The sequence below is a fragment of the Sphingomonas sp. genome (assembly GCF_041661885.1).
Classification (GTDB): Bacteria; Pseudomonadota; Alphaproteobacteria; order Sphingomonadales; family Sphingomonadaceae; genus Sphingomonas.
In genome coordinates this window covers 1-55,037 of record NZ_JBAZTL010000004.1, presented here as the reverse complement: position 1 = coordinate 55,037, position 55,037 = coordinate 1, and the positions used below count along the sequence as shown (strand labels likewise).

The window sequence follows — 55,037 nt, the reverse complement described above, 5'->3', positions numbered from 1 at the left end:
CCTCCCCGTTCCGGGGAGGATTTCGATCGTTCGAAGATCGCGTATGGCCTTTCACCCTTTCATCCTCTAGCGAATCGAACATTGAGACTTGCCGAGACCGCTTCTAATGACCGCTGCCGAACTGCTCGCGAGTGACTTCGCTACCCTCCCCGACCTGATCCGCGCGCATGCCGCCGAGCAAGGTGAAAAGGTCGCCCTGGCCGAGGCGGACGGCGAGCTGGATTATGCCAGCCTCGATGCGCTGGTCGACCGTATCGCCGCCGCGCTTCAGCGCGATGGCGTGCGGCAGGGTGACGCGGTCGCGATCGTCGCCGCCGCGAGTATCGACTATGTCGCGATCTTTCTCGGCGCGCTGCGCGCCGGCTGCGTGGCGACCCCGCTCGCCCCCTCGGGCACGCCCGACAGCATCGTCGCGATGATCGCCGATTGCGCGGCCCCCATCACCTTCGTCGATGCCGAGGCGGCAAGCGCGCTGACCGGGCACCATATTCCCGGCAAGCTCGTCCATCTGAAATCGCTGGGATCGTGGCTCGCCCCCGTTGGTGCGCGGCCGACACCGGTCACGATTACCCCTGAGGACGGCTTCAACATCATCTATTCCTCGGGCACCACCGGCGTCCCCAAAGGGATCGTGCAGAGCCACGCGATGCGCTGGGCACATATCAACCGCAATGAAGCCGCCGGATTCGCCGACGCGGTAACGATGATCGCGACGCCGCTATATTCCAACACCACTTTGGTCAGCGTGCTGCCGACGCTCGGCTGGGGCGGCGCGGTGGTGCTGATGAAGAAGTTCGACGCGCGCGGCTATCTGACGCTCGCCGAACGCCACCGCGCGACGCACACCATGTTGGTGCCGGTGCAATATCAGCGGATCATGGCGCTGCCCGATTTCGATCGCTTCGACCTGTCGAGCTTCCGCTTCAAAACCTGCACCTCCGCCCCGTTCCCGGCGGCGCTGAAGGCCGATGTCGTCGCGCGCTGGCCGGGGCTGCTGGTCGAATATTACGGCATGACCGAGGGCGGCGGCACCTGCCTGCTGATCGCCAACGCCTTTCCCGACAAGCTCCACACCGTCGGTCGCCCGATCGAAGGGCATGACATCCGCCTGATCGACGATGACGGTCGCGAGGTGCCGCAGGGCGAAATGGGCGAGGTCGTTGGCCGCAGCCCAGCGATGATGACCGCCTATCACGGTCGCAAGGACGCCACCGCCGCCGCCGAATGGTTCGATGCCGATGCCAACCGCTTCATCCGCCACGGCGATGTCGGGCGCTTCGATGCCGACGGCTTCCTAACCCTGCTCGACCGCAAGAAGGACCTGATTATCTCGGGCGGCTTCAACATCTATCCAACCGATCTTGAGGCGGTGCTTGCCCACCACCCTGCCGTCGCCGATTGCAGCGTCATCGGCGTGCCGAGCGAGAAATGGGGGGAAAGCCCGGTCGGCTTTTACGTGCCGCACACCGGGGTCGACGCCAACATCGCCGAGATCCTCGACTGGACCAATGCGCAACTCGGCAAGACCCAGCGTCTGGCGGCACTCCACGCGATTGCCGAACTCCCGCGCAGCGCGATCGGCAAGGTGCTCAAACGCGACTTGCGCGATCGCTTGGCGGAGAATGCGCTGTGACCCCGATCCACCAGATCCTCTCCACCGCGCAGCCGGTCGAAGGTGGCTTCCGCACCGAAATTCCCGCCGACTGGCTGCAAGGGCGCACCGCTTATGGTGGCCTGTCGAGCGCGCTGGCGCTGCACGCCGCGCAAGGTATCGAGCCCGATTTGCCACCGCTGCGATCGGCGCAAGTCTCCTTCATCGGGCCGCTTGCGGGCGCGGTCACGGTCACCGCGACCAAATTGCGCCGCGGGCGCACCGCCGCCTTCATCCAGGCCGATATCGTGTCCGAAGCGGGGCTCGGCTATCGCGCGATCTTCGTGTTCATGGCCGAGCAGCCCTCCCGCATCGCGCTCAGCGGCGGGTTGCAGAGCGCGGTCACTCCCCCTGCCCAGGATGCCAGGCTCTACACCGGCCCCGACGGCTTCTTTACCGGCAATTTCAACTTCTTCGACCTGAAGGAACAGGCACCGGGCGAGGCCGAATGGCTGCGCTGGGCGCGGCTGCGCGATGCCTCCGACATCGACCCGATGGTCGAGGTGATGGCGCTGGCCGACGCGCTGCCGCCCGCCGCGTTCAAATTGCTCGACAAGCAACCCGCGCCCCTCAGCTCGCTGACCTGGATCGTCAACCTGCTCACCCCCACCCCGGCAACGCGCGACGGCTGGTGGTTGCTGGCCGCCGAATCTCGCCATGCCGTCAACGGTGGATCGAGCCAGACGATGATGCTGTGGAACGCCGATGGCGTGCCGATCGCACAGGGTATGCAAAGCGTCGCGATCTTCGGCTGAGCGCGGCACGACAGGCGTCCGCCGCTTGCGACAGTTTGCGACAGTTTGCCGCGCTTTCCGGCATAGTGGCGCGACAGCTTGCCCGGCATAACCCTCCTCATCAACCGGCCCGTCGGGCAGCATCAGGAGTTTCGTTATGATGTTTTCGCGCATCCTCACTGCAGCAACCGTTGCTGCTCTCGCGACCGCCGCTGCGGTTGCGCAGGAAGGAGGAGGCCTTGCGCGCGCCGACACCAATGGCGACGGCATGATTTCCAAGGCCGAAGCGACCGCACGAGCGAGCGCGCGTTTCGACGCAATGGACAAGAATAGAGACGGTTTTCTCACCGCCGACGAGCGCACTGGCTCTGGCGCACGTCTGCTCGATCGCGCTGATGCCAATGGCGACGCCAAGATTTCCCGCGCCGAGTATCTGGCGCTGGCCGACAAAAGCTTTGCCCGCATTGATGCCAATGGCGACGGCCAGCTTTCGAAGAGCGAGCGGGAGACCTGGACGCAGCGCGCGCGCAAATTTGCCGGTCGGCACCGCGCGGACCCCGCCGATGCGATCGCCCCCGCACCAACTTCTTCCCCCAATCCGGGCCACTAACCTCCGGCCCGGTCGCCGGGCGAGTTCACCCCCCGCTCGCCCGGCCCCTTCTTCCAAGAGTAGCGCGCCATGCTAAACACCGATGTTATGGGGGATACACCGCATCTGCTGCTGGTTGACGACGAACGCTCGATTCGCGAGCCGCTCGCCCAGTTCCTGACGCGACAAGGCTTTCGCGTTACCCAGGCCGCCGACGCCGAAGGCGCGCGCGCGCGGATGACGGCCTATGCGATCGACCTTGTCATTCTCGATATCATGATGCCGGGCGAGGATGGCTTGTCGCTCACGCGCCATATTCGCGAAACGGGCGAGATTCCCGTCATCCTCCTCACCGCGCGCACCGAGGAAACCGACCGCATCGTCGGCCTCGAAATGGGTGCCGATGATTATGTGGTGAAGCCGTTTTCGCCACGCGAACTGGCGGCGCGCGTCAAGGTCATCCTCCGTCGCGCCGCCGCCGGCGGGGTGCGCCAACATGCCCCCGAAAGCGGATCGTTCGCCTTTGCCGGGTGGGTGCTGAAATCGGGCGAGCGCACCCTGGTCGATCGCGACGGCGTATCGGTGCCGCTGTCGACCGGCGAGTATAACTTGCTCCACGCGCTCGTCACCCGTCCGCGCCAGGTGCTGACCCGCGATCAATTGCTCGACCTGACACAAGGGCGCGAAGCCGCCGCCTTCGACCGCGCGATCGACAATCAGGTCAGCCGCCTGCGTCGCAAGATCGAGGCCGATCCGAAAACGCCGGACCTCATCAAGACCGTGTGGGGCGGCGGCTATACGCTGGCGGCCGAGGTGACACGGCTGTGACGGCTTCGCGTCCGTGAGGTTCCTGCCGCGCAACTTGTCCGGGCAGATGGCGCTGCTGATCGCGGTGGCGCTGTTCGTCGCGCAAGCGATCAATTTCGGGCTGCTGCTGCAGGAACGCCGCCAGGCGCGGCTCGATCAGGCAACGGGCCCCGCCGTCACGCGCATCGTCGATGCCGACGAACGGATTGCCGCGGGTAAGAAGATCGGCGCTGGCGGCACGTGGAGCCGCACGCGCTTGCTGCCCGCCTCCCCGATTCCGCCGGGCAAGGAGCGATTGACCGAAATCGAGCAAGCCTTGCGCGCGGCGTTGATCGATGCCGGGGTCAAAGTGCAGCGCATTGAAACGCAGGTCATCCCGATTTCACCCAACGATCCGCGTCTGCGCTATGTCAGCCAGGCCCGAATCGAGCGACTGTTGCGTGCCGGGGCCGAACTGGTCATCGCGGTGGAGCGGCCCGATGGGGAATGGCTGGTCATCAACCTTGCCTGGTCACGCAACAATTCGATCATCCTGTGGCGCCTGTTCGCGCAGACCGCGATTCTTTACGGCGTCGTGCTGGTGCCATTGCTCTGGGCCGGGCGGCGCATTTCGCGCCCGCTGCGCCGCCTGGCCACCGCCGCGCGCGATTTCCATCCTGGCACCGCGACCGAACCGATCGTCGAGAGCGGCCCGCAGGACGTGCGCGACGTGATCGTGGCGTTCAACGCGCTCAGGCTGCGCGTAACGGCGATGCTGGATGAAAAGGACCGGATGCTCGGCGCAATCGGCCATGATCTGCGCACTCCGCTGGCGGCGCTGCGCGTCCGCATCGAATCGGTTGAGGATGACACCGACCGCGCGAAGATGGCCGACACCATCGCCGAAATGAACCGCACGCTCGACGACATCCTGTCGCTCGCCCGGCTTGGTCGCCCGAGCGAACCGCCGACCGAGGTCGATCTCGCGGCGCTGGTCGATGCCGTCGTTGAGGATTTCCGCGATCTCGACCATCCCATTAGCTTCGAAGAGGCCGGTCGCCTGCAAATACGGCTCCGCCCATCGCTGATGCGCCGTGCACTGCGCAACCTGATCGAAAATGCCCTGAAATATGGCGGAGCAGCCGAGGTCACCCTGACCGCGACCGCGCAAGCCGCCACGATCGCGATATGCGATCGCGGACCGGGCATCCCCGCCGACCGGTTGGGCGACGTGTTCGAGGCGTTCACCCGGCTGGAAACCTCGCGCAACAAGGAGACGGGTGGCATCGGCCTTGGCTTGGCACTCGCCCGCGCGATCGTCCGCGAGGCAGGCGGCGACATCGCCCTCGAAAACCGCGACGGCGGCGGACTGATCGCGCGGATCACGCTGGTGCGGTGAGCGGTCAGGCCACCGCCATAATTTCAACCGCCTCGTCCTTCCCCGCAAAATCCACGCATTCGCCCACCTCCGCGCCGATCAGCGCGCGCGCCAGCGGGGCCTGGAAACCGATGCGGCCTTCCGCCGGATTGGCCTCGTCACCACCGACGATTTCGACCGTGCGTTCGGCCCCGGCAAGGCGGTAGGTAACGCGACTTCCGATGCCGACAACGCCCGCGCGCGGCGCCGTTACCACTTCTGCGGTGGTCTGGCGGGTATGCCAATAGCGCAGTTCGCGCAGGACGGCGTCGCGGTTCACCGCCGCTGCGCTCGCCGCCGCAGCTTCCAGTTCGATCACCTTTGCCCCGATCAGCGCGAGGCCACGCGGCGTGACGAGGTTGGGCCCCGGCGCGATCGGCCGTTCGAACTTGGGTTCCAGATGTTCTTCATCGCTTTCGCGACGGAAGGCGACGCTCATGCGGCTCTCCAGACGGTTTGTTACAGAACGCCGTGGCCGACACTTGGGTGCAACGCAACAATCTGCTAGGGCCCGCCGATGCTGAATATCAATGGTATCACGGTGCGCCTCGGTGGGCGCGCGATCCTCGACGGTGCGAGCGCCGCACTGCCGCCCAAGAGCCGCGTCGGCCTGATCGGGCGCAACGGTGCGGGCAAGTCCACGCTGATGAAGGTGATGATCGGCCAGCTCGAACCCGATCTCGGCGAGATCGAGATGCCGCGCGGCACCCGCATCGGCTATATCGCGCAGGAAGCGCCGAGCGGCACCACCACCCCGATCGAAGCCGTGCTCGCCGCCGATACCGAGCGCGCAGCGTTGCTGACCGAGGCCGAAACCTGCCAGGACCCCGATCGCCTCGGTGCCGTCTATGACCGGCTGACCGCGATCGACGCCTATACCGCCCCCGCGCGCGCCGCGCGCATCCTCGTCGGCCTCGGCTTTGACGAGGAAATGCAGGGTCGCCCGCTCGACAGCTATTCGGGCGGCTGGAAGATGCGCGTCGCGCTCGCCTCCTTGCTGTTTTCCGAGCCCGATTTGCTGCTGCTCGACGAGCCCTCGAACCATCTCGATCTCGAAGCGACCTTGTGGCTCGAAAATTTCCTGAAAAGCTATCCGGCGATGATGGTCGTCATCAGCCATGAACGCGATCTGCTCAACAATGTCGTCGACACCATCCTTCATCTCGAAGGCGGCAAGGTCCATCTCTACACCGGCGGCTATGACAGCTTCGAGCGGCAACGCGCCGAGCGGGTTGCCCAGCTCGCCGCCGCCAAGGCCGCGCAGGATTCGCAGCGTGCCAAATTGAGCGAATATATCGCCAAGAACAGCGCGCGCGCCTCGACCGCGAAACAGGCGCAAAGCCGCCAGAAAATGCTGGCGAAGATGCAGCCGATCGCATCGATGGTCGAAGACCCGACGCTGTCGTTCGAATTCCCTTCGCCGGAAGAACTGCGCCCGCCGCTGATAACGCTCGATATGGCGGCGGTGGGCTATGCCGACAAGCCGATCCTGCAGCGGCTCAATCTGCGGATCGATCCCGATGATCGCGTCGCGCTCTTGGGCCGCAACGGCAACGGCAAGACCACGCTCGCGCGCCTGCTCGCGGCGCAATTGCCCGCGATGGACGGCGCGATGAACGCCAGCGGCAAGATGCGCGTCGGCTATTTCACGCAATATCAGGTCGAGGAACTCGACGGCGACGACACCCCGCTCGAACATATGACGCGCATGATGTCGGGCAAGACGCCGGGCGCGGTGCGCGCGCAACTCGGCCGCTTCGGGTTTTCGGGCGTCAAGGCAACCCAGAAGGTCGGCAAACTCTCGGGTGGCGAACGCGCCCGCCTCGCGCTCGCGCTCATCACGCGCGACGCGCCGCATATGCTGATCCTCGACGAGCCGACCAACCATCTGGACGTCGATGCGCGCGAGGCGCTGGTGCAAGCGCTCAATGCCTATGACGGCGCGGTCATCCTGGTCAGCCATGATCGCCACATGGTAGAACTCACCGCCGACCGGCTCGTGCTGGTCGATGGCGGCACCGCGAAGGAATATGCCGGCAGCATGGAGGATTATATCGCCTTTGTGCTGGCAGGCGATGGCGGCGGCGAAGGCGCCAAGGCCAAGGCCGCGAAGAAGGACGACAAGCCGCAACTGAGCGCGGCAGCGGTCGCCCTGCAAAAGCGCGCGCATGAGGCCGAAGCTCTGGTCGCGAAATTGACCAAGCAGCGCGACGCGATCGACCGCGCGATGCTTGATCCCAGCACCGCCGAGGCGTGGCTTGCCCGGCTCACGCCCGCAGACCTGGTAAAGCAGCACGCGCAGATCTCGAAGAAGCTCGAAGCGGCTGAGGCCGTGTGGTTCGAGATCAGCGAGACGCTGGAGTTGACGCCAGCGTAACAGATGGTGCGGGTGGTCGGGGTCGAACCGACACTCCTTGCGGAACGGGATTTTGAGTCCCGCGCGTCTACCAATTTCACCACACCCGCAGCGTGGACGGTGCTGTTAGCCGCGACCGCGCCGGACATCAACCCCGGATGCGCATAACCCATGCCATTACCAGCAGCCCCGCGCCGACGGCGATGAGGGCCAACACCAGTGTCGGCGCGAATCCGCGACGCGGCAGAACTTCCGCATTAGGGGCCTCCTCCAGCGTCGGCACTTGCAATATCTGATATTGCGCGTGGACCGCCTCCGCGACACATCGTGGATCGAGGCCCCATCGCCTCGCGCGTATGGCGTAACGCGGTCCCCGGCAAAAGATTCTGCGGTATCTCTACCGCCATACCATCAAACGCGGCAAAGATATCCTCGTGCGCGTCGATAGCCCCCAACATTCGCTTTCTCCTCCATCGAGCGAGAAGCGTTACGGCGTAGCTTAGGCCATTCTACTCGATTGTTACCCGAATTGATAAACTTCGCGTGCTGCACTTGGTCAAATCGGGTAAGAGCACTTGCGCATTGCGGGGGGGCAATCGAATCGGTGCGGGATTTTGGGCCAGAACGGACGGCACGGCCAGGCAGCCGGATGATCGGCCGCCTCATCAGCGAGATGCAATTGGGGTGCGGGCGCGATGTGGTGTGCGTGCTGGAAGAGCATCTCCAGCGGCGAATCGCGTTCGACCGCGCGATTTTCCTGTTGATGATCCTGCGCGAGAGTTGCGGCTTGCGCGCCTTCTCCAATGGACTTGCATCGACCGCGCAGGCCCATGTCGATGGCATCAGCATCAACGCCGTCGCGATGTCGCTCGCCCGCCCGTTCGAGACGGTACGTCGCCACGTTCACGCACTGATCCGCGACGAGATTTGCCAACGCGCCCGCCACGGGGTGATCGTTCGCAACGAAACGCTGGCGTTGCCCGCTTTTGCCGCGTTGCTGCGGTCGTTGCACGACCGGATGGTCAGCGTGATCGAGGATCTTGCGCGCGCCGACATCCCGCTGCCGCCGTGTCACGGCGACCGTTTTTATGATCCCAATGCGACGATCGCCGCAGCGATCGACCTCGTGCTCGCCCCCTTCGATTATATCCGCGATGGTTATGCCAACTGGCTGGAAATGGTGGTGGTGAACGCCGTGGCGACGGCGACCGCGCGCAAGATCACGCTCGACCCGGTGCTGAGCCGTCGTTACGGCGACGCCACCACAACGCCGCCCGAAAATGTGCGAGAGCCGGTCGCAATCGCCGCACTCGCACGGGCATTGCGGATGAGTTATTCAACCGTTCGGCGCGAAGTGGAGACCGCAATCGCATCGGGCAAGCTGATGCGCGCCGGGCAGGGCGTTCTGGTAACCAGCGCGCATTTGTCCTCCGACATCATGATCGTTGGCGGCGAACGTGCTGCGGCCCATGTCGCGCAGGTACTGCGCCGACTCGGGCCCGGCGGCTTCCGCTTCGATGATCCGACACACTGCTATCTTGACGGGAAACCGCCGCTGCTCGCCTTCGAATAAGGCCGCTCAGTTGCGCGGGGCCTGGCGACGGTAGCTCAGCGCCTCCGCCACGTGCAGTCGCCCGACCGTCTCCACGCCCGCCAGATCGGCGATGGTCCGCGCGACGCGCAGGATACGGGTATAGCCGCGCGCCGACAGCCGCATCGCCTCCGACGCTTGCGCCAGCAATGTGCGCCCTGCTGCATCCGGAGTGGCGACGGTATCAAGCAATGCGCCATCCGCCTCGGCATTGGTGCGCACGGGGTGATCGGCATAGCGCACCGTCTGTATCGCCCGCGCCGCCGCAACCCGCGCCGCAACTTCGGCTGATCCCTCGCCAGGTGGCGGCAGGACGAGATCGGCGGCGCTGACCGCTTGCACCTCGACATGCAGGTCGATGCGGTCGAGCAGCGGCCCCGACACCTTCGCCTGATAGTCCGCCGCGCAACGCGGCGCGCGCGAACAGGCAAGCGCCGCATCCCCGAGATGCCCGCAGCGACACGGGTTCATCGCCGCGATCAATTGCACGCGCGCCGGAAAGGTAACATGGGCATTGGCACGCGCGACGCTGACCGTTCCGGTTTCGAGCGGCTGGCGCAGCGAATCGAGCACCGCGCGCTGAAACTCCGGCAGTTCATCGAGGAACAGCACCCCCAGATGCGCGAGGCTGACCTCGCCCGGCTTGACCTTCAATCCACCGCCGACCAGCGCCGCCATCGACGCAGAATGGTGCGGCGCGCGATAGGGCCGCGCGCGGGTCAACCGGCCACCGGTCAGCGTGCCGGCGACGCTTGCCACCATCGATACTTCCAGCGCCTCCGGCATTATGTAGCATTTGCACCAACCGCAGTGCAGACGTAATCGCCAGCGATGGCTAAGGTAGCCATATGACGGACTACATGGTAACGGGCCTTGTCGCGAAGCGGGCCGAAATTGCGGGCGAGCTGGAACGGACGCAAGAGCGGCTGCGCGTGTTGGCTGAGAACCTAGCGAGCATAGACGCAACCCTGCGCATCGTCGCTCCCGAGGTGGCCGTAGAGGCGATACGATCAAAGGTGTTCCGCCCGCCTGCGGATTGGTCGAAGCGCGGTGAAATGACGCGGGTTGTTCTGTCGATCCTGCGCACCGCACGCGCGCCCATGACGACGCGCGAGATAGCGGAGCGCATGGTGGTCGAGCGCGGGCTACAGGCCACCACAGCCACCCTCAACAGCATGACACGCCGGGTTGCCTGTGCCCTACGGACGCAGCGGGACAAGGGTGTTGCGCGCTCTACCGAGGGCGAGGCAGGTTTTTGGCAGCTATGGGAGATATGCCGCTAGGCCGATCGCTAGCGCCAGCAGCATAAGGCCTCCGATTGCGGCTGCTTCGATCTGGAATGCGGTGGGGAGGAGAGGCTTTTTCACTGGAGTTAAATATGGTCCGAGAAGTGAGTGGAGTGTGGTTCCGGTAACGTTATCGGGCTTATCGACCTTGCTAAGGCCACATTCTACCCTCTATATTGGAATCTCCCCAACCTGTGGGGAAATTTCAGCGCCATGCTTCGTTCATCAACCAAGTGTAAAAGCTGAAATCAGAGACCAAGGAGGGTCTAATGAACGCATATAGCCCCGTAAAAAGCGGCAGAAAAGCCAGTGCTGGCATGCGCCTTCGCTCGCCAGCGTTCCGGCAAGGCTTGGCGGATGGCTTTGGTGCCACTGCCGGTTTTTTTACGCCATCGTCCTATAGCCGTACGCTCTCTATCGATGCGACGGTTGACGCCGCATGGAAAGCCGTTAGCTCTGCGTTAAATAACGCAAGTAAAACGGAAGCGAAGATAATTGGGAAAACCTCCGACAAAAAGCTCATTGCCGACTGATACAGGCGAACCCGCTACTCGCGACGGATTCGCGCAAGAGATAGCGCGAAGAATCAGCGGGGTCGTATCGCGCGACCAAAGAGCACAGGTCGTTGCTCAGGTAATGAGCGTGGTTACGTCGGAAAGGTTTTCTGGACCCATCGCGCATCCGAAACATCTTCGCGAATATGAAGAAATATGCCCAGGCTCCGCCGACCGAATAATAAAAATGGCAGAGGGGCAATTGATTCACAATCAAGAGCTTCAGAATATCGCTATTGGCGGCGATATTGCAGACATGAAAGAAGCGAGAAGATACGGGTTTATTGCTTTGCTCGCACTTATTATTGGCGCGATAATTTGTGCTTATCTAGGGCTTCAAATTCTTGCGGGGGCATTCTTGGGGACAGGGGCACTTGGAACCGTTGGGGTCCTTGTGCGGGGTAGGGGTGAAAAAGATAAAGACTAAGCACGTCGCTGCCAGTACCCCGCCCACTTGCGCGAAACCGGTGACACCATAGCGGCGCGCGTCACCATCGCAGCCTGCCCGCCATTGGCAACGCGGCGGTTATCCTCGCGCCAAGCCATTTCACCCGCATAGGCGTACAGGTAAGGCCCTGCGATATGGTGATGCGTGCCGACTTCGGCGCGACGGAGCCGCGAGAAAAACGACTCAGCTTGGTTGGTGCAAGCGCCGTTGAGCGAATACGCCTCGCTATGGTTGATGCGGAACGTCTCATAGCGGGCGTGCAGCACATCCCAATGCGAGGCTTCGTCGGCGTGGATCGTGGCGGTTGCATCAACGTGCTTGGCGACCAGTGCAACGCCCTCGGATTCCTTCGCGCCGACGAACGTTAGGGTTTCGCCCTGGCGCTCGCGCATCACGATAACCGACTGGCGCTTACCCGACTGCGCGAGACGGGTGCGGCGGTCGGCGCGCTCAGCCTTCACGTTGGCGGGCTTCACGTAGCCACCGAAGTAAGCGCCATCGACCTCAACAACGCCGTCCAGAATCCGGCCCTGCGCTTCAAGGGCCATCGCCTCGCGCAGCTTGTGCGAGAGAACGAACGCCGTCTTGTACTGCACGTCCAGATCGCGGCTGACTTGCAACGCCGATACGCCCTTTGCGCCGTTCACGAAAATGACGATCGCGGCCAACAGATCGGTGAAAGACAGCTTGCGGCTGGCAAAGATGGTGCCCGACGTAACCGAGAACTGGTGATGGCAACCAACGCACTTGAAGCGCTTGCGGGTCGTGATCGAATACGTCTCGGCACAGCAGCAACGCGGGCACGTCGCTTCGCCATCCGGCCAGCGCATCGCGCGGAACGCTTCGTAAGCAGCATCCTCGCCCATCTTGAAAACCTGCTTGAGGCTCAAAGTGCGGGCGGCTGCGGAAAGGAGGAAATGCTGTGCCATGTAATCGTATCCAGTGCTTATGCATCGGATATAGTGGCATGGATGCACTCTATGCAAGTGCAAACGTATCGCATATAAGGGCATATGCGACGAATGGAGTGCTATTGTGGCTGATACGGAATGGGAAGCGAAAGTTAAGGGGCTGCTGAAAGCCGAATTGAAGCGCCGGGGCGTGACCTATGCACAGCTTGTGGAAAAGCTGGCCGCAATCGGTGTGGTGGACTCAGAGCCGAATATCAGGAACAAGCTGGCGCGGGGAAAATTTACAGCGGTGTTTCTCGTACAATGCTTAGAAGCTATCGGGGCATCATCATTGCGGTTGTCGGATGGTTAGTCGCGGCACCGACGTTATGGCTGCTAATCGCCGATCTGGTTTCTGTAAGTCATTCATATGAACGCCGCGCAACCGACGCCTCCGAGTATTATGCACGGCAGGCCGAACGCGAAATAAGCCAAGCCTGCCCCCGGCTTGCGCTGAAACTCCAGAAAGATTGCGTAAGCAAGGCTGAAGCCTCCGCACGCGAAAATCAGCGTAGCGAGCAAGACCTTGCAGCCCAGAAAGTTACGGCTTGGTGGACGCAGATCATGGGTGGAGCAGCCCTGATAGGGATGGCACTGAGCGCGATCGGTGTAGCTTTGGTCTGGACGACCTTTCGGGAACAGCGGCGGGCTACCAATCTTGCTCACGATGAAGCCGAGCGCGCCAAAGCCGACTCTGTCGAAAGCGGCAAATTGGCTGCGGACGCTCTCGCTGCCGCTCGAAGTAATGCCGACGCCGCAGCTAGCGGGGCGATAAACGCCGCACGTTCTGCTCGCAACGCTTCCGAAGCTAACGCTTTGGCCAGAGAGGCGATGCAGAAACAGCTTCGTCCATACGTCTATGCAGAAGCCGTGGTAGGCGATTTTTCTACCCTGTACAGTTGGATGGCTGACGAAGTTGGCGACTATATGGATTTCATGGTCACCATAAAAAATTATGGGCAAAGCCCCGCTAAAACTGTGAGATTGCTGGCTCACGCGGTTCCTGGCTTGTATTGGAGCGATAGACCCAAAGCTGATCTTGAAACCATTGTTGCCGTACACTTCGCCGATATGCCCACTGCAACCGAACGCAAAATGGATTGCAGGGCGTTGGGTCTGCGCGCGGTCCACTCTGATATAATCGACGGCACGGCTAGCATATTTATTGAGGGTCAAATTCAGTACAGCGATGCGTTTGGAAACCAGTATTTTACCAACTTCCAACGAACCCTTACAGGTAAAAACTTGACCGAACAGATTCCCGCCATAACTCCCCATTGGAATACCGCCACCTAGCGCCAACAGCGCCGATAAAAAAAGAGACACGCTAAACGGCATCATACGTCACCGCGCGTGATTGCAGACGCATCGCCCTTGGTGCGTTTACTACATAATGCCGAGCGCCTCGCTCGCATCAAGCGGTGGGAGAATGCCCGGGAGACACGATGCCATCAGCGACTTGCCCGCGCCGGGCGGCCCGACCATCAGCAAATTATGGCCGCCCGCCGCCGCGATCTCGAGCGCGCGCTTGGCGGTTTCCTGCCCCTTGACCTGGCGCAAATCCGGTCCGCCGCCGCCATTGTCGGCATCGCCCGGCAAGGGCTCGCTCAACAGTCCGTGCCCCTTGAAATGGTTGATGAGCGACAGGATATCGGGAGCCGCAAGCACCCCCTGCCCGGCCCACGCCGCCTCGGAACCCTGCGCCGCCGGGCAGATGAGCCCCATCCCCCGCTCCGACGCGTGCAGCGCCGCCAGCAACACACCCGGCGACGGCGCAATCCGCGCATCGAGCCCAAGCTCGCCCACCACGACATAATCGCTCAGCGTCTCGGCATCGACCACCCCCATCGCCGCCAACAACGCGAGCGCGATCGGCAAATCGAAATGCGATCCTTCCTTGGGCAGGTCAGCAGGCGACAGATTTACGACGATTCGCTTGGGGGGCAGCGCCAGGCCCATCGCTGCGATTGCGCCGCGCACCCGCTCGCGGCTTTCCGCCACCGCCTTGTCGCCCAGCCCGACCACGTTGAAGGCGGGCAGACCGGGGATCAACTGCACCTGCACCTCGACCGCGCGCGCCTCGAGCCCGAGATACGCCACCGTCGATACGCTCGCTGCCATCTGTGTTCCCCCGGATGCGGGTGAAGCATACCGCCTTTTCCGGCGGAGGGAACCGGCGCCGGGCGGCGTCTTGCGCAAACAAGACACCCGCCCCACATGCGATGACGATGATGACGTCGCGCAATCCTCTGATCCGTACCGGCCTGTTTTCCGGCGGCATCGTTCTGGTGATTCTCTCGCCCGTCGTCGGCGCGATTCCGGGGCCCGGCGGGGTTTTCGTGTTTGCAGCAGGGCTGGCGCTGGTGCTGCAAAACTCACACCGCGCCAAAAAGCATTTCGCCACCGCCAAGCGTCGCTGGCCAAAACTCGGCCATTATGCCGACATGGGATTGCGCCGCCAAAGCGCGGCAAGACGCCGGGCGCGCGACAAGGCTGCGCGCGGTGCCGAGCGCACGACGACGCAGGACGCGCGTTGACTTTCCGGCACGTCATCGGTAAGCGCGCACCTTCAAGGCCGTCCTCGTGGCGGCCATTTTCTATTTCGACGTGCCCCTGTGCAGAATTTTAGGGAATGAACGATGAAGCGGACCTTTCAGCCGAGCAATCTGGTGCGCGCACGCCGCCACGGGTTCCGCTCGCGCATGGCGACCCCGGGCGGTCGCAACGTGATTCGCGCGCGTCGCAATCGCGGTCGCAAGAAGCTCTCGGCGTAAGCGTACCCGTCGGGCCTCCCGACCTACGCACGCTCACGCGCCGCGCGGATTTCCTCGCGGCGAATGCGGGCAAGCGCGCACCCATGCCGGGATTCGTCCTGCAAGTGCGGGCTCGCGGTGATGGCGATCCCGCCATGCGGGTCGGCTACACCGTTACCAAGAAAATCGGCAACGCCGTGGTCCGCAATCGCATGAAACGGCGGTTGCGCGCTCTTGCGCGCGAGCTGTTGCCCGAAAAGGGCGTGCCCGGTGCCGACCATGTGCTGATCGGCCGCAACGGCGGAATCGAGCGCGATTTCGCCGCATTGCGCGCCGAACTCACCAAAGCATTGGCGAAGGCGGCGCGGTGAGCGACCACACCACTCCGTTCGTGCTGAGCCTGTCGAAGCACACCTCGCAACACGCATCGGCGCTCGTGCGGCTGGGGCCCTTCGACAGGCTCAGGGCGAACGGTCATACAGACGCTTCGTCGTGCTGACTCGCCTCCTCATCCTGCTGGTACGCGGCTGGCAAATCGGCCCTTCGGCGGTGCTGCCGCCATCGTGTCGCTACGACCCCACTTGTTCCACCTATGCAATCACCGCGCTTCGCCGCTATGGCGCAGTGAAAGGCGGGTGGTTGGCAGCCAAGCGAATCGCGCGGTGCCATCCCTGGGGCGGGTACGGACCCGATCCAGTGCCCTGATCGAACGGAAGACACCCGCGTGAAAGAAGATACCCGGAATTTCATCCTGTTCGCGGTGCTGGCCGCGATCATCCTGCTCGGCGGCAATTACCTGTCGGCGCGCTATTTCCCGCACGCCGCCAATCGGCCGGCGACCAAGATGGTCGATGGCAAGAGCCAGGTCGTCGCGCCACCCAGCGGTGGCCCCGCCGCAACCGACGCGACGCGCGTGCGCGATCTCGAAATCGTTCGCCGCGAAACCCCGCGCGTGGCGATCCAGACCGCCGATCTGCAAGGCTCGATCAACCTGAAGGGCGCGCGGATCGATGATTTGACGCTGACCAAATACAAGCAAACGATCGACAAAAATTCCCCGCCAATCCGCCTGCTGTCGCCCCGCGGCACCAGGGATGCGTATTTCGCAGGCTTCGGCTGGAATGGCGACGGCGTCACCGTTCCCAATGGCGATACGCTGTTCACCGCCAGTGGCACCACGCTGACCCCCGCCACTCCGGTCACGCTGTATTGGGACAACCAGCAGGGCCAACGCTTCGCGCTGACCTTCGCGGTCGATGCCAAATATATGTTCACGGTGCGCCAAACGGTAACCAACGCTGGCCCCGCCCCCATTTCGCTGCGCCCCTATGCGCTCGTCTCGCGGGCGGGCATCGGCACCGAGGCCGATACCTGGACCAACCATATCGGCCCGATCGGCGTGTTCGACAAAGGTGCCACCTATGACATCACCTTCGACAATCTGAAGGGCAAGGAAGCGACCTTCCTCGGCAAAATCTGGGGCAATTCGGCCAAAGCGGGCGAAAATTTCTTCAATTCGACCGGCGGCTGGCTCGGCTTCGGCGACAAATATTTCCTCGCCGCCGTCATCCCCGATCGCGGTGCCCCGGTGCGCGCGGGTTTCCATGCCGCCACCGGTGACGTGTTCCAGGGCGATTTCACGCTCGCCCCGCGCGTCGTCGCACCGGGCAAGGCGTTGGTCTCGACCGCCAAGTTCTTTGCAGGCGCCAAGGAAACCAACACGCTCGATCGCTATGAGGACCGTCTCGGCGTCCAGCATTTTGGCAAGGCGATCGACTGGGGCTGGTTCGAAATCGTCGAAAAGCCGATCTTCAAATATCTCGACTGGTTGTTCCGCATGATCGGCAACTTCGGTGTCGCGATCATCCTGCTCACCGTCACCATCCGCACGCTGATCTTCCCGGTCGCGCAGCGTCAGTTCGCCTCGATGGCGGCGATGAAGGCGATCCAGCCGAAGATGAAGGCGATTCAGGAGAAGTATAAGGACGACAAGACGCGCCAGCAGCAGGAAGTGATGGCGCTGTACAAGGCCGAGAAGGTCAATCCGCTCGCGGGCTGCCTGCCGACGCTGATCCAGATCCCGATCATGTATTCGCTGTACAAGGTGCTGCTGCTGACGATCGAAATGCGGCATCAGCCGTTCGTCGGCTGGATCCACGATCTGTCGGCCCCCGATCCGGCGACGATCCTCAACCTGTTCGGCTATCTGCCCTACCATCTGCCGTCCTTCCTCGCGATTGGCGTGGTGCCGGTGCTGCTGGGCGTGTCGATGTACTTCCAGTTCAAGCTGAACCCCGCGCCGATGGACGAAGCGCAAAAACAGGTCTTCGCGATCATGCCGTGGATGCTGATGTTCGTGATGGCCCCGTTCGCGGTCGGCCTGCAGGTCTATTGGATCACCTCCAACCTCTGGACCGTCGCGCAGCAGCGGCTGCTCTATGCGCGCCATCCTGCGCTGAAAGAGCCGGCGGTGAAGAAGTGAACGCCGTTACCAATCCTCCCCAGCATGGGGAGGGGGACCATGAGCATTCAGCGAATGGTGGAGGGGGCGCGCCACAAGCGCTCCGTCCGTTGCACGCCCCCTCCACCACGCCGCTGCGCGTCGCGGTCCCCCTCCCCGTGCCGGGGAGGATCTGATGCCTTTTGAACCCGAAGACGTGGAAGCCGCGCGCAAGCTCTTCGCCGGGCCGATCGCTTTCCTGAAATCGGCCCCGACGCTCGAATATCTGCCGGAGCCGACGGTCAATGAGGTGGCGTTTGCCGGGCGCTCCAACGTCGGCAAGTCGTCGTTGCTCAATGCGCTGACCGGGCGCAACTCGCTGGCGCGCACCTCCAACACGCCGGGGCGCACCCAGGAATTGAACTTCTTCGACGTTGGCAATCCGCTCGCGTTCCGCCTGGTCGATATGCCCGGTTACGGCTTCGCCAAGGCCCCCAAGGATTTGGTCAAGAAGTGGCGCTTCATGGTCAATGATTTCCTGCGCGGGCGCGACGTGCTCAAGCGTGCGCTGGTGCTGATCGACGCGCGCCACGGCATCAAGGATGTCGACCGTGACATCCTGGAGATGCTCGACAAGGCGGCGGTCAGCTACCGCATGGTCATCACCAAGGCCGACAAGATCAAGGCGAGCGAGCTGGTCGAGGTCACCCAGGCCACCGCCGACGAAGCGCGCAAGCGCCCGGCGGCGCACCCCGAGATTCTGGTGACGTCGAGCGAAACCGGCCTCGGCATCCCCGAACTGCGCGCGGCGGTGATCGAGGCGGTCACCAGCTAAGCGGGGTTTCGGCGCACGTTGGCGATCACCCACATCTGCGCTACAGTGATGCCATGACTCGTCCGATCCGCCCCGCTCTGCTGCTCCTTTCCGCCGTCGCGGTCAGCGCCGCATGTTTGCCGGCGGCAGGCTTCGCCCAGCAGGCCACGACGACACCGACCACCCCGGTCCCCGCAACGACGCAGCCTAGCTCAGGCGACACGATCCGCCTGTCCGACCGGGAACGCGACGCGATCCTGAACAGCAACACCGTGGAAAGCGCCGCCGCCGCGCGCGGCGAGCGCCCCGGCAGCGGCGGCCCCGGCATTCACGGCGAGATCGGCGCGATGATCGGCTCGAACGGCACGCGCGGCGTCTATGGCACCGCCGCGATCCCGCTCGGCGACAATGCCGGTGCCGTCATTTCCTTCGAGAACAGCCAATATAACTGGCCCCGCCGCTCGCGCTGACCGGCCCACAGGGGCAAATATGCCTTTAACTACACAAGCGGATGAGCTTGAAGGGCGGGGACAGGCCGGTGCTCAGATTGTTGAAATAACTGACCCTATGATTGAGGCGGGTGTGGCGGCTTGGCACGACTGGGATCAGTCGGATGATTGCTGACCTGAGAATCTCGTAAAAACTGTATTTCGTGCGATGACCTTAGGTCGGCATGGTCGTCAGGATCGAGCGCTGTTGTCAATTCGAATAACGCCCGAGACATTCGTAGTGCCAAGTCCCGCAGAGTCGTCGCGGTAAATTTTTCCGGTCCAAATTTGCCGGTGGCAATCAGCCAAAATTCGCCGCCTCCTATTTGTAATTCGATCGTCCCATGTGCGACGTTGCCCCTACTCCTGTGGAGCCCCCTAGAGCTTTCCGCCGCTTCCTTAATGAGACTGGAAGCTATCGGCGCATCCCCTGCCAGAATGTCGGCTTCCGCGATCACACGGGTTATCAAGAACCGAAATTTGGAGAGTTTTCGCCAGTCGAGCGTCGTCTTATTTATGTTGCAAAGCTTTTCGAGAGTGGCCTTTATCCCGTTTTCCAACAGGGCACAGTGCAGCACTACCCTCCCGACATAGAGGGCCACATCAGCAGGAATCGGCATCGCAGCAAGGCTTCCGTACTCGATTGCTTCGTCTGGTCCTGGCCAAGCGGTGAAGCTGAAATCTACTGTCCCGTCCTCGTTTACGGTAACCTTATCGGGCTTGGGCGGCTTTCCTATCGTCAGGGTCTCAGTTACCTTTGCAGTCGGCGAAGACGCTCGCCAAACACTCGAAACATCGCCGCTTCCCCCTTGGAAAGTGAAGGAAGTGGTTATTTTGGTGGGATATTCCTTAACCATGTTAATTCCAGATAAAGACGCCGAAACCTACACCGAAGCGGAGACGATAGCTCGACGCGAGGCCGCTCTGCGCTACGCGCTTACAACCCCGCCCAAGCCGCATGAAGCTATGCGGAAAGGACGGGGTGAGTCTTGCAAAAAGGCTTAGCGTCGCTTGCGTGGCGACCCGATCTGGCGGGGCGGCACGTAGTTAGGCAGCGAGTTTGTCAGTCCGCCGGTATGTCAGGCGGCGGCCCTCGGCACCCTTGAGCATTGCCGATGCGCGCTCGCCATCGGTCATCTTGCGCGTGTTGTACCGAAGGTCGAACTCGGCGCAGTAGCGAGCGAGATGCGCCTCGCTCATATGGTGATACGTGCCGATCACGCCGCGCTTAAAGATCGAGAAGAAGTGTTCCGCCGTGTTGGAGTGCTTGAAGCCGCCCGTTGCGACGTACTCTTTGGCGCTGTGATTGACGACCGAGTGACCGTTAAACTCACGGCCTACGCGAGTGTAGACGTGGCTTTCATCGGTCATCAAATGCGAGGCGCGGTCAACGTTCATGACGATAAGCGGGCGGAGGGTCGCGGCGTTGACGTTGGCGACATGGAACGAACGCGCCATGCCGTCGCGGGTGACGAGTGCGACAACCGCTTTCTTTGGGGCTGGCGCGCGGGTCGCGCGGTTCTTTGCCTTGCCGCCGACGTAGGTTTCGTCAGCCTCGACAATGGCGTCAGGACCGCCAAGCGGGCCGGTTGGAGCCGCACCCGCCATAGCTTCGCGCGCACGGTGGCAGAGGAACCAAGCCGTCTTGTAGGTGACGCCCAGCATGCGCTCCATTTGCTTAGCCGACATGCCCTTCTTAGACGCCGCCATAAGATGAAACGCCAGCAGCCACTTGTTCAGCGGAACGTGTGAGCGCTCCATGACGGTGCCGGTACGCACGGTGAATTTTTCACGGCAATCGCCGCAAACCCCAAGGCAGGTTGGTGCACAACAGAGCTGTCCTACACGCCGACTTTCTGAGACCGTTGGCCAACGCTCTTTCTCAAGTCCATATCGTCCGCGCCGCTCACCTCGTCGCCCGACAACCACCGTTCGTCGCGCGCCGCAGAAGACGCTGCCTTACTTTTGTTACCTTCCGAGTCGCGCGCACCGGATCACCGCTCGATATAGGTCGCCGCATATTCCACCGGAAAATTCACCGATCGCGCGATGAAGCAATGCGCGTGGATGCGGCCATGGATCGCATCCGCCGCCGCCAGATCGCTCCCCTGGACCAGCTCGATCCGCGGCCGCAGCACCGCCTTCACGAACCGCCCCGTCCCATCGGGCGCGCTGTCGCCGAGCCCAAGCGGATCGTCGGTATAGCCCGTCACCACCACCCCGGCGACGCTCGCCAGATGCAGATACCACAGCATATGGCAGCCCGAGAGTGTCGCCAGCAGCAGGTCCTCGGGGTTGGGCAGGCCCGGATCACCCCCCAGCAGCGGATCGTTCGAACACTCGATCACCGGCTTGCCCGGCGTCACGATCTGCCACGTCCGGTCATAACCGCGATACTGCCGCGTCCCCTCGCCGCGATTGCCGGTCCAGGCGATCCGCGCGGTGTACTGGTGCTCGGCCATGTTACCCTTCGATGATGTGCGGCACGAAGCGCGCGGTGTTGCCGGTGATCGGCCCGTCCTCGCGAATCCCCATCCCCGCCGACGCGCCATCGACGATCCACGCGCCGAGCACCGGGCGCTGTTCGCCGCTTCCGGGCAGATCGTACAGCACCTGATAGACGAAGCCTTCCTCGCCATAATCACCGCCGGTCTCGGCCAGCGTCGCGCCGCCCTTCACCAAAGTGACATTCGCCCCTTCGCGCGCCAGCAACGGCTTGCGCACATAATCCCCCGCCAGCGGCACGCGCCGCGTCTCCAGCAGATTGGGGTGGCCGGGATACAGTTCCCACAACACCGCGAGGATCGCCTTGTTGCTCCACAGCATCTTCCAGATCGGCTCGATCCACAGCGTGCTACTCAGGCTTTCGACCAGATCGCGCCCGAACGGTTCATTGACCAGCCATTCCCACGGATAAAGATGGAAGATCGCATCGATCGGTGCGTTGTCGAGATCGACAAAGCGCCGTCCCGCGCTATCCCAGCCCAGATCCTTCAGCTCGATCAGCCGCGTATCGATCCCCGCCACGCGCGCCGTGTCGGCGAGATAGGCGGTGGTAACGCTGTCCTCCCCCGCCGCATCCGCGACATGCGCCAGATAGAGCGCGCTGCTCCCCGGCGACGGCGCGATGTCGCGCCATTTGGCGATCAGCGCCTCGTGCAGGCTGTTATACTGGTCGTGGCTTGGAAAGACCGCTTCCTTCCAGTCCCACTGGATCACCGCCGCCTCGACCAGCGAAGTCGGCGTATCGCAATTGAACTCGAACAGTTTGGGTGGCCCGGAGCCGTCATAGCCCAGATCGAACCGCCCGAAATTGAGCGCTGGCGGCTCGGCATTCCACGAATCGTGAATGGCATCGTGGCAGAAAGCGGGAATGCCGAAGTCGCCGAGCAATTCGTGGTCGAGCACATGCTGCCCGGCGGCGAGGAACATCTCATACAACTCGGCACTGGCACGCTCGATCGTCTCGATCTCGGTAAGCGAAAAGCGGTAGCAGGCGCTTTCGTCCCAATAAGGCTGGCCGCCAACGCTGTGCCAAACGAGCCCCAATTCCTCGACCCGCGCCTGCCAGTCGCGGCGCGGGCTGCAATCGGTGCGACGCATCACTCGCCCACCCCGCCGCCGAAGCCGCGTGCGCTCATCCCGAAACCGCCGCGCGACACCGTGGCCGAAGAGGCGCGCGCATAGCCGACGCCTGCACGCGGCGTCGTGTAACCGCCCGCCACCGCCTGCCCCGGTTGCGGGACGACACTTCCGCGCGACAGAAAGTACCAGGCAGCCCCGCCGCCACCATGCCCACCGCCGCTGCGCACGCACTTGGCATCGTCGGTGCGAAGACCAGCCGCATCACGACACACCGCGACATCGGCATTGGCGACATCGCGCGACGGGCTGCACGCCCCCGCAAGCAAGGCGGTCGCCACCGCGCTGGTAATCGGCAGAAATTTGGGGTCGAACGTGCGCCTGGCCATGTGTCTGAAACTCCGCTGTTCCATCGACTATAGGAGCCCACACATCGCCCGAATAGCGAATCCGGCGCCGCAGCGCCGACCGAACCAGCGCATTCGCCGCGCCAACAATCCGCACGCCGGCAAATATGGCCGTTGCCAAACGCGGATCGGCGGCATTGCACATCGTGCAACACCGCCGATACGAACCTGCGTCGTCTTCAGCCCGTCTTAGTGACGAACCCAGCTTCCCTGTTCTACGGTCGCCTGGATCACCGTCGGACGAGCCTTGCCGTTGGTGCGCGCAGGCTGGGCCACCCGCTTCGCGGACGTATCGATCTTGAACTGCGCCGCTTGCTCGCTCAGCGACACCACTTCGGTCGATAGGTTGCGCGCAGCGGCAGACGTTTCCTCCACCATCGCCGCATTCTGTTGAGTCGAACGGTCCATTTCGTTGATCGCCGTGCTGATCTCGGTGATCGCCGCCGATTGCGCCTGGCTGTCCGACGCCATTGAGCCGAGCAGCTTGTGGACCGCATCGACGTCACCGGCGATGTTGGCCAGGGCCACATCGACGCGCTCGACCGCCTTCACCGCCGTCACGATCTCGCTTTGCGTCACGGTCAATTGGTCACGCGCAAGCTTCGCCTCCTCCTCGGCGCGCATGGCGAGCGCGCTCACCAGATCGGCAACCACCGCGAACCCCCGGCCCGCATCGCCGGCGCGCCCGGCTTCAACCGCCGCGTTCATCGCCAGCACGCGAGTCTGGAAAGCGATCTTGTCGAGACCCTCGATAACGCTGTCGATGCCTTCCGCGCTTTGGCTTACCCGGCCCATCGCCTGCACCGCCTCATCCGCAGTTTCGCGACCACCGCCAACCGTCGCAATCGCTTGATCGGCGCGCATCACCGTCTGTCCCGACGCGACTGCGGTCGCCTTGAGACGATTGTCCATCTGGGCAATCGCGGCCGACGTCTGCTCCAGGCTTGCCGCATTGCTTTCGGTGCGTCGTGCCAGGTCTTCCGATGCCTGAGCAATCTCGCCCGAGCCTGTCAGGATGCCCGCCGTGCTTTCCCCCACCGCGCCGATCAACTCGCGCAGATTCAATAGGGCTGCATTGAAGTTGTTCTTCAACTCGTCAAATTCCGGGGCGAACGCGGTCGTTATATCGACCGTCAAATCGCCGCGCGACAAACCACCAAGGTTGGTCAACAGCGTGTCGACCACCAGAAGCGATTTCGCCTGCTCCTCTGCGCGCCGCGTGATGCTGATCTTGATGTCGCCCTGCATTTTCCGCAAGGATTCGGCCAAGGTGCCGACCTCATCAACCTGTTGGATGTGCAAGGTTTGATCGAGCTGTTCGCGCGCGATGCCATCCGCAAACTCGGCGCATTCGCGGATCGGGCGGGCGATGCGTGCCGCGGCAAAGGAAATCGCGAAGATCGCGCCCACCGCCACGCCCAGACCAAGAACAAGCTGCCAGACGACTCCCGAAATCGCACGGGAACCAAGCGCCCCGCTAAGGGTATCGGCCTGCGCCAGAACCAGGGCGCGAGGCACCGAGATCACCACCGACCACGGGGTCGTGCTGCGCCCGAGGCGGATCGGCGAATAGACGTCGATATTGGTCTGCTTGGCATCGTCGAGCACCTTGGCCTCGCCGGACCGCGCAATCCCTTCCAGTTGCGACCAACGCGGGTCAACCGAGGCGGCCGGCTTGCCGATCGAGGACGGATCGGCGCTGTTGGCAGCAATCAGGCCAGTGTCGCTGACGATCAGCATGACGCCCTTGCCCGAAAACAGCGAACCATTGGTCTTGATCGCCAATTTCTGCAGGAAATCGAGGTCGTAATCCGCACCGGCGACGCCGACGAACTTACCCCCGACCGAAATCGGCACCGACATCGTTGCGAGAAATACGCGCTTGCCCTGCACCGTATACGGCAACGGCCCCAGGATGCTTTCCTGATTGTTGGTGCGTGGCCCGAGATACCAGCCGCCTTTGACCAACCCGTTGGGGTGGCGTTCGGCGCTGTTATATTCAACCAGCGGCTGGATCGCCACGCTGCCATTGGTCGAGCGCGTCCAATAGGGCAGATAGCGTCCGGTATCGTCCGATCCCTTTGCGCGATTGTTGACGAACGCCGCATCCGCGCCGTCGATCGCATTCGGCTCCCAGGCCGAATAAGTCCCGTTGAAACCAGGATTTTGTTCAAGAACCCGGCGCATGATCGCGTTGAATTGGTCACGCCGCTGGCCGCTCGGCGTGCTGCCGACCAGTACAGAGAAGGACTGGGCCGTCGTCCGCGCCGCATCGAACGCGACGTCCAACGCGCCCTTCACCGTGTCCGCCTCGACTGCGGCACGATTTTGCAACGTATCCTTGGCCTGGCTGCTGACAATCCCGCCCACTTCGCTGCTGACATACAGATGCGACGTCAGGGACGAGATCGCGCTGATCGAGACAAGAATTACGACCGTTGCCCCCAAACACAGCCCCGCGATGATCGCGATCTTCCGCTGTAAGGAACGAATCGAGTCGAGGCGTTTCATCAGGTTCATTGCATCTTCCAAATTGCGGCGGGATGACGCCAGGCGACGGGAGACGCGGCACGACAAAGCGAAACGTCCCTTATATCATAGGAAATTCGACGAGGTGTCCCCGGCGCAACCGAACAATCTTTCGCCATTGCCCCCGAAGTCGACCGACCGCCTTTCCCTCACGACCAAAAGATCAGCGCCAGCGACGCGCGCGGGCGTTCGTCATGTTGCACGCAGCGCGGCGCTCGCTTAGGCATGGCACCCATGAAACTGATCATCGGCAACAAGGCCTATTCCTCCTGGTCGTTGCGCGGCTGGCTTGCGTGCAAGCAGTCCGGGCTGCTGTTCGAAGAAGCGGTCGTGCCGCTCTACGATGCTGAATGGGACAAGCGCCGCGAAGGCGACGAATTCGCCCCCTCCTCGGGCAAGGTGCCGATCCTGTGGGACGGCGATGCCGTGGTGTGGGACAGCCTCGCCATCGTCGAATATCTGGCCGAGAAGACCAGCCGCGACCTGTTCTGGCCCGACGACAACGCCGCGCGCGCAATGGCGCGCTCGATGGCGGCGGAAATGCACTCCAGCTTCACTGCGCTGCGCCGCAAGTACAGCATGAACGTCCGCCAAATTTTCCCGGCGCATCAGCCCGACGCGGATGTTTTGGCCGATCTCGGCCGGATCATGGAGCTATGGGCGCAAGCCCGCGCCCGCTTCGGTGGCGAGGGCGATTTCCTGTTCGGCGCGTTCGGGGCGGCGGACATCATGTATGCGCCCGTCGTCACGCGGATCGTTACCTATTCGCTCCCGGTCGTGCGCTTTGCGACCTCCTATTTGGACGCGGTGCTGCACCACCCCTTCCTGCAGGACTGGATCGCCGCTGCACAGGAAGAGGAATGGGTGATCGAGAAGTTCGAACGGCCCGCCGCCAAAGCGTGACGCTCAGGGCAACCGCGTCGTCGGGTACGGCGTACCGTCCTTATGCTCATAGCCGTCGACGGTGAACCGCATATCGATATCGGAATACTCGCCCCCCAGAGCACGCTCGCCCGCGCCAATCGCGACGAACACGCAATCCTGATCGGTGCGGTTCTGCAAATGATGTCCATCGCGCACCCCCGCCGGAAAGGTCGCGATGTCGCCCGCGCGCAGCAGCGTTTCGCCGCCATCCTCGATCAGCACCGCCTCGCCTGACAGCATCACCACCATTTCATCCTCGTCGCCATGCCAGTGCCGCTGCGACGACCAGGCACCGGGCTTGAGCGTAACGTGGCTTGCAGCGAAGTGTATCAGCCCCGTCACCGGTGCCAGCCGACGATACCAGCGCCCCGCCACTGGCGCATCAAATGGGGCTGGATAGCCGGTCGCATTGGTTTGCGGGATTGTGTCGAGATCGAGCTTGGGCAATGTCCCCTCCCATGAATGACCGTCTTCTGCCCGATCCGCTCGACCTCGCCAAGGCGTTGCTCGCTTGCGAAAGCATAACGCCCGCGCACGGCGCGGTGTTCGATGTGCTGGAGGCGGCATTGCTGCCGCTCGGTTTCACGGTTGACCGTTTCATCGTTGGTTCCGCGCCCGACGGACCGGTCGAAAACCTGCTGGCGACGCGCGGCGGGAGTGGCACGCACCTGGCCTTTGCCGGGCATCTCGACGTTGTGCCGCCGGGCGAAGGGTGGACCAGCGGCGCGTTCGTTCCTGAAGTGCGCGGCGGGTTACTGCACGGGCGCGGCGCGGTCGACATGAAGGGGGCGATCGCGGCGTTCGTCGCGGCAATTCCCGCCGAACCCGGCATCCCGATCAGCCTCATCATCACCGGCGACGAGGAGGGCCCTGCTATCTTCGGCACGCGCGCGCTGATCGAGCGAATGGCGCAAAACGGCGTGCGGCCCGATCTGTGCCTGGTCGGCGAGCCCACTTCCGCCGCGCGGCTGGGCGATACCGTCAAGATCGGGCGACGCGGATCGGTCAACATCTGGATCGGGGTGCCGGGCAAGCAAGGCCATGTCGCCTACCCCCACCTCGCCGACAATCCGATCCCGCGCCTGGTGGCGATGCTCGCCGAAATCGACGCGATCGTGCTCGATGCCGGTAACGCGTGGTTTCAGCCTTCCAACATCGAGGTGACCGACATCACCGTCGGCAACCCCGCCACCAACGTCATCCCGGCGCGCGCCGAGGCCCGGCTCAGCATCCGCTTCAACGACGAACAGCGTGGCGTCGATCTCGCCGACCGGATCGAGGCGATCGTCAAGCGCCACGATCCCGCCGCCACGATGGTCGCACGCATTTCGGGCGAAGCGTTCCTCACCGCACCCGGCCCCTTTTCCGACCTGATCGGCGATGCGATCGCGGCATATACCGGTGCCCGCCCCGAACTCTCCACCACCGGCGGCACTTCCGATGCGCGCTTCCTGTCGGCGCTGTGCCCGACGGTGGAATTCGGCCTGCTCAACGCGACGATGCACAAACTCGATGAAGCGGTAGCACTCGACGATCTGCTCGCGCTGCGCGGAATCTACCACGACATTATCGTGCGCGTTGTTGCCCTCTAACCGATTCAAACGACTCAAAATTCCTCGCGACTCGTGGTGAGTCCTCGGTTTGTATAGACGCGAGTCCCCAGAATGGGTAAGCTCGGGTTTAACCATAACGGCACGCGGGCATGGCGATCGACCCCTGGTTCCCCATTGCAATCGTCTGCAGCCTGGCAGGATACGGATCGTATCTCGCCGGGCTTCGGCGGCAATTGGTGCAACCCAACCGCGCCTCCTGGCTGATCTGGACGGCGGCGACGGCGGTCGAGGCCGCCACTTATGCCGCAGTCAACCCTGCCGCACTGCAGGGCTGGGTGTTCGCGCTCTCCACACTCGCGTGTCTGGTGGTGACGATCGGGATCTGGCGGCGTTCGGTGTGGAGCGCGCCGTCGCGCGGCGAAGTGGCCTGCACCGCCGCGTGCCTCGCCGCGCTGCTGGTGTGGATCGTGTCGCGCAATGCGTTTTGGGCGCACATGTTGGTGGTCGCCGCCGTCCCCGTCAGCTTCTGGCCGACTTGGCAAAGCGTGATGGAAGACCGCACGCGCGAACGCTCGCCCGCATGGGGGCTGTGGACGATCGGCGATCTGGCGACCTTGCTGGTAGCGACGCGCAATGGCGACCAACATGCCGGGGAATATGTCTATATCCTGGTCGAATTGCTGTGCCACGCCAGCGTGTGGTTCATGGTCGGGCTGGCGACGATCAACCCGCTGCGCTCGCTCGGTTTCCGCGACGGGCGCTTCTACGTGCTGGATGCTTATGCCCCCACCGCCAACCTGTTTGCGGTCGGCGAGACGCATCTGGGCAAGGCAGTCTATGCCGCGCAAGGCTTTGCCGAAGGGGACGAGATCATCCGCTTCACCGGTCGCCGCTTCCGCGCCGATCGCGTGCCGAGCCTGATGCGCGGATCGAGCGACCGCTTCGTACAGGTAACCCCCGAACATTATATGGGTCCGTCGGGCCGTATCGACGATCTCATCAACCATAGCTGTTCGCCCAATGCCGGGCTGCGCTTTGGCGGCAACAGCGTCGTGCTGGTCGCCATCCGCGACATCACGCCCGGCGAAGAAATCGCCTGGGATTATTCGACCACGCTCGCCGAATCGAACTGGCACATGATCTGTCAGTGCCGCAGCCCGGAGTGCCGCCGCGTGATCGGCAATTTTTCCACGCTGTCGCCCGAACGGCAGGAATGGTTCCGTGCGCGCAACCTCGTCGCCCCTTATTTGCGGCGCAAGGACGAGATCGCGCTGCGGCGCGACCGCGCCGCCTAAGCGCCCGCCAACATCGCGCGGATGCGTGCGGCGAGCGTATCCATCGCGAACGGTTTGGCGATCAGCGCCATGCCCGGTTCAAGCGGGCCATCCCCGACCACCGCATTCTCGGCAAAGCCCGTGATGAACAAGACGGGCAGTTCCGGGCGGGACGCGCGCGCGGCATCGGCGACCTGCCGCCCGTTCATACCGCCGGGCAGGCCGACATCGGTAATAAGCAAGTCGATCCGCACCGGCGATTCCAGCACCTTGAGCGCTTCGTTACCCGTCTCGGTCTCGATTGCGGTATAACCAAGCTCGTCGAGCAGCTCCAGGATCAGCATTCGCACGGTCGGCTCGTCTTCCACCACCAGCACCGTTTCGCCCGCGCCGACCGGGATTGCAGGTCCCACCCCGTCAGTACTCAGGTCCGCGGCCTTGCCGGTATGGCGCGGCAGCAGCAGCGTCATCGTCGTGCCCCGGTCGCACGCCGAATCGATCTGCACATGTCCGCCCGATTGTCGCACGAAGCCATAGATCATCGACAGGCCAAGCCCGGTTCCCTGCCCCATCGGCTTGGTTGTAAAAAACGGATCAAACGCCCGCGCGATCACCTCGGGGGTCATGCCCGTACCGGTATCGGCGACGCTGAGCGACAGATAGGCACCGGGCGGCACATCGCGCTCGCTGGCCGCGTTTTGGTCCAGCACGACATTGTGCGTCGTGATCGTCACCGTGCCGCCATCGGGCATTGCATCGCGCGCGTTGATGCACAGGTTGAGCAAGGCGTTCTCAAGCTGGTTCGCATCGGCCAGGATTGGCCAGCTATCGGCACCCGTCGCAACGTTCAGCGCGATGCTGGGGCCGAGCGTGCCGTGTACGAGATCCTCCATCCCCGCGATCAGCTTCGGCACATCGATCGGGCGGGGATCGAGCGGCTGGCGGCGCGAGAAAGCGAGCAGTCGGTGCGTCAGCGCCGCTGCACGCGCGGCCCCCGATTGCGCCGCGCCGATATAGCGCGGCAAATCGTCGATCCGCCCCTGGTTCAGGCGCAGTTGCATCAGTTCCAGCGCCCCGGAAATGCCGGTGAGCAGATTGTTGAAATCGTGCGCGAGGCCGCCGGTCAATTGCCCGACCGCCTCCATCTTCTGCGATTGCCGCAAACGCTCCTCCAACTCGCGCTGGCGGCTGACATCGACGCCGACACCGACGACCTTGCCCGGTTTACCATCGGGATCGCGCAGCACATGGTTGCGCGCCATGATCCAGCGCACACTGCCATCGGGCAGTTGCAGCCGATATTCATTGGCACCGTCCCCGCCTGTCGCACGAACGTGCGCGATCGCCGCCTGCATATGCGGCAAATCCTCGGGGTGGATCCGCGCCAACACATCGGCGAGCGTCACCCCGCGCGCGACATGCTCGGGCGTAAAACCGTAAAGCGCGGCAAAATCGCTATCGCTCTCGAAACGATCATGCGCCAGATCATAGGTCCACACCCCGACCCCATCCATCGCCTGTAGAACCATCCGCGTGCGTGTTTCGGCGGCGAGCAATTCGCTTTGCTGGCGCCGCTCCTCGGTAATGTCGCGGGCATTGGTATAGAGCCGGTCCCCGAACAACGTGGTTTGCCAGGCGAAGGTCCGATAATCGCCCGCCTGTGTCCGCAAGCGCTTCTCCATCCGGTGGGTCGTGCCGATTGCCGCGATGCGCGCAATCTCGGCGGCACTGCCACCCGCATCTTCGGGATGGCGCAGCCACTGCGAATCGCGCCCCAGAATATGGGCTGCGGACCAACCGAGCGCGCGCTCCCATGCCGGATTGACCGAGAGCCACCGCCCGTCACGCGTGGCGATCCCCAGTAAATCTTCGCTCACCTCCCACAGCAAATCGCGCTCGGCGGTGCGCGCCGCGACCTCACCCGCCAGATCGGCGTTCATCGCGCGCAGCCGCTCGACCGCCCGCACCCGCGCGACCGCGTCCCAGCTCAACTCCGCAACTTCCTCGATCAACGCGATTTCGCCGCGGGCCCACACCCGGGGTTGGCTGTGGCTGAGGTAGAAGCCACCCTGCCATTCGCCACCGCGCAGCAAGGGCACCGTGACCCCAGCCCGACTGCCGACCAGATTCAGGGCATCGACAGGCGGCGCGTCGCGGTCATCGGGCGCATTGAACGTAATCGTCTCGCCCGCCCGCACCGCGTCACCCCAACGCGATCCAAAAATCGCGGCGGGGATTGGCCGGGTTAGCGGCGGCAACGCCCCGCCAGCCCAACATGCGCCATATTCGACGATATGATCCGGCGTCACCTCGAAGAATCCAGCACGATCGACGCTCAGATATCGGCCGACCGCTTCCGCCGTAAGTTGCATGACATCGTCGGCGTCATGCTGGGCACGTTGCTGTTCGACCAGGTCGAGCACAAAATCGCGTTCGGATTTCGCCGCGATCAAGGCGCGTTCGTTCAGCACCTGTGCCGTCACCTCAAGCCCTTGGTTGAGGATGCCGTGCGCGACGCCCTCCTCGTCCAGAATGGGCGAACTATTATAGCTCCAGAAGGTTTCGGTCGGCACGCCGCCGCGCAGCATCATCAATCGCTGCGCGACATGCGAGATGCCCTCGCCCGCTGCCAGGGTTTCGCGGAACTGCGCACCAAGCACCGGCCAGATATCGGGACGCGCCTCCGCCGCCGGACGGCCGAGCGCCCACGGGTGGTTGTCCGCCAGCACGGTCCACGCATCATTGTAGAGCAACCGAAAGTCCGGCCCCCAATAGATTGCGGTCGGGAAACTGGAGCGTAGACACAGCCCGACGCTAAGCTTCAGCGCGGCGTGCCAATCCTGCGGGGGCCCAAGCGGATGCGATGCCCAATCGAAACCACGCAACAACGCCCCGACCGCACCGCCGCCATCGAGAAAACGCAGCCCCGCCATAGCGTGCGCAGAGCCGGTTTTCAGGTCATTGGGTGCCATAAACGTTGGTCTCGAACGAGGGCTTCAGTCGGACGGCGCGGCAGTTGGCAGACCGTGCGGACCGGCATCGATCGTGTCAACACACGACCGCGCACAAGAGTTGCGTGAGACCGTTGCGCTATGCGCCGCCCGTTACAGCGCCCCCAGATCGATCTCGCCGAAACGATCGAGCGTGGCATCTGCGGCCGGCATCGGATATTTCAGGCCGGTCGCGCAATTGAACAGCACGACACGCTCGTCCTCATCCACCTCACCCGTGCGCAGCGCCTCGCGATAGGCGGCGAGCGTCGCGCCGCCTTCCGGGCACAGCAGCAGTCCGTCTTTTTTAGCACAGTCCTCGACCGCCGCCAGGATCGCGGGATCACCGACGCCAAGCGCCTTGCCGCCGCTCTCGCGCACCGCGCGCAAGATCAGGAAATCGCCGACCGCCCGCGGCACGCGGATGCCCGCAGCGACGGTTGCCGCATCCTCCCACCGCTCGGCATGTTCCTCGCCCGCTTCGAAAGCGCGGACGATCGGTGCGCAACCGCTGGCCTGCACCGCATACATGCGCGGCCGCTCCGGGCCGATCCAGCCGAGCTGTTCGAGCTCATCGAACGCCTTCCACATGCCGATCAGACCAGTGCCGCCGCCGGTTGGATAGAAAATCGCGTCGGGTAGCTTCCACCCGAACTGCGCCGCGAGTTCCAGCCCCATCGTCTTCTTGCCCTCGATCCGGTAGGGCTCCTTCAGCGTCGAGAAATCGAACCAGCGCCCTTCCGCCGCGCCACGTCCGACAATCGCGCCGCAATCATCGATCAGGCCGTTGACGCGATAGACGCGCGCGCCCTGCTGCGCGATTTCGCGCACGTTGATCTCGGGCGTATCATCCGGGCAGAACACGATCGTCTCGATCCCGCAGCGCGTGGCATAGGCTGCCAGCGCCGCCCCGGCATTGCCGTTGGTCGGCATCGCGATGCGGGTGACGCCAAGCTCCTTGGCCATCGCCACCGCCATTACCAACCCGCGCGCCTTGAACGATCCGGTCGGCAAGCGCCCCTCGTCCTTCACCAGCACATTGGGGCTACCCGACGAACGCGGGATCGCGACCAGTGGCGTCTCGATCTCGCCCAGGCTGACGATGTTACCGGTATTCCGCACCGGCAGCAGCTCGCGCCAGCGCCACAGGTCGGTCGGACGTGCGGCGAGCATCGCCTTGGGGATCGCGGCTTTCACCGCATCCAGATCATAACGCACCAGCAACGGTCGCCCGACACGCGAGAGGCCGTGGAGCTGATCCGCTTCATAGCGCTCGCCCGTCATCGAACATTCGAGATGCGTAACAAAGGTCGCGCGATCGGCGGTGAGGTTGGCGTTAATCGGCATGTTCAAATCCTGCTTATTGTCAGGGCTCGCCACAGCGCTCCAAAGAGCGCCGCGCTCAGAATTTGCTAAAGGCGCCGCCGACGCAAGGTCGCCGCCCGATCCGCAGGTTCAGCCCGCAGCCTTCGCCACGCCCACCAAAGCCGGCCGCAACAGGCGGTCCTTGATCATATAGCCCGACTGCATTTCCTGCACGACCGTGCCGACCGGCTGATCGCTCGGCACTTCGAACATCGCCTGGTGGAAATTGGGGTCGAGCTTCTCGCCAATCGTCGTCATCTTCTTGATGCCGTGGCGCTGGAACACCGCTTCCAGTTCGCGACCCGTCGCATCGAGCCCGGCGACCAAACCCTTCAGCTTTTCGTCATCGCGCAATTCGGCGGGAATCGCGTCGAGGCCACGCGCGAGATTGTCGGCGACCGACAGCAAATCGCGCGCAAAGGCGGTCGCGGCATAAGCGCGGGCGTCGGCAGCTTCCTTCTCGGCGCGGCGGCGCACATTCTGTGCCTCGGCATGGGCGTACAGCACCGCCGATTTCGCTTCGGCCAGCTCGGCCTCCAGCTTGGTGAGGCGATCCTTGGCGTGATCGTACTCGGCGACTTCAGGCGCATCGGTTGCGGTTTCGGCGCGCAGGTCGCTGGTCAGGTCGATCTTTTCGTCTTCGATCATGTCGTCACACTATCCATTTAGCCCATGAGCCGCGCGAGTGTCGCGGCGGTATAATCCACCATGGGCACGACGCGCGCATAGTTCAACCGTGTCGGGCCAATCACCCCGACAACACCGACCACGCGACCATCAAGACCACGGAACGGCTTGGTGATGACAGATGACCCGGAAAGCGAGAATAATTTGTTCTCGGCGCCAATGAAGATGCGCGTCGCGTCGCCCGCACTGGCACTGTCGAGCAAGCGCGCGATTTCCTGCTTGCCCTCCAGATCGTCAAGCAATTCGCGCACGCGTTCCAGATCGGCGGCGGCGGTGGCGTCGATCAGCCGTGCCTGCCCGCGCACGATCAGCACCGGGCGGCGGTCGGCATCCTCGCTCCAGATGGCGAGCCCGCGTTCGATCAGCGTCCGCGCCGCACCATCCAGCGCGGCGCGTTCGTCGGCCATCTCGCGCTCGATCCGCGCCCGCGCCTCGAACAGGGTCAACCCGCCGAGCATGGCACTCATATAATTGCCCGCCTCGACCAACGCCGAAGGAGGTAGCCCCAACGGAATATCGATCACGCGGTTTTCGACCGAGCCATCCTCGCCGACCAGCACCGCCAGCGCCTTGTCGGCGGAGAGCGTAACGAAGGTCATCTGCCGCAGCACCAGCTCACGCTTGGCCACCATCACCATGCCCGCACACGCCGACAGGCCCGACAATGCTGCGGTGGTGGCGGCGATCGCCTGTTCGACCGGTCCTGCCTGTTCGACTTGCCGCTCAATCGCGGCGCGTTCCTCGGCCGAGGGTTCGAGCGCCTGCATCATGCCATCAACGAACAGGCGCAGGCCGCTATCGGTCGGCATCCGCCCCGCGCTGGTATGTGGTGCGGCGAGCAGGCCCAGTTCTTCGAGATCCTGCATCACGTTGCGGATCGACGCGGGCGACAGGTTGAGCCCCGACATCTGCGCGATCGTGCGCGAGCCGATCGGCGCGCCCGTCGCAAGATAACTGTCCACCACCACGCGAAACACATCGCGGGCGCGGTCGTTGAGTTCGGTGATCGGCGCGGAGGACATGCCCGCTATATGGGGCCACAGCGCCCAAGCCTCAACTACTCGTCCCTTTCGCCGCGCGTCACAGTCCACTCCTGTTTGCCCAGTACCGTGTCCGGGACCGGGCGACCCGAGGCATCGCGCGTCGGGCGGTAGTGCAATTTCTCGGTGATGAGGGCACAGGTCGCCGCATCCAGATCAGCATTGCCGCTGCTGTGGGTGATGCGGCACGCGGTAACCCGGCCCGTCACTCCGACATCGAATTCCATGCCAACGGCGCCTGCCACGCCCGCATCGTACAAATCGCGCGGCAAATCCCGATAGCGCAGCTTGCCGGAGATCAACCGCAGCGGGGTTCCGCCGCCACCGCCGTCTCCATCGCCGCCGCTGCCGGAGCCGGTGCCATTGCCCAGACCGCCACTCCCGCTCCCTGGCCCCGCGACCGGTGCCGCCCCCGCCGACGGCGCGTCGCCGGGCCCGGCAACCGACGCCACGATCACAGGCGGCGGCTGTAGCGGGCGGATGACCAGCGGCGGGGCCACCACCTCGGTCGCCTTGGCGGTGAGATTGGGCGGCGAGGCCGCGCCGGCTTTGCGCTTCTGCGCCTGGTGCCGTGCCGGGGCGATGGGCGGCTTTGGCGGCGGGGGCGCAGGCGGTGCCATGACGAAGGCCTTCAAATTCTCGATCACCCCGGTGCGCACATCGACCGACAATCCTGTCACCAGGCCATAGCCGATCGCGACAACCATCAACGCGGCACCGCACGCGCCCACGATGCGGTCCTGGGTTGGGGGATGATAGGCTGTCATTGTGGCGGCGCAGTTCCGTGATGGGGTCACCCCAGATAGGGGTGACAGTGCAGAAAGGCACGAGTACGGCAAGCCGACCATTTTCAGGAGACTCCCGATGCGCCCCAGCGGCCGTACCCCCGACCAGATGCGCGCGATCACCATCACGCCCAACTTCACGCGCCATGCCGAAGGATCGGTGCTGATCGGCTTCGGTGACACCAAGGTGCTGGTCACCGCCTCGATCGAGGAAAAGGTGCCGCCGTTCCTGCGCGGCAGGGGCGAAGGCTGGGTCACCGCCGAATATGGCATGCTCCCGCGCGCCACCCACACGCGGGGCAGCCGCGAAGCCGCCAAGGGCAAGCAATCCGGCCGCACGCAGGAAATCCAGCGGCTGATCGGCCGGAGCTTGCGCGCCGTCACCGATTTGAAGCTGCTCGGCGAGCGCCAGATCGTGCTCGATTGCGACGTGATCCAGGCCGATGGCGGCACCCGCACCGCCTCAATCTCGGGCGCATGGGTCGCGCTGCGCCTCGCCATTGATGGCCTGCTCGCCACCGGCAAGCTCACCGCCGATCCGCTGACCCAGAAGGTCGCGGCAATTTCGTGCGGCATCTACAAGGGCACCCCCGTGCTCGACCTCGATTATGACGAGGATTCGAACGCCGACGCCGACGCCAATTTCGTCCTGCTCGAAAACGGCAACATCGCCGAAGTGCAGGCGACCGCCGAAGGCGCGACCTATGACGAGGAAGCGCTGCTGCGCTTGCTCCGCCTCGCGCGCATGGGCTGCACCGACATCTTCGCGGCGCAAGCCAAGGCCGTCGCAAAATGACCGAGGCCGTGCCGCCGCAAGCGATCCGCAAGCTCGCCCCCGGCAAGCTCGTCATCGCCAGCCACAATGCCGGCAAGGTGCGCGAGATCAACGCGCTCCTCACCCCTTATGGCATCGAAGCGATCTCGGCGGCCGACCTCGATTTGCCCGAACCCGAGGAGACCGGCACCACCTTCGTCGCCAATGCCGAATTGAAGGCGTTGCAGGCGGCGGATCTGTCGGGCCTCCCCGCGCTCGCCGACGATAGCGGCCTGTGCGTCGATGCGCTGGGCGGCGATCCCGGCGTCTACACCGCCAATTGGGCCGAGACGCCCAATGGCCGCGACTGGACACTGGCGATGACCAAGGTCGAGCAGGCGCTCGCCGCCAAGGGCCCCGATGCCAGCCGCGACGCGCATTTCGTCTGCGTCCTCGCGCTCGCCTGGCCCAACGGCCATGTTCAGTGGTTTGAGGGCCGCGCCGACGGCACGCTCACGTGGCCGCCACGCGGCGCAGTCGGTTTTGGCTATGACCCGGTGTTCGTGCCAACCGGCAGCGATCTGACCTATGCCGAGATGGACCCGACGCAGAAACACGCGATCAGCCACCGCGCGGCGGCGTTTGCGCAGATGATGGCGGCGGTGCTCTAAAGCACGCCGCCGGTATGACCCACCCCCAATCCCCTCCGCTCGCGCTGTATGTCCATTGGCCGTTCTGCGTCTCGAAATGTCCCTATTGCGACTTTAACAGCCATGTCCGCGACAGCGTCGATCAGGCGGCCTGGCGTGACGCGCTGCTCGCCGATCTAGCCTATGAAGCGCAAGCGTTGCCGGGGCGGCGGCTCGGCTCGATCTTCTTCGGCGGGGGCACGCCTTCGCTGATGCCACCCGAGACGGTGGCGGCGGTAATCGAAGCGGCAACAACGCATTGGTCCGCCGAAGCCGATATCGAAATCACGCTGGAGGCCAACCCATCCTCGGTCGAGGCGGCGCGCTTTGCGGACATCGCGCACGCCGGCGTCAACCGCGTGTCGCTCGGCCTGCAGGCGCTCGATGATAGCGCGCTCGCCTTTCTCGGTCGCGCGCATGATGTGACCGAGGGCCTCGCCGCGCTCGACACCGCGCAGGCCGCCTTCGCCCGCGTCAGCTTCGATCTGATCTATGCCCGCCCCGGCCAGACGCTCGCCGCCTGGGAGGGCGAACTGGCGCGCGCGCTGACGTTCGGCACAGAGCATCTCTCGCTTTATCAATTGACGATCGAGCCCGGCACGCGCTTCGCGACCGAGGCGGCGGCGGGGCGGATCGTGATTCCCGATGGCGATTCCGCCGCCGATCTGTTCGAGGCGACGCGCGCGATAACAGCCGCGGCGGGGCTACCCGCTTATGAAATTTCCAACCATGCGCGGCTGGGCGCGGAGAGCCGCCACAACCTCGTTTATTGGCGCTATCGCGATTATGCCGGGGTCGGCCCCGGCGCACACGGCAGGCGGGGCGGGCTGGCGACTGCGCGCCACAAAAAGCCCGAAAACTGGATCGGCGCGGTCGTCCGCAACGGCCACGGCGCGCAAATCGAGGAACCGCTCGCCCCAAATGCCCGCGCGACCGAGGCGTTGCTGATGGGCTTGCGGCTGCGCGAGGGCGTCGATCTTGGGCGGATCGCGCGCTTGGGGGAAACAACGCCAACCGCGCTCATCGACCAAACCGCCGCAGCGCGCCTCGAACAACAAGGCCTGATCGCGCGCAATGGCGATCATCTCGGCGTCACCGAAGCGGGGATGCTGCTGCTCGACGCCATCCTGCCGCTGATCGTGCGGGGGTAAAGCAAGAAATCACTTCCCCGGCGAAGGCCGGGGCCCAGTTGCAAGGCGATCCTTGGGAGAGCACAACGCGCTCTTACCTTGGCCCTCAGGACTGGGCCCCGGCCTCCGCCGGGGAAGTGGTCTTCTAAAGCCGCCTCAGGCGATGATCTTGTCCAACGCCGTACAGAACGCCTTCATTTCCGCCGCCGAGCCGACCGTGACGCGGCTGACCGTCGGCCAGATCGGCCAGGACCGCCCGATCTCGACGCTTTCCTTGCGGAACGCCGCCTGCATCTCGCTGGCTTTCTTGGTCTTCCAGTCGATCATGAACATGTTGGCGTTGGTCGGCTTGACGTCGATCCGCTTGGCCTTGAGGTGATCGAGCGTCAGACCGCGCGCGGTCTGCATCTCGGCGCGGCGCGCGGCGATCAAGGGTGCCGCAGTCAGGCTGGCGGTCGCACATGCAATGCTGGTGACGGGCAACGCCCCCGACTGCATCCCGCCATCATAGCGCATCATCTTGGCGATGTTCTTGGGGTTGGTGATGATATAGCCCATGCGCAGCCCCGCCATGCCAAACAGCTTGGAGAAGGTCCGCATCACGATCACATCGTCATGCTTAACCGCCAGATACGACGCGACCGGAACACCCGCAAAATGCGTATAGGCCTCGTCGATCAGCACCATCGATCCGGCAGGCTTGTTGGCGATCAACCATTCGATATCGGCGAGCGGGGTGATCGTCCCCGTCGGGTTGTTGGGCGTGCAGATGTAATATAAACCCGCGTCAGGATTGGCCGCCAGCATCGCCTTCACGTCATGCGCGTAATCCGCCGTCAACGGCACCGCCTTGACCGGCGCGCCAAGCCAGGCAGCGGTGCGCCCGGCGAGTTCGAACGTGGGATCGGCGGTTACCAGGCCCTTGGTCGGCGAACAGAAGGTGACGACCGACCGGCTGAGCGGATCGCTCGACCCCGGCCACGGCGCTACATAGTCATAGGGGACGTTTTCCACCGCCATCACCGCCTTGATGAAATCGCCGCGTTGGTCCTGCGGCGAATAACGGTTGCCCTGCGAAATCATCTTGGCTGCTGCCTGAGCCCCCGGCGCAAACGGCCCGGTCCAGCATTCGTTGGCGCCGATTCGCACCTTGGCAGTTGGTGCCGGATCCGGCACACCGCCCGAAGCCCAGGCCGGTCGACCAATCGACGCCGCAACCGCCCCCACGCCAAAAACTGCGGCGATTCGCGCCAAATCCCGCCGCGCAAAGCCGCGGCTCAGCAGGTCATCCTGCGATTCTTCATTGAGATAGCTGCTGTGCGTCATCGGATCGGACCCCTGTTTTTACGAAAATCTCCCGTCTCTCCTGCGCAGGCTCCCCGGCCCTTGTGGGGGAGTGTTCCGCAAATTTGACATAAAAGCTACATCCCGAAGTAGAAAAACTTCCTCATTGTTTCAAATGGGTGAGATTGCGCGACATTTATCCCCGCGCACGCAACCATTACGAGCTTTGGAAGCACACCAGCGCGCGCGCCCGTTCGCGTTGACTTTTCCATTCGGGCCGTTAAGGGCACGCACTCTCTCGTCGCGCGTCAGCACGGCGGGACCGTCCGAGACAGTAGGTGACCGGAATTTGCCGGTCTTAATTTCCTGCCGAGACGGGGACAGGATTTTGCCGGAGCGGTTCGCCGCCGCCGGTCTGCCGCCTCTATCAGGGGCGTCGCTCCCATTCCCCATCGCTGGACAACACCGGATGCGCATTTGCGTGCCCGGTTCGTAACCGGCCTTGCCGTTCGCGGTAAGGCCAAAACGTGGAGAATGGCATGGATCGTGCTCAAAAGACCGAGCTCGTCGCCGAGCTGAACCGCACTTTTGCCGAAGTGGGCGTGGTGGTTGTCACCCGTAACCTCGGCATGACTGTGGCGCAGTCGACCAAGCTGCGTAACGCAATGCGTGACGCAGGGGCGACCTACAAGGTCTCGAAGAACAAGCTTGCCAAGATCGCGCTGGACGGCACCGACTATCTCTCGCTGGGCGACATGCTCACCGGGCCGGTCGGTCTCGCCAGCTCCATCGACCCTGTCGCGGCCGCCAAGGTGGTTGTCGACTTCGCCAAGACGACCGACAAGTTCGAGATCGTCGGCGGGGCGATGGGCGCGACCGTCCTCGACGTGGACGGCGTGAAGGCGCTCGCGACTCTGCCGTCGCTGGATGAACTGCGTGCCAAGATCGTTGGCCTTCTGGTTGCACCCGCAACCAAGCTCGCGACCATCACCCAGGCTCCTGCGGCACAGCTCGCCCGCGTTCTCATGGCCTATGCCGAGAAGGACACGGCGGACGCCTGATTTCAGGCCTTCGAGATTACACCCTGAACTGATTTTACTGGAGACTACACATGGCAGACCTCAACGCGCTGGTTGACCAGCTTTCCGCCCTGACCGTTCTCGAAGCGGCTGACCTTTCGAAGCTTCTCGAAGAGAAGTGGGGCGTTTCGGCCGCAGCAGCGGTTGCAGCAGCACCGGCCGCTGGCGGCGGCGCAGCAGCTCCGGCTGCTGAAGAACAGACCGAATTCGACGTCATCCTGACCGGCGACGGCGGCAAGAAGATCAACGTCATCAAGGAAGTCCGCGCGATCACCTCGCTCGGCCTGACCGAAGCCAAGACGCTGGTCGAATCCGCTCCGAAGGCGATCAAGGAAGGCGTGTCGAAGGACGAAGCCACCAAGATCAAGGCCCAGCTCGAAGCAGCCGGCGCAACCGTCGAAATCAAGTAAGCCGCAGCGGGAGCACGCGCAGCGCAGGCTGCGCGCACCTCCCGCAAGGCCGGCCGACAGCCCTTGGGCTGTTCGACGTCATGGGCTTCGCCCATGACCGGCCCGCGACACAGAAAGGGGCGGCACCATAGGGTGCCGCCCTTTTTTTTCCATCAGCGGGCGCCAGATCTTCCTCCCCTCCCTGAAAGGGAGGGGACCGAGGGGTGGGTCGGCCGATGGTGGGAGCGTCCGTTCGACAACAGGCCAACCCACCCCCAACCCCTCCCTTCCAGGGAGGGGAGGAAGACCAAGGCTGTTAGCGCACTGCGCCAACCGTGCCCGCCTGTGCGCTAACAACGGGGTGCGCATCCCCAATCCCAAGATCAACCCCCTGCTTCGCCGCAGCGCGCGTTGCAACGGTAAAGCCGCTTGCAACAATTATCGCGCTCAACCAACCGACCAGCACAGAATCCACCACCAGCACCGGCCCCAACAATGACTTGGGTCCGATGATCGCAAGCGCACCCAAAATATAATGCGGGATCATCAACGGCAGGATCGCCACCAGCATAAAAACGAAGCTCCACAACGTCTGCCGCGCCATAATCCCGACCGATCGCCGTGGGTTGATCGCGCCATTGCCGAGCGCTGCCGCGACAAACCACGGATGTAAAAGCACAGCGAGGACCTGCAGCACGATAAACTCCACCAGCAGCAGCCACCCATCGCGTGGAAGGACGAATAACTGCAGCGCCGCAGAGGCCAGTTGCACGACCAGCACCACCGCGAACAATCGCACGGCGGGCATCTCCAGGCGGGCGGCGCGCATCGGATCGCGCCACGCTAAGAACCGCACGATCCAATAGGTCGGCACGGTCAGCGCCGCGACCTTGAGCATTCCGAACCCCATGCGCCAAGGATCATGCTCCAGCGCTTTCGCAGCAGCGACACTCGCATAGAGACCAATCTTCACCTCGATGATGTGCTGCAGGATTTCGAACACCACCGGGACCATCGTCAGCAACGGGCAGGCGATCATGAAGGCGATGCTGCCGCGATAGGTCTCTTTAAACGCTTTCCAGAACGTCATGCGTCCCCCTCCTCCTCAAACCGCAAAATGTCCCCCGGCTGGCATTCCAGCGCGGCACAAATCGCTTCCAATGTCGAAAAACGGATCGCGCGCGCCTTGCCGGTCTTCAAAATCGACAGATTGACCACACTGATGTCGACCGCCGCCGCCAATTCGGTCAGCGTCATGCGGCGCGCGTGGAGCACGTCGTCCAATGTCACCACCACCGGCATCAGACCGTCGCCGCCAGCTCATCACGCATCTCCGCGCCGCGCGCGAACACCTGCGCCAGCACGAACAACAGCAACACCGCAATCCACCCGCCAAACGCGGGCGACCAGCTCACGAACTGCACGTGCAACGCGGCGAACCACGCCGTCATCGCGCCCTGCACGAGATCAAGCCCCTGCAACGCCAGCATCGCCCAGGCGATCGCGCGTAGCCGCCCCGCGTTGGCGGTGGTGAACGGATCACCACGCCGCACCGTCGCCAGAATCGCCAGCAATTGCGTAAAGATGCGGTGCAGCACCGCCCCCGCGACGACGCCCCACACCATCACCATCCGTAGCGCGAGCATGGCCCCCCGAACGTTCAGCGCCGGCCCATATTTGCGCACCAGCCGTGCGACGATCCAGCCGTCCACCGGAAACGACAGCAGAATCGCCGCAACAAAACCGACGATGCACACCAGATTGACCAGCAGGAACACCCGCACGGTGACGCGCGACGCGCTCAAGATTCGATCATGGCCACCCATCGCCATCTCCTTTACGATTATCGATATGGCATTTATCGATAATCGTAAAGTGTCAGCGTATCTCCGCGATCAGATAGGGCAGAGCGGCAACGGTATCGTACATGCGCGGCGGCGCATCGAGGCGGAACGGCTGTGGCTTTGCCTCGGCCCCGCGATCGATACCAATGACGAAAGAGCGCGCGGTCTGGCCGCTGCCACCGGCCCAATCATAAGTAAGGTTGACGATCAGCACCGGCACGAACAGCACTTTGCCCGCCGCGTGCATCACCTCCAGCGCCTCCTTCGGGTGCATCGCCATGCCGCTCAGTTCGATTGCGCCGCCGGGCGGCAATTCGAAAGGCGCGGTGAGCGGCTGGGCAATCGGCGCGGAAAACAACGCGGCAATCGTCGCGTCCTGTTGCTGCCCGGCGCTCAGCAAACGTACGTCGAGCCGGATCCCTGTCGCCGCCGCATCCCCTACATTGCGCGCGACAATCGCATAATCGACCGCCGCGCTCAGCACATTGGTGCCCGCACGTTTCACGATCAGCGCGAAATCGAGCAGCGCACGCGCATCTGCCGGGACTGCGGGTTCGAGCGCGGGCGCGGCGGGCGGCTGGGGCGCAACCGGTGTTGGGGTTGAGGTTGGGGTCGGCGTGGGCGTGGGCGTGGGCGTGGGCGTGGATGTCGGCATCGCCGGTGGTGCTGGCGACCTGCCTCCAGCGCCTTCGTCGGGACCGAGCAGGAAAATCTCGTGGTCACGATCGTGACGCCCATCGCCACGGTTGAAGGACCGGCGTCGCCACCACCACCATCCACCGAGCATCGCCAGCACCAACGCCGCAGCGGCTCCGCCCAGCAAAAGGGTCCTCGGCGGGCCCGCCGATTGCGTCGGTAGTTCAACAGGCAAGCGCGCAGGCTGTAACGGTGTCATCGCCGGAACCGGTGTTGGCGTCGGGCTAAGGGCAACAATCGGCGCGGGGGTCGAGGTGGGAATCGGCGCAGGTGTCGATATCGGCGTCGGCGACCACGATGGCACCGGGGCCGGGACGGCAACCGGCACGCGTGTTGGGGCCTCAATCGCAGCCCGCGCCGGGAGACGACGCGGCGTTGAGGTCGGCACTGGCCTAGGCACCGCACTGGGTCGTGCGGCTGGCGTCGCGCGTACGGTTGGCACCGTGCGCGGCGGCTGCACCGGCTGCGCGCTGGGCCGCGCGGTCGGCGTTTCCCGCCGTGGCAGCGCGCTGATCGTCGGCTCGGGCGACGGCACTGGCCGCCGCGTCGGGCGCGACGACGGCAAGCTGAAATCGTCGAGCCCCGACAGGGGCTTCGAAACGGGCGCATTTTGGGCGAAGGCGGCCGGCAGCACTGCCGCCGACAGTTCCGCAGATGCTGCAAGGAATAAAAAGGCCTTCACACGCATGGGCATAGCGACGAATCACGCCTCTCCAAGGTCAAATCTACGAAGACACGTTAAAATACACCGTACGCGCCAGAAATTTCGTTACAACATCGAAACAATTTGCGGAAGTCATCTGCATGTGCTCTCATTCTCGCGCGACGATGCTTGCGCCACGCGCGCAGTCTGATGGAAAGAAATCCCATTATGCGCCTGATCCGACTGTTTTACATGAGAGATCCCGACATACTCCGCAGCGTCGCTGGCGTCCAGGAGCCATGGCCCCAGGTGCTGTCGGGTGCGGTGCACGATCCAAACGTCCACCAACGGCAATGGGGCGATCCCAAGACCGTGCCCAACACCAACCTGTCGGAGAGCCCGTCGGCGGTCGTACTGGGCACCTTCATCTACGTTTTCCACAAGGCGCGAGGCCGCAATTCCGGGCTCTGGTATAATCGTTCAAATGGCGTGGACTGGTGGGGCGACACCCAGATCAGCGGCATTGGGCTGACGGGATCACCCAGCGCGGTAGTCTTCCAAAACCAGATTCACGTCTTCTATCAAGGCCAGGGCGCGAGCGGAAAACTCTATCATTCGGTGTTCAGGTCGAAGGACGCGACCGACGCCACGAACCCGACCGGCGAGCTCGAAATGGTCGGGAGCGAGGAGGAGATCGACAATGTCGGAATCAGCAACTCCCCAGGAGCGATCGTTTATAATGGAAACATATGGGTCTTTCACCACGGACAGAACAACAATAACGAACTTTGGTACTCTGTCTACGGCGCCAGCGGATCTTCGTGGAGTTCCGATATAAAAGTTGACGGATGTTCTATTTCTTCATCACCACGCCCCGTGATTTATGACGGATCCCTTTACGTCTATTATCTTGTCGACACCGCTTATCCAGATCCGCTGCGGATCGACTATATGAATTTTTTTGAGAGCGAGTGGTCGGGGCCCACCACGGTTTCCGTTACCCCAACCGTCGCGTGCGAGCCGACTGTTATTGAAAAGGACGGACAAGTTTACCTTTTCTATTTTGGCGGCCCCGCAAACACCGATCTTTGGTATAACGTTCTGTACAGCAACGACAATATTAATAGGCCGGTCGATGGCATCCGACTCATGAACAGCCCTTGCGCCGTCTTGTTTCCCGCAGAATAAACCCGCCCCTTCGGGGAGGCGACAAGCCACACTGCAAATATCCCGGCGGCGGCTTTGCCCATTGCAATGATGGCGCGATGCTGGGGCTTTCCCGCTTCAACCACCGGACGCGCACGGTGTTCCCGTACGCTCGCGGTTTGACAGTGCCCGCCCCCCTCCCTATATGGCGCGTTCCACTGCAATTTTCGGGAAATGATGTGCCGTCGCGCAGCGCATCGATCGTATTGGAGATTGTAGTATCTAGAGACGCTTACAAGCTGCTGTCATCCGATGAGGAGGACATGCGGCTTTTTGCGTCTTTGGAGCGTGCCCGCCCGGTGGATTCCGGGCCAGATTATACAGCTTGAGGGCAGACATCTCCATGGCGACCAAAGCAATCGACGGCAGCACCCCCACGCGGCGCGCCGAAAGCGGCACGGCCAAGCGCCGCATCCGCAAGGTTTTCGGCAACATCCACGAAGTGGTGCAGATGCCGAACCTGATCGAGGTTCAGCGCGAATCCTACGAACAGTTCCTGCGCTCCGATCCGTCGATCGGATATGTCTCCGGTCTCGAAAAGACGCTGCGCTCGGTCTTCCCGATCCGCGATTTCGCCGGCACCGCCGAGCTCGACTTCGTGAACTATGAGCTTGAGCCGCCCAAGTTCGACACCGACGAATGCCGCCAGCGCGGCATCACCTATGCGGCGCCGATGCGCGTCACGCTGCGCCTGATCGTGTTCGAGGTGGATGCCGACACCGATTCGCGCTCGGTCCTCGATATCAAGGAGCAGGACGTCTACATGGGCGACATGCCCCTGATGACGGGCAACGGCACCTTCATCATCAACGGCACCGAACGCGTCATCGTGTCGCAGATGCACCGCTCGCCGGGCGTGCTGTTCGATCATGATCGCGGCAAGACCCACGCGTCGGGCAAGTACCTCTTCGCCGCGCGCGTCATTCCGTATCGCGGTTCGTGGCTCGATTTCGAATTCGACGCCAAGGACATCGTCAACGTCCGCATCGACCGCAAGCGCAAGCTGCCGGTCACGGCGCTGCTGTACGCGCTCGGCATGACCGGTGAGGAAATCCTCAACCACTTCTACAACCGCGTGACCTTCGTCCGTGGCCAGGGTGGCTGGATCATCCCGTTCCAGGCCGAGAACTGGCGTGGCCAGAAGCCGATGTACGACATTATCGACGCCAAGACCGGCGAGATCGTGTTCGCCAACGGCCAGAAGATCAGCCCGCGCGCCGCCAACAAGGCAGCCAAGGACGGCCTGACCGACCTGCTGATCCCTACGGAAGAAATCTTCGGCCGCTATTCGGCTTATGATCTCATCAACGACAATACCGGCCAAATCTATATCGAGGCGGGCGACGAAGTGTCGGCCGAAAACCTCGAATTGCTCGACCAGGCCGGCATCGACCGCATCGAACTGCTCGACATCGATCACGTCGCCACCGGCGCGTGGATCCGCAACACGCTGAAGGTCGACAAGGCCGAAGAGCGCGAGCAGGCGCTGTCGGACATCTACCGCGTTATGCGCCCCGGCGAGCCGCCAACGCTCGAAACCGCAGAGTCGCTGTTCTCGGGCCTGTTCTTCGATCCCGACCGCTACGACCTGTCGGCGGTGGGTCGCGTCAAGCTCAACATGCGTCTCGACCTCGATGCCGAGGACACGGTCACCACGCTGCGCACCGAGGACATTCTCGCCGTCATCAAGACGTTGGTCGATCTGAAGGATGGCAAGGGCGACATCGACGATATCGACAACCTCGGTAACCGTCGTGTCCGCTCGGTCGGCGAGTTGCTCGAGAACCAGTACCGTGTTGGGCTCCTCCGCATGGAGCGCGCCGTGAAGGAGCGCATGTCGTCGGTCGACGTGTCGACGGTGATGCCGAACGACCTGATCAACGCCAAGCCTGCGGTTGCCGCAGTCCGCGAATTCTTCGGCTCGTCGCAGCTTTCGCAGTTCATGGATCAGACCAACCCGCTGTCGGAAGTCACCCACAAGCGCCGCGTGTCGGCGCTTGGACCGGGCGGTCTGACGCGTGAGCGCGCCGGCTTCGAAGTCCGCGACGTTCACCCGACGCATTATGGCCGCATCTGCCCGATCGAAACGCCGGAAGGCCCGAACATCGGTCTTATCAACAGCCTCGCGTCGTTCAGCCGCGTCAACAAGTACGGCTTCATCGAAACGCCATACCGCAAGGTCATCGATCACAAGGTGACCGACGACGTCGTGTACCTGTCGGCGATGGAAGAGGCCAAGCACACGATCGCGCAGGCCAACGCCGAACTGAACGCCGACAAGGGCTTTGTCGAAGAACTCGTCTCGTCGCGTCAGGCGGGCGAATTCCTGATGGCGATCCCCAACAACATCACGCTGATGGACGTCAGCCCCAAGCAGCTCGTCTCGGTCGCGGCATCGCTCATTCCGTTCCTGGAAAACGATGACGCCAACCGCGCACTGATGGGCTCGAACATGCAGCGTCAGGCTGTGCCGCTGGTCCAGGCCGAGGCACCGTTCGTCGGCACCGGCATGGAAGAGACCGTTGCGCGCGATTCAGGCGCTGCGATCTCGGCCAAGCGCGCTGGCATCGTCGACCAGGTCGATGCGTCGCGTATCGTCATCCGCGCAACGGGTGATGTCGAAGCCGGCCAGTCGGGCGTCGACATCTACACGCTGATGAAGTTCCAGCGTTCGAACCAGAACACCTGCATCAACCAGCGTCCGCTGGTGAAGGTGGGCGACGTGATCACCGCTGGCGACGTCATCGCCGATGGCCCGTCGACCGAGTTCGGTGAGCTGGCGCTGGGCCGCAACGCGCTCGTCGCGTTTATGCCGTGGAACGGCTACAATTATGAGGATTCGATCCTCATTTCCGAGCGTATCGTGAAGGACGACGTCTTTACCTCGATCCATATCGAGGAATTCGAAGTCATGGCGCGTGACACCAAGCTCGGGCCGGAAGACATCACGCGCGATATCCCGAACGTCGGCGAGGAAGCGCTGCGCAACCTCGACGAAGCGGGCATCGTGTACATCGGTGCCGAGGTCGAACCGGGCGATATTCTCGCGGGCAAGATCACGCCGAAGGGCGAAAGCCCGATGACGCCAGAAGAAAAGCTCCTCCGCGCCATCTTCGGTGAAAAGGCGTCGGACGTGCGCGATACCTCGCTCCGCCTGCCGCCGGGCGTTGCTGGCACCGTCGTCGAGGTCCGCGTGTTCAACCGCCACGGCATCGACAAGGATGAGCGCGCGATGGCGATCGAGCGCGAGGAAATCGAGCGCCTCAAGAAGGACAGCGACGACGAGCGCACGATCCTCAACCGTGCGACCTGGTCGCGCCTCAAGGACATGCTGCTCGGCCAGACCGCGACCGCCGTTCCCAAGAACGGCCCGAAAAAGGGCGTGGTCATCGACGAGGACGTGCTCGACCAAGTCGATCGTCACGAATGGTGGAAGTTCGCCGTTGCCGACGACAAGGTCCAGAGCGATCTGGAAGCGGTCAAGGCGCAGTATGACGATGCCGCCAAGCTGATCCTCGACAAGTTCCACGATCGTCGCGACAAGCTCGAGCGTGGGGACGAACTGCCGCCAGGCGTGCTCAAGATGGTCAAGGTGTTCGTCGCGGTGAAGCGCAAGCTGCAGCCGGGCGACAAGATGGCCGGCCGTCACGGCAATAAGGGCGTCATCTCGCGCATCCTGCCGGCCGAGGACATGCCGTTCCTCGCCGACGGGACGCCGGTCGATCTCGTGCTCAACCCGCTGGGCGTGCCGAGCCGCATGAACGTCGGGCAGATCTTCGAAACGCATCTCGGCTGGGCCGCCCGTAATCTCGGGCAGCAAGTCCATCGTGCGCTGGAAGATTGGCGCGAAGCCAACCCCGATGCGAAGGCTGGCGACATGCCCGACGCGGTCAAGGCGCGGCTGCTCGAAGTGTATGGCGAGCATTACGCCGCCGACATCGAGGCACGCGATGCCGAGCAGATCATCGAGCTGACCGAAAACCTGAAGACCGGCATCCCGATGGGAACGCCCGTGTTCGACGGTGCCCGCGAAGCCGACGTTTCGGCGATGCTGGAACTGGCCGGGCTCGACACCTCGGGTCAGTCGGATCTGTATGACGGTCGCACCGGCGACAAGTTCGACCGCAAGGTGACCGTGGGCATCATCTACATGCTCAAGCTGCACCATCTGGTCGACGACAAGATCCACGCCCGGTCGATCGGGCCGTACTCGCTCGTCACGCAGCAGCCGCTGGGTGGTAAGGCGCAGTTCGGTGGTCAGCGCTTCGGTGAAATGGAGGTCTGGGCGCTTCAAGCTTATGGTGCTGCGTACACCTTGCAGGAAATGCTCACGGTCAAGTCCGATGACGTCGTCGGGCGCACCAAGGTCTATGAGGCGATCGTCAAGGGTGACGACACGTTCGAGGCCGGCATTCCGGAGAGCTTCAACGTGCTCGTCAAGGAAATGCGCTCGCTGGGTCTGAACATCGAACTGACCACGACCGAGCATTTCGACAGCGACGGCGTCGCGATCGCGGCGGAGTGATTGCGTGGAGGGCGTAGAGAATGAACAGCAAAGTTGCTCTTTGTATCTACGCCCTCGCGGCTTTCATTGCTGTGTTCCGATTGTTCCGCTGGTGGATGATCGGAGAGACACCGAAGGAAGCTCACTACCGGCCTTGGTATAGCTGGCGTCGATATTGGTGGTTCAGAGGACCTAACCGGTAAGACCCGCGCAGCGGCTTTGAATTTCTCCCTAGAAGGGAATTGAGAATGAACGAACTCACAAACTTCGCGAACCCGGTCATCAAGGCCGAGACCTTCGACCAGATCCAAATCGGCATTGCCTCCCCGGACAAGATCCGCTCGTGGTCGTTCGGTGAGATCAAGAAGCCGGAAACCATCAACTATCGCACGTTCAAGCCCGAGCGTGACGGCCTGTTCTGCGCGCGCATCTTCGGTCCGATCAAGGATTACGAATGCCTGTGCGGCAAGTACAAGCGCATGAAGTATAAGGGCATCGTCTGCGAAAAATGCGGCGTTGAAGTCACCGTCTCGAAGGTCCGCCGTGAGCGCATGGGCCATATCGAGCTCGCCGCCCCCGTCGCGCACATCTGGTTCCTGAAGTCACTGCCGTCGCGCATCGGCCTGTTGCTCGACATGCAGCTCAAGCAGCTTGAGCGCGTGCTGTATTTCGAGGCGTATATCGTGATCGAGCCGGGCATCACCCCGCTCGAAAAATATCAGTTGATGACCGAGGACGAGCTCCTCGACGCGCAGGATGAGTATGGCGAGGACGCCTTCTCGGCCGGCATCGGTGCAGAAGCCGTGCGCATCATGCTGCAGGACCTCGATCTCGAGGGCGAGCGCAAGGAGCTGCTCGAAGAACTCGCGGTCACCAAGTCCGAGCTGAAGCCCAAGAAGATCATCAAGCGTTTGAAGGTCGTCGAGAGCTTCATCGATTCGGGCAACCGCCCGGAATGGATGATCCTCGAAGTCGTGCCGGTCATTCCGCCCGAACTGCGCCCGCTGGTGCCGCTCGACGGTGGCCGCTTCGCGACCTCGGATCTGAACGATCTGTATCGCCGCGTCATCAACCGCAACAACCGCTTGAAGCGCCTGATGGAACTGCGCGCGCCGGACATCATCGTCCGCAACGAAAAGCGCATGTTGCAGGAAGCCGTCGACGCGCTGTTCGACAACGGTCGCCGTGGGCGCACGATCACGGGCGCCAACAAGCGTCCGCTCAAGTCGCTGTCCGACATGCTCAAGGGCAAGCAGGGCCGCTTCCGCCAGAACCTGCTCGGCAAGCGCGTCGATTATTCGGGCCGTTCGGTCATCGTGACCGGTCCGGAACTCAAGCTGCACCAGTGCGGCCTGCCGAAGAAGATGGCGCTCGAGCTGTTCAAGCCGTTCATCTACGCCCGTCTCGACGCCAAGGGTCTCTCGATGACCCTCAAGCAGGCGAAGAAGTGGGTCGAGAAGGAGCGCAAGGAAGTCTGGGACATCCTGGACGAGGTGATCCGCGAGCATCCCGTGATGCTCAACCGCGCCCCGACGCTCCACCGTCTCGGCATCCAGGCGTTTGAGCCGGTGCTGATCGAGGGCAAGGCGATCCAGCTTCACCCGCTGGTCTGCTCGGCCTTCAACGCCGATTTCGACGGTGACCAGATGGCGGTCCACGTGCCGCTCTCGCTGGAAGCCCAGCTCGAAGCGCGCGTGCTGATGATGTCGACCAACAACATCCTGTCGCCAGCGAACGGCAAGCCGATCATCGTGCCGTCGCAGGACATGGTGCTGGGTCTGTATTATCTGTCGATGCTCAAGGAAGGCGAGCCCGGCGAAGGCATGATGATCTCCGACATGCAGGAGGTTCATCACGCGCTCGAGGCTGGCGCGGTGACGCTCCACACCAAGATCATCAGCCGCGTTCCGCAGACCGATGAGCAGGGCAACCAGTATCTCAAGCGCTATGAGACCACGCCTGGTCGCATGTTGCTGGGTGAATGCCTGCCGCAATCGTCCAAGGTGCCGTTCGACACCGTCAACCGCCTGCTGACCAAGAAGGACGTCGGCGACGTGATCGACGAGGTCTATCGCCACACCGGCCAGAAGGAGACCGTGCTGTTCGCCGACGCGATCATGTCGCTTGGTTTCCGCCACGCGTTCAAGGCGGGCATCTCGTTCGGCAAGGACGACATGATCATTCCAGACGCCAAGGTCGGGCTCGTCGACGAGACGCGCGGCCTGGTGAAGGACTTCGAGCAGCAATATCAGGACGGCCTGATTACGCAGCAGGAGAAGTACAACAAGGTGATCGACGCCTGGAGCCGTTGCGGTGATCAGGTGGCGAACGCCATGATGGAAGAGATCAAGGCGGTTAAGCGCTATGACGACGGCCCCAATAAGGGCCGCGAAAAGCCGATCAACTCGATCTACATGATGGCCCACTCGGGTGCTCGCGGTTCGCAGGCCCAGATCAAGCAGCTCGCCGGTATGCGCGGCCTGATGGCCAAGCCGTCGGGCGAGATCATCGAAACGCCGATCATCTCGAACTTCAAGGAAGGCCTGACCGTCCTTGAATATTTCAACTCCACCCACGGCGCCCGTAAGGGCCTGGCGGATACGGCGTTGAAGACGGCGAACTCGGGCTACCTCACGCGTCGTCTGGTCGACGTGTCGCAGGATTGCGTCATCATGGAGCTCGATTGCGGCACGACCCGCGCGCTGGAAATGCGGGCGATCGTGCAGGGCGGCTCGACCATCGCGTCGCTCGGCGAGCGCATTCTCGGTCGCACGACTGCGGAAGACATCATCGACAGCAAGACCGGCGAGATCGTTATCCCGTCGGGCACGCTGCTCGACGAGCCGATGGTCGCGAAGATCGAGGCAATCGGCACGCAGAGCTGCAAGATCCGCTCGCCGCTGGTGTGCGAAACCAAGATCGGTGTCTGCGGCAAGTGCTACGGGCGCGATCTTGCTCGCGGTACGCCGGTCAACATCGGTGAAGCCGTCGGCGTCATCGCGGCGCAGTCGATCGGTGAGCCGGGAACGCAGCTCACCATGCGTACCTTCCACATCGGTGGTGCGGCGCAGCTCAACGAACAGTCCAACCTGGAGGCGGTAGCCGACGGCACGATGGAATATCGTGACCTGCGCATCATTACCGACCAGCGTGGCCGTCGCGTGGTGCTCAGCCGTTCGGGTGAAATCGCGATCGTCGATATGGACGGCCGCGAGCGTGCGGTGCACCGCATCCCTTACGGTGCGTATGTGCTGTTCGACGACAAGCACATCGTCTCGAAGGGCGATCGTCTGGCCGAGTGGGACCCGTTCACCATGCCGGTCATCACCGAGAACCCCGGCGTCGTGAAGTATCAGGATCTGATCGAGGGCAAGACGCTCACCGAGCAGGCCGACGAAGCGACCGGCATCTCGCAACGGGTCGTGATCGAGTATCGCGCCAGCGGCAAGACCAAGGAGGATCTCCGTCCGCGCCTGACCCTCACCGGCGAAAGCGCCGAGGAGGCCGGTCGCTACATGCTGGTGCCAGGCGCAACGCTCTCGGTCGAGGATGGGGCGACGGTTTCGGGCGGTGACGTTCTCGCGCGTGTCAGCCGCGAAAGCGCCAAGACGCGTGACATCACCGGCGGTCTGCCGCGCGTTGCCGAGCTGTTCGAAGCGCGCAAGCCCAAGGAAAATGCGATCATCGCCAAGGTCTCGGGCCGTGTCGTGTTCGGCAAGGACTATAAGGCGAAGCGCAAGATCGGCATCCAGCCCGAGGATGGCGGCGAGGTCGTGGAATATCTGGTGCCCAAGTCGAAGGTTATCGACGTGCAGGAAGGCGATTACGTCAAGCGCGGCGACAATTTGATCGGCGGCAGCCCCGATCCGCACGACATTCTCGAAGTGCTCGGCATCGAGCCCTTGGCCGAATATCTCGTGTCGGAAATTCAGGAGGTCTATCGTCTCCAGGGCGTGAAGATCAACGACAAGCACATCGAAACGATCGTTCGTCAGATGCTGCAGAAGGTCGAGATCACCGACGGCGGCGACACCACGCTGCTGGCCGGCGAACAAGTCGATCGCGACGAGATGGACGAGATCAACTCGAAGATCGGCAAGAAGGATCGTCCGGCCCAGGGCAAGCCCGTTCTGCTCGGCATCACCAAGGCGTCGCTGCAAACGCGCAGCTTCATCTCTGCGGCGTCGTTCCAGGAAACCACGCGCGTGCTCACCGAAGCATCGGTGCAGGGCAAGAAGGACACGCTCACGGGCTTGAAGGAGAACGTGATCGTGGGTCGTCTGATCCCGGCTGGCACGGGTGCGGGCATGAACCGCCTGCGCGTTACCGCTTCGTCGCGCGATGCGGCGCTGCGGGTGCAACAACGGCGCATGGCCGAAGTGTCGATCATCGCACCGAACTCGGCCAAGGAAGAGCATGATGCCGAGCTCGCCCGCTCGCCGCGCGATGCGGCTGGCACCGGCGACGATGCGCTGGCAGCGGTAACGCCATCGGGCCACGGCACCGACGCCGATGCGGGCGAGTATCTGAACCAGGAGTGACCCTCCCGGTTCAGGCCGCGCGCCTGATCTGACGAAAAAAGCCGCCGTCCGGGCAACCGGGCGGCGGCTTTCGTTCGTCGGTGCGCCCCGATGCAGGCAGTCCGCCTGCGCCGCTACGCGCTTTTTTCACCCGCCAATTTCTTCAAGGCCAGGTTGATCGTAAGCGGGGTCTGACGGCCACCTTGCACGCCGGGCCTCCGCCGGGATGATTGCCGCTCTTTGAGCGGGGTGGCGGGTGTCGGACGAGATCGAAGATTCAGTGAGCGGTGCAGCGACTACTCATAG

At 63.4% G+C, this 55,037-nt stretch carries 48 protein-coding genes, 1 tRNA gene and 3 pseudogenes; 30 read left to right on the top strand and 22 right to left on the bottom strand.

Going from position 1 to position 55,037, the window contains the following annotated elements; genetic code table 11:
• Nucleotides 1–106: 106 nt before the first annotated feature.
• From WC704_RS09085 to WC704_RS09065, 5 genes are all read left to right on the top strand, one after another.
• Nucleotides 107–1,633, top strand: coding sequence for a class I adenylate-forming enzyme family protein (locus tag WC704_RS09085; RefSeq protein ID WP_372889604.1), 1,527 nt, complete (start codon nucleotides 107–109; stop codon nucleotides 1,631–1,633).
• Nucleotides 1,630–2,406, top strand: coding sequence for a thioesterase family protein (locus tag WC704_RS09080; RefSeq protein WP_372889603.1), 777 nt, complete (start codon nucleotides 1,630–1,632; stop codon nucleotides 2,404–2,406). Before WC704_RS09085 ends, WC704_RS09080 begins: the two co-directional genes overlap by 4 nt.
• Nucleotides 2,407–2,542: 136 nt before the next feature.
• Entirely contained in the window at nucleotides 2,543–2,995 is a 453-nt protein-coding gene (locus tag WC704_RS09075) for an EF-hand domain-containing protein (protein ID WP_372889602.1), read from the top strand.
• A gap of 87 nt (nucleotides 2,996–3,082) precedes the next feature.
• The gene (locus WC704_RS09070; RefSeq protein WP_372889877.1) at nucleotides 3,083–3,802 is read left to right on the top strand and encodes a response regulator; all 720 of its coding nucleotides are present in this window, start codon (nucleotides 3,083–3,085) and stop codon (nucleotides 3,800–3,802) included.
• A 46-nt stretch (nucleotides 3,803–3,848) separates the two neighbouring features.
• Entirely contained in the window at nucleotides 3,849–5,159 is a 1,311-nt protein-coding gene (locus WC704_RS09065) for an ATP-binding protein (RefSeq protein WP_372889876.1), read from the top strand.
• A gap of 4 nt (nucleotides 5,160–5,163) precedes the next feature.
• On the opposite strand, the gene WC704_RS09060 is transcribed toward WC704_RS09065, so the two are convergent.
• The gene (locus WC704_RS09060; RefSeq protein ID WP_372889601.1) at nucleotides 5,164–5,616 is read right to left on the bottom strand and encodes a GreA/GreB family elongation factor; all 453 of its coding nucleotides are present in this window, start codon (nucleotides 5,614–5,616) and stop codon (nucleotides 5,164–5,166) included.
• A gap of 78 nt (nucleotides 5,617–5,694) precedes the next feature.
• On the opposite strand from WC704_RS09060, the gene WC704_RS09055 reads away from it, so the two are divergent.
• Nucleotides 5,695–7,554 carry an ABC-F family ATP-binding cassette domain-containing protein gene (locus WC704_RS09055; protein ID WP_372889600.1) on the top strand — a complete coding sequence of 620 codons (1,860 nt, stop codon included), beginning with the start codon at nucleotides 5,695–5,697 and terminating at the stop codon, nucleotides 7,552–7,554.
• Between the two features lie 4 nt (nucleotides 7,555–7,558).
• On the opposite strand, the gene WC704_RS09050 is transcribed toward WC704_RS09055, so the two are convergent.
• Nucleotides 7,559–7,643: transfer RNA gene (locus tag WC704_RS09050), tRNA-Leu, on the bottom strand.
• 539 nt (nucleotides 7,644–8,182) lie between these two features.
• Between WC704_RS09050 and WC704_RS09045 the strand changes: the two genes are divergently transcribed.
• Nucleotides 8,183–9,106: a hypothetical protein gene (locus WC704_RS09045; protein ID WP_372889599.1), complete on the top strand. Its 924-nt coding sequence runs from the start codon at nucleotides 8,183–8,185 to the stop codon at nucleotides 9,104–9,106.
• Nucleotides 9,107–9,112: 6 nt separating this feature from the next.
• Here WC704_RS09045 and WC704_RS09040 read toward each other — a convergent pair.
• Nucleotides 9,113–9,904: pseudogene (locus WC704_RS09040) on the bottom strand (ATP-binding protein); the annotation flags it as partial.
• Nucleotides 9,905–9,972: 68 nt separating this feature from the next.
• Here WC704_RS09040 and WC704_RS09035 point away from each other — a divergent pair.
• From WC704_RS09035 to WC704_RS09025, 3 genes are all read left to right on the top strand, one after another.
• Nucleotides 9,973–10,407 carry a hypothetical protein gene (locus WC704_RS09035; protein WP_372889598.1) on the top strand — a complete coding sequence of 145 codons (435 nt, stop codon included), beginning with the start codon at nucleotides 9,973–9,975 and terminating at the stop codon, nucleotides 10,405–10,407.
• A gap of 272 nt (nucleotides 10,408–10,679) precedes the next feature.
• Nucleotides 10,680–10,943, top strand: a complete 264-nt coding sequence (locus WC704_RS09030) for a hypothetical protein (RefSeq protein WP_372889597.1) — start codon at nucleotides 10,680–10,682, stop codon at nucleotides 10,941–10,943.
• A gap of 103 nt (nucleotides 10,944–11,046) precedes the next feature.
• Nucleotides 11,047–11,391: a DUF2335 domain-containing protein gene (locus tag WC704_RS09025; protein ID WP_372889596.1), complete on the top strand. Its 345-nt coding sequence runs from the start codon at nucleotides 11,047–11,049 to the stop codon at nucleotides 11,389–11,391.
• On the opposite strand, the gene WC704_RS09020 is transcribed toward WC704_RS09025, so the two are convergent.
• The gene (locus WC704_RS09020) at nucleotides 11,388–12,341 is read right to left on the bottom strand and encodes an IS1595 family transposase (protein WP_372889595.1); all 954 of its coding nucleotides are present in this window, start codon (nucleotides 12,339–12,341) and stop codon (nucleotides 11,388–11,390) included. The genes WC704_RS09025 and WC704_RS09020 overlap by 4 nt on opposite strands.
• Nucleotides 12,342–12,447: 106 nt before the next feature.
• On the opposite strand from WC704_RS09020, the gene WC704_RS09015 reads away from it, so the two are divergent.
• Together WC704_RS09015 and WC704_RS09010 are read left to right on the top strand one after the other, a co-directional pair.
• On the top strand, nucleotides 12,448–12,675 hold the full coding sequence (locus WC704_RS09015; RefSeq protein ID WP_372889594.1) for a DUF6471 domain-containing protein: 228 nt from the start codon (nucleotides 12,448–12,450) through the stop codon (nucleotides 12,673–12,675).
• Nucleotides 12,627–13,658, top strand: coding sequence for a hypothetical protein (locus WC704_RS09010; RefSeq protein ID WP_372889593.1), 1,032 nt, complete (start codon nucleotides 12,627–12,629; stop codon nucleotides 13,656–13,658). The genes WC704_RS09015 and WC704_RS09010 overlap by 49 nt, the downstream gene beginning before the upstream one ends.
• Nucleotides 13,659–13,760: 102 nt before the next feature.
• Here the strand turns inward: WC704_RS09010 and WC704_RS09005 are convergent.
• Nucleotides 13,761–14,483, bottom strand: a pseudogene (locus tag WC704_RS09005) (magnesium chelatase domain-containing protein); the annotation flags it as partial.
• Nucleotides 14,484–14,590: 107 nt separating this feature from the next.
• Here WC704_RS09005 and WC704_RS09000 point away from each other — a divergent pair.
• From WC704_RS09000 to WC704_RS08970, 7 genes and pseudogenes are all read left to right on the top strand, one after another.
• On the top strand, nucleotides 14,591–14,899 hold the full coding sequence (locus tag WC704_RS09000) for a hypothetical protein (RefSeq protein WP_372889592.1): 309 nt from the start codon (nucleotides 14,591–14,593) through the stop codon (nucleotides 14,897–14,899).
• Between the two features lie 102 nt (nucleotides 14,900–15,001).
• Nucleotides 15,002–15,136, top strand: a complete 135-nt coding sequence (rpmH, locus tag WC704_RS08995; RefSeq protein WP_010162954.1) for a 50S ribosomal protein L34 — start codon at nucleotides 15,002–15,004, stop codon at nucleotides 15,134–15,136.
• A gap of 38 nt (nucleotides 15,137–15,174) precedes the next feature.
• Nucleotides 15,175–15,486 (top strand): annotated as a pseudogene (gene rnpA, locus WC704_RS08990) (ribonuclease P protein component); the annotation flags it as partial.
• A gap of 121 nt (nucleotides 15,487–15,607) precedes the next feature.
• A complete protein-coding gene (gene yidD / locus WC704_RS08985; protein WP_372889591.1) occupies nucleotides 15,608–15,820 on the top strand; it encodes a membrane protein insertion efficiency factor YidD in 213 nt (70 codons plus the stop codon).
• 19 nt (nucleotides 15,821–15,839) lie between these two features.
• Entirely contained in the window at nucleotides 15,840–17,597 is a 1,758-nt protein-coding gene (yidC, locus tag WC704_RS08980; RefSeq protein ID WP_372889590.1) for a membrane protein insertase YidC, read from the top strand.
• A gap of 154 nt (nucleotides 17,598–17,751) precedes the next feature.
• Nucleotides 17,752–18,390, top strand: a complete 639-nt coding sequence (gene yihA, locus WC704_RS08975; protein WP_372889589.1) for a ribosome biogenesis GTP-binding protein YihA/YsxC — start codon at nucleotides 17,752–17,754, stop codon at nucleotides 18,388–18,390.
• Nucleotides 18,391–18,443: 53 nt separating this feature from the next.
• Nucleotides 18,444–18,839, top strand: coding sequence for a hypothetical protein (locus WC704_RS08970; protein WP_372889588.1), 396 nt, complete (start codon nucleotides 18,444–18,446; stop codon nucleotides 18,837–18,839).
• 95 nt (nucleotides 18,840–18,934) lie between these two features.
• Here WC704_RS08970 and WC704_RS08965 read toward each other — a convergent pair whose 3' ends face one another.
• From WC704_RS08965 to WC704_RS08940, 6 genes are all read right to left on the bottom strand, one after another.
• Nucleotides 18,935–19,714 (bottom strand): hypothetical protein, encoded by a 780-nt coding sequence (locus WC704_RS08965; RefSeq protein WP_372889587.1) that lies wholly within the window; start codon nucleotides 19,712–19,714, stop codon nucleotides 18,935–18,937.
• Between the two features lie 190 nt (nucleotides 19,715–19,904).
• Nucleotides 19,905–20,636, bottom strand: a complete 732-nt coding sequence (locus WC704_RS08960; RefSeq protein ID WP_372889586.1) for an IS1595 family transposase — start codon at nucleotides 20,634–20,636, stop codon at nucleotides 19,905–19,907.
• A gap of 215 nt (nucleotides 20,637–20,851) precedes the next feature.
• Nucleotides 20,852–21,319 (bottom strand): OsmC family protein, encoded by a 468-nt coding sequence (locus tag WC704_RS08955; protein WP_372889585.1) that lies wholly within the window; start codon nucleotides 21,317–21,319, stop codon nucleotides 20,852–20,854.
• 1 nt (nucleotide 21,320) lies between these two features.
• Nucleotides 21,321–22,460, bottom strand: a complete 1,140-nt coding sequence (locus WC704_RS08950; protein WP_372889875.1) for a glutathionylspermidine synthase family protein — start codon at nucleotides 22,458–22,460, stop codon at nucleotides 21,321–21,323.
• Nucleotides 22,460–22,828, bottom strand: a complete 369-nt coding sequence (locus tag WC704_RS08945) for a hypothetical protein (protein WP_372889584.1) — start codon at nucleotides 22,826–22,828, stop codon at nucleotides 22,460–22,462. The genes WC704_RS08950 and WC704_RS08945 overlap by 1 nt, the downstream gene beginning before the upstream one ends.
• A gap of 207 nt (nucleotides 22,829–23,035) precedes the next feature.
• On the bottom strand, nucleotides 23,036–25,366 hold the full coding sequence (locus WC704_RS08940; RefSeq protein ID WP_372889583.1) for a methyl-accepting chemotaxis protein: 2,331 nt from the start codon (nucleotides 25,364–25,366) through the stop codon (nucleotides 23,036–23,038).
• A 243-nt stretch (nucleotides 25,367–25,609) separates the two neighbouring features.
• Here WC704_RS08940 and WC704_RS08935 point away from each other — a divergent pair, with 243 nt between their 5' ends.
• The gene (locus tag WC704_RS08935; RefSeq protein WP_372889582.1) at nucleotides 25,610–26,278 is read left to right on the top strand and encodes a glutathione S-transferase family protein; all 669 of its coding nucleotides are present in this window, start codon (nucleotides 25,610–25,612) and stop codon (nucleotides 26,276–26,278) included.
• 3 nt (nucleotides 26,279–26,281) lie between these two features.
• Here the strand turns inward: WC704_RS08935 and WC704_RS08930 are convergent, their stop codons facing one another.
• Nucleotides 26,282–26,746: a cupin domain-containing protein gene (locus tag WC704_RS08930; RefSeq protein ID WP_372889581.1), complete on the bottom strand. Its 465-nt coding sequence runs from the start codon at nucleotides 26,744–26,746 to the stop codon at nucleotides 26,282–26,284.
• A gap of 11 nt (nucleotides 26,747–26,757) precedes the next feature.
• On the opposite strand from WC704_RS08930, the gene dapE reads away from it, so the two are divergent.
• Both dapE and WC704_RS08920 read left to right on the top strand, forming a co-directional pair.
• The gene (dapE, locus tag WC704_RS08925) at nucleotides 26,758–27,891 is read left to right on the top strand and encodes a succinyl-diaminopimelate desuccinylase (RefSeq protein WP_372889580.1); all 1,134 of its coding nucleotides are present in this window, start codon (nucleotides 26,758–26,760) and stop codon (nucleotides 27,889–27,891) included.
• Between the two features lie 110 nt (nucleotides 27,892–28,001).
• The gene (locus WC704_RS08920) at nucleotides 28,002–29,147 is read left to right on the top strand and encodes an SET domain-containing protein (protein ID WP_372889579.1); all 1,146 of its coding nucleotides are present in this window, start codon (nucleotides 28,002–28,004) and stop codon (nucleotides 29,145–29,147) included.
• Here the strand turns inward: WC704_RS08920 and WC704_RS08915 are convergent.
• The 5 genes from WC704_RS08915 to WC704_RS08895 form a co-directional block, all read right to left on the bottom strand.
• Nucleotides 29,144–32,098, bottom strand: coding sequence for a PAS domain-containing protein (locus WC704_RS08915; RefSeq protein WP_372889578.1), 2,955 nt, complete (start codon nucleotides 32,096–32,098; stop codon nucleotides 29,144–29,146). The genes WC704_RS08920 and WC704_RS08915 overlap by 4 nt on opposite strands.
• A 132-nt stretch (nucleotides 32,099–32,230) precedes the next feature.
• On the bottom strand, nucleotides 32,231–33,463 hold the full coding sequence (locus WC704_RS08910; protein ID WP_372889577.1) for a threonine synthase: 1,233 nt from the start codon (nucleotides 33,461–33,463) through the stop codon (nucleotides 32,231–32,233).
• A gap of 108 nt (nucleotides 33,464–33,571) precedes the next feature.
• Complete coding sequence (gene grpE / locus WC704_RS08905; RefSeq protein WP_372889576.1) at nucleotides 33,572–34,129, bottom strand: nucleotide exchange factor GrpE; 558 nt, start codon at nucleotides 34,127–34,129, stop codon at nucleotides 33,572–33,574.
• 17 nt (nucleotides 34,130–34,146) lie between these two features.
• The gene (gene hrcA, locus WC704_RS08900; RefSeq protein WP_372889575.1) at nucleotides 34,147–35,190 is read right to left on the bottom strand and encodes a heat-inducible transcriptional repressor HrcA; all 1,044 of its coding nucleotides are present in this window, start codon (nucleotides 35,188–35,190) and stop codon (nucleotides 34,147–34,149) included.
• Between the two features lie 35 nt (nucleotides 35,191–35,225).
• Nucleotides 35,226–35,975: an energy transducer TonB gene (locus WC704_RS08895; protein ID WP_372889574.1), complete on the bottom strand. Its 750-nt coding sequence runs from the start codon at nucleotides 35,973–35,975 to the stop codon at nucleotides 35,226–35,228.
• 97 nt (nucleotides 35,976–36,072) lie between these two features.
• Here WC704_RS08895 and rph point away from each other — a divergent pair, with 97 nt between their 5' ends.
• From rph to hemW, 3 genes are read left to right on the top strand one after another with little or no spacing between them, the layout of a single operon-like run.
• Nucleotides 36,073–36,789 (top strand): ribonuclease PH, encoded by a 717-nt coding sequence (gene rph, locus WC704_RS08890; RefSeq protein WP_372889573.1) that lies wholly within the window; start codon nucleotides 36,073–36,075, stop codon nucleotides 36,787–36,789.
• Nucleotides 36,786–37,418 carry an RdgB/HAM1 family non-canonical purine NTP pyrophosphatase gene (gene rdgB / locus WC704_RS08885; protein ID WP_372889572.1) on the top strand — a complete coding sequence of 211 codons (633 nt, stop codon included), beginning with the start codon at nucleotides 36,786–36,788 and terminating at the stop codon, nucleotides 37,416–37,418. Before rph ends, rdgB begins: the two co-directional genes overlap by 4 nt.
• A 14-nt stretch (nucleotides 37,419–37,432) precedes the next feature.
• Nucleotides 37,433–38,587: a radical SAM family heme chaperone HemW gene (hemW, locus tag WC704_RS08880; protein ID WP_372889571.1), complete on the top strand. Its 1,155-nt coding sequence runs from the start codon at nucleotides 37,433–37,435 to the stop codon at nucleotides 38,585–38,587.
• A 135-nt stretch (nucleotides 38,588–38,722) separates the two neighbouring features.
• Here hemW and WC704_RS08875 read toward each other — a convergent pair whose 3' ends face one another.
• Nucleotides 38,723–39,892 (bottom strand): pyridoxal phosphate-dependent aminotransferase, encoded by a 1,170-nt coding sequence (locus tag WC704_RS08875; RefSeq protein WP_372889570.1) that lies wholly within the window; start codon nucleotides 39,890–39,892, stop codon nucleotides 38,723–38,725.
• A 497-nt stretch (nucleotides 39,893–40,389) separates the two neighbouring features.
• On the opposite strand from WC704_RS08875, the gene rplJ reads away from it, so the two are divergent.
• Together rplJ and rplL are read left to right on the top strand one after the other, a co-directional pair.
• Nucleotides 40,390–40,911: a 50S ribosomal protein L10 gene (gene rplJ / locus WC704_RS08870; protein WP_372889569.1), complete on the top strand. Its 522-nt coding sequence runs from the start codon at nucleotides 40,390–40,392 to the stop codon at nucleotides 40,909–40,911.
• A 50-nt stretch (nucleotides 40,912–40,961) separates the two neighbouring features.
• Nucleotides 40,962–41,339, top strand: coding sequence for a 50S ribosomal protein L7/L12 (rplL, locus tag WC704_RS08865; protein WP_372889568.1), 378 nt, complete (start codon nucleotides 40,962–40,964; stop codon nucleotides 41,337–41,339).
• 295 nt (nucleotides 41,340–41,634) lie between these two features.
• Here the strand turns inward: rplL and WC704_RS08860 are convergent, their stop codons facing one another.
• From WC704_RS08860 to WC704_RS08845, 4 genes are read right to left on the bottom strand one after another with little or no spacing between them, the layout of a single operon-like run.
• Entirely contained in the window at nucleotides 41,635–42,408 is a 774-nt protein-coding gene (locus WC704_RS08860; RefSeq protein ID WP_372889567.1) for a hypothetical protein, read from the bottom strand.
• Complete coding sequence (locus tag WC704_RS08855) at nucleotides 42,405–42,620, bottom strand: helix-turn-helix domain-containing protein (protein WP_372889566.1); 216 nt, start codon at nucleotides 42,618–42,620, stop codon at nucleotides 42,405–42,407. Before WC704_RS08855 ends, WC704_RS08860 begins: the two co-directional genes overlap by 4 nt.
• Nucleotides 42,620–43,144: a DUF2975 domain-containing protein gene (locus WC704_RS08850; RefSeq protein WP_372889565.1), complete on the bottom strand. Its 525-nt coding sequence runs from the start codon at nucleotides 43,142–43,144 to the stop codon at nucleotides 42,620–42,622. Before WC704_RS08850 ends, WC704_RS08855 begins: the two co-directional genes overlap by 1 nt.
• A 52-nt stretch (nucleotides 43,145–43,196) precedes the next feature.
• Nucleotides 43,197–44,540 carry a hypothetical protein gene (locus WC704_RS08845; protein ID WP_372889564.1) on the bottom strand — a complete coding sequence of 448 codons (1,344 nt, stop codon included), beginning with the start codon at nucleotides 44,538–44,540 and terminating at the stop codon, nucleotides 43,197–43,199.
• A gap of 189 nt (nucleotides 44,541–44,729) precedes the next feature.
• Between WC704_RS08845 and WC704_RS08840 the strand changes: the two genes are divergently transcribed.
• The 3 genes from WC704_RS08840 to rpoC all read left to right on the top strand — a co-directional run bounded on the left by WC704_RS08840 (nucleotide 44,730) and on the right by rpoC (nucleotide 54,752).
• Nucleotides 44,730–45,689: a hypothetical protein gene (locus tag WC704_RS08840; protein WP_372889563.1), complete on the top strand. Its 960-nt coding sequence runs from the start codon at nucleotides 44,730–44,732 to the stop codon at nucleotides 45,687–45,689.
• 361 nt (nucleotides 45,690–46,050) lie between these two features.
• Complete coding sequence (gene rpoB, locus WC704_RS08835; RefSeq protein ID WP_372889562.1) at nucleotides 46,051–50,232, top strand: DNA-directed RNA polymerase subunit beta; 4,182 nt, start codon at nucleotides 46,051–46,053, stop codon at nucleotides 50,230–50,232.
• Nucleotides 50,233–50,459: 227 nt separating this feature from the next.
• A complete protein-coding gene (rpoC, locus tag WC704_RS08830; protein ID WP_372889561.1) occupies nucleotides 50,460–54,752 on the top strand; it encodes a DNA-directed RNA polymerase subunit beta' in 4,293 nt (1,430 codons plus the stop codon).
• Nucleotides 54,753–55,037 lie beyond the last annotated feature (285 nt).

What these genes read in the sequence shown, in the direction of transcription:
- WC704_RS09085 (WP_372889604.1), top strand. Translation starts at nt 107, where the DNA reads ATGACCGCTGCCGAACTGCTCGCGAGTGACTTCGCTACCCTCCCCGAC.
- WC704_RS09075 (WP_372889602.1), top strand. Translation starts at nt 2,543, where the DNA reads ATGATGTTTTCGCGCATCCTCACTGCAGCAACCGTTGCTGCTCTCGCG.
- WC704_RS09070 (WP_372889877.1), top strand. Translation starts at nt 3,083, where the DNA reads ATGGGGGATACACCGCATCTGCTGCTGGTTGACGACGAACGCTCGATT.
- WC704_RS09065 (WP_372889876.1), top strand. Translation starts at nt 3,849, where the DNA reads ATGGCGCTGCTGATCGCGGTGGCGCTGTTCGTCGCGCAAGCGATCAAT.
- WC704_RS09060 (WP_372889601.1), bottom strand. Translation starts at nt 5,616, where the DNA reads ATGAGCGTCGCCTTCCGTCGCGAAAGCGATGAAGAACATCTGGAACCC.
- WC704_RS09055 (WP_372889600.1), top strand. Translation starts at nt 5,695, where the DNA reads ATGCTGAATATCAATGGTATCACGGTGCGCCTCGGTGGGCGCGCGATC.
- WC704_RS09045 (WP_372889599.1), top strand. Translation starts at nt 8,183, where the DNA reads ATGATCGGCCGCCTCATCAGCGAGATGCAATTGGGGTGCGGGCGCGAT.
- WC704_RS09035 (WP_372889598.1), top strand. Translation starts at nt 9,973, where the DNA reads ATGACGGACTACATGGTAACGGGCCTTGTCGCGAAGCGGGCCGAAATT.
- WC704_RS09030 (WP_372889597.1), top strand. Translation starts at nt 10,680, where the DNA reads ATGAACGCATATAGCCCCGTAAAAAGCGGCAGAAAAGCCAGTGCTGGC.
- WC704_RS09025 (WP_372889596.1), top strand. Translation starts at nt 11,047, where the DNA reads ATGAGCGTGGTTACGTCGGAAAGGTTTTCTGGACCCATCGCGCATCCG.
- WC704_RS09020 (WP_372889595.1), bottom strand. Translation starts at nt 12,341, where the DNA reads ATGGCACAGCATTTCCTCCTTTCCGCAGCCGCCCGCACTTTGAGCCTC.
- WC704_RS09010 (WP_372889593.1), top strand. Translation starts at nt 12,627, where the DNA reads ATGCTTAGAAGCTATCGGGGCATCATCATTGCGGTTGTCGGATGGTTA.
- WC704_RS09000 (WP_372889592.1), top strand. Translation starts at nt 14,591, where the DNA reads ATGATGACGTCGCGCAATCCTCTGATCCGTACCGGCCTGTTTTCCGGC.
- rpmH (WP_010162954.1), top strand. Translation starts at nt 15,002, where the DNA reads ATGAAGCGGACCTTTCAGCCGAGCAATCTGGTGCGCGCACGCCGCCAC.
- yihA (WP_372889589.1), top strand. Translation starts at nt 17,752, where the DNA reads ATGCCTTTTGAACCCGAAGACGTGGAAGCCGCGCGCAAGCTCTTCGCC.
- WC704_RS08970 (WP_372889588.1), top strand. Translation starts at nt 18,444, where the DNA reads ATGACTCGTCCGATCCGCCCCGCTCTGCTGCTCCTTTCCGCCGTCGCG.
- WC704_RS08965 (WP_372889587.1), bottom strand. Translation starts at nt 19,714, where the DNA reads ATGGTTAAGGAATATCCCACCAAAATAACCACTTCCTTCACTTTCCAA.
- WC704_RS08955 (WP_372889585.1), bottom strand. Translation starts at nt 21,319, where the DNA reads ATGGCCGAGCACCAGTACACCGCGCGGATCGCCTGGACCGGCAATCGC.
- WC704_RS08950 (WP_372889875.1), bottom strand. Translation starts at nt 22,460, where the DNA reads ATGCGTCGCACCGATTGCAGCCCGCGCCGCGACTGGCAGGCGCGGGTC.
- WC704_RS08945 (WP_372889584.1), bottom strand. Translation starts at nt 22,828, where the DNA reads ATGGCCAGGCGCACGTTCGACCCCAAATTTCTGCCGATTACCAGCGCG.
- WC704_RS08940 (WP_372889583.1), bottom strand. Translation starts at nt 25,366, where the DNA reads ATGAACCTGATGAAACGCCTCGACTCGATTCGTTCCTTACAGCGGAAG.
- WC704_RS08935 (WP_372889582.1), top strand. Translation starts at nt 25,610, where the DNA reads ATGAAACTGATCATCGGCAACAAGGCCTATTCCTCCTGGTCGTTGCGC.
- dapE (WP_372889580.1), top strand. Translation starts at nt 26,758, where the DNA reads ATGAATGACCGTCTTCTGCCCGATCCGCTCGACCTCGCCAAGGCGTTG.
- WC704_RS08920 (WP_372889579.1), top strand. Translation starts at nt 28,002, where the DNA reads ATGGCGATCGACCCCTGGTTCCCCATTGCAATCGTCTGCAGCCTGGCA.
- WC704_RS08915 (WP_372889578.1), bottom strand. Translation starts at nt 32,098, where the DNA reads ATGGCACCCAATGACCTGAAAACCGGCTCTGCGCACGCTATGGCGGGG.
- WC704_RS08910 (WP_372889577.1), bottom strand. Translation starts at nt 33,463, where the DNA reads ATGCCGATTAACGCCAACCTCACCGCCGATCGCGCGACCTTTGTTACG.
- grpE (WP_372889576.1), bottom strand. Translation starts at nt 34,129, where the DNA reads ATGATCGAAGACGAAAAGATCGACCTGACCAGCGACCTGCGCGCCGAA.
- hrcA (WP_372889575.1), bottom strand. Translation starts at nt 35,190, where the DNA reads ATGTCCTCCGCGCCGATCACCGAACTCAACGACCGCGCCCGCGATGTG.
- WC704_RS08895 (WP_372889574.1), bottom strand. Translation starts at nt 35,975, where the DNA reads ATGACAGCCTATCATCCCCCAACCCAGGACCGCATCGTGGGCGCGTGC.
- rph (WP_372889573.1), top strand. Translation starts at nt 36,073, where the DNA reads ATGCGCCCCAGCGGCCGTACCCCCGACCAGATGCGCGCGATCACCATC.
- rdgB (WP_372889572.1), top strand. Translation starts at nt 36,786, where the DNA reads ATGACCGAGGCCGTGCCGCCGCAAGCGATCCGCAAGCTCGCCCCCGGC.
- hemW (WP_372889571.1), top strand. Translation starts at nt 37,433, where the DNA reads ATGACCCACCCCCAATCCCCTCCGCTCGCGCTGTATGTCCATTGGCCG.
- WC704_RS08875 (WP_372889570.1), bottom strand. Translation starts at nt 39,892, where the DNA reads ATGACGCACAGCAGCTATCTCAATGAAGAATCGCAGGATGACCTGCTG.
- rplJ (WP_372889569.1), top strand. Translation starts at nt 40,390, where the DNA reads ATGGATCGTGCTCAAAAGACCGAGCTCGTCGCCGAGCTGAACCGCACT.
- rplL (WP_372889568.1), top strand. Translation starts at nt 40,962, where the DNA reads ATGGCAGACCTCAACGCGCTGGTTGACCAGCTTTCCGCCCTGACCGTT.
- WC704_RS08860 (WP_372889567.1), bottom strand. Translation starts at nt 42,408, where the DNA reads ATGACGTTCTGGAAAGCGTTTAAAGAGACCTATCGCGGCAGCATCGCC.
- WC704_RS08855 (WP_372889566.1), bottom strand. Translation starts at nt 42,620, where the DNA reads ATGCCGGTGGTGGTGACATTGGACGACGTGCTCCACGCGCGCCGCATG.
- WC704_RS08850 (WP_372889565.1), bottom strand. Translation starts at nt 43,144, where the DNA reads ATGGGTGGCCATGATCGAATCTTGAGCGCGTCGCGCGTCACCGTGCGG.
- WC704_RS08840 (WP_372889563.1), top strand. Translation starts at nt 44,730, where the DNA reads ATGCGCCTGATCCGACTGTTTTACATGAGAGATCCCGACATACTCCGC.
- rpoB (WP_372889562.1), top strand. Translation starts at nt 46,051, where the DNA reads ATGGCGACCAAAGCAATCGACGGCAGCACCCCCACGCGGCGCGCCGAA.
- rpoC (WP_372889561.1), top strand. Translation starts at nt 50,460, where the DNA reads ATGAACGAACTCACAAACTTCGCGAACCCGGTCATCAAGGCCGAGACC.